This window comes from Pseudomonas sp. M30-35, assembly GCF_002163625.1.
Classification (GTDB): domain Bacteria; phylum Pseudomonadota; class Gammaproteobacteria; order Pseudomonadales; family Pseudomonadaceae; genus Aquipseudomonas.
The window spans coordinates 4,770,020-4,827,690 of record NZ_CP020892.1; the positions used below are offsets into that span (position 1 = coordinate 4,770,020).

49 protein-coding genes (2 of these 49 running past the window's edge) are annotated in these 57,671 nt (G+C 53.2%); 38 read left to right on the top strand and 11 right to left on the bottom strand.

Features of this window, described 5'->3' with window-relative positions; genetic code table 11:
- Together glcE and glcD are read right to left on the bottom strand one after the other, a co-directional pair.
- A protein-coding gene (gene glcE / locus B9K09_RS21820; RefSeq protein WP_087518779.1) for a glycolate oxidase subunit GlcE crosses the window boundary here: on the bottom strand, positions 1–762 show its 5' portion. The gene continues 303 nt to the left of window position 1, outside the view; only the first 762 of its 1,065 coding nucleotides appear in the window; it begins with the start codon at positions 760–762; its stop codon lies off the left edge, out of view.
- Complete coding sequence (glcD, locus tag B9K09_RS21825) at positions 762–2,261, bottom strand: glycolate oxidase subunit GlcD (protein ID WP_087518780.1); 1,500 nt, start codon at positions 2,259–2,261, stop codon at positions 762–764. The genes glcE and glcD overlap by 1 nt, the downstream gene beginning before the upstream one ends.
- A 251-nt stretch (positions 2,262–2,512) precedes the next feature.
- On the opposite strand from glcD, the gene glcC reads away from it, so the two are divergent.
- The 6 genes from glcC to B9K09_RS21855 all read left to right on the top strand — a co-directional run bounded on the left by glcC (position 2,513) and on the right by B9K09_RS21855 (position 8,752).
- The gene (gene glcC / locus B9K09_RS21830) at positions 2,513–3,286 is read left to right on the top strand and encodes a transcriptional regulator GlcC (protein WP_087518781.1); all 774 of its coding nucleotides are present in this window, start codon (positions 2,513–2,515) and stop codon (positions 3,284–3,286) included.
- Between the two features lie 52 nt (positions 3,287–3,338).
- Positions 3,339–3,893, top strand: a complete 555-nt coding sequence (locus B9K09_RS21835) for a chorismate lyase (RefSeq protein ID WP_087518782.1) — start codon at positions 3,339–3,341, stop codon at positions 3,891–3,893.
- A 56-nt stretch (positions 3,894–3,949) separates the two neighbouring features.
- Positions 3,950–4,858: a 4-hydroxybenzoate octaprenyltransferase gene (ubiA, locus tag B9K09_RS21840; protein WP_087518783.1), complete on the top strand. Its 909-nt coding sequence runs from the start codon at positions 3,950–3,952 to the stop codon at positions 4,856–4,858.
- 117 nt (positions 4,859–4,975) lie between these two features.
- Positions 4,976–5,665, top strand: coding sequence for a phosphate regulon transcriptional regulator PhoB (phoB, locus tag B9K09_RS21845; protein WP_087519238.1), 690 nt, complete (start codon positions 4,976–4,978; stop codon positions 5,663–5,665).
- A 300-nt stretch (positions 5,666–5,965) separates the two neighbouring features.
- A complete protein-coding gene (phoR, locus tag B9K09_RS21850) occupies positions 5,966–7,273 on the top strand; it encodes a phosphate regulon sensor histidine kinase PhoR (protein ID WP_087518784.1) in 1,308 nt (435 codons plus the stop codon).
- Positions 7,274–7,399: 126 nt separating this feature from the next.
- Positions 7,400–8,752: a hemolysin family protein gene (locus B9K09_RS21855; RefSeq protein ID WP_087518785.1), complete on the top strand. Its 1,353-nt coding sequence runs from the start codon at positions 7,400–7,402 to the stop codon at positions 8,750–8,752.
- 51 nt (positions 8,753–8,803) lie between these two features.
- On the opposite strand, the gene B9K09_RS21860 is transcribed toward B9K09_RS21855, so the two are convergent.
- The 7 genes from B9K09_RS21860 to B9K09_RS21890 all read right to left on the bottom strand — a co-directional run bounded on the left by B9K09_RS21860 (position 8,804) and on the right by B9K09_RS21890 (position 17,790).
- Positions 8,804–9,700, bottom strand: a complete 897-nt coding sequence (locus tag B9K09_RS21860; RefSeq protein ID WP_087518786.1) for a peptidoglycan DD-metalloendopeptidase family protein — start codon at positions 9,698–9,700, stop codon at positions 8,804–8,806.
- Between the two features lie 157 nt (positions 9,701–9,857).
- A complete protein-coding gene (locus tag B9K09_RS21865) occupies positions 9,858–10,748 on the bottom strand; it encodes a response regulator (protein WP_087518787.1) in 891 nt (296 codons plus the stop codon).
- 96 nt (positions 10,749–10,844) lie between these two features.
- The gene (gene phoU / locus B9K09_RS21870) at positions 10,845–11,576 is read right to left on the bottom strand and encodes a phosphate signaling complex protein PhoU (RefSeq protein WP_087518788.1); all 732 of its coding nucleotides are present in this window, start codon (positions 11,574–11,576) and stop codon (positions 10,845–10,847) included.
- A 196-nt stretch (positions 11,577–11,772) separates the two neighbouring features.
- Positions 11,773–12,603, bottom strand: a complete 831-nt coding sequence (gene pstB, locus B9K09_RS21875; protein WP_087518789.1) for a phosphate ABC transporter ATP-binding protein PstB — start codon at positions 12,601–12,603, stop codon at positions 11,773–11,775.
- 67 nt (positions 12,604–12,670) lie between these two features.
- Positions 12,671–14,287 (bottom strand): phosphate ABC transporter permease PstA, encoded by a 1,617-nt coding sequence (gene pstA / locus B9K09_RS21880; protein ID WP_371917475.1) that lies wholly within the window; start codon positions 14,285–14,287, stop codon positions 12,671–12,673.
- 81 nt (positions 14,288–14,368) lie between these two features.
- The gene (locus B9K09_RS21885) at positions 14,369–16,654 is read right to left on the bottom strand and encodes an ABC transporter permease subunit (RefSeq protein WP_087518790.1); all 2,286 of its coding nucleotides are present in this window, start codon (positions 16,652–16,654) and stop codon (positions 14,369–14,371) included.
- 167 nt (positions 16,655–16,821) lie between these two features.
- On the bottom strand, positions 16,822–17,790 hold the full coding sequence (locus tag B9K09_RS21890) for a PstS family phosphate ABC transporter substrate-binding protein (RefSeq protein WP_087518791.1): 969 nt from the start codon (positions 17,788–17,790) through the stop codon (positions 16,822–16,824).
- A 259-nt stretch (positions 17,791–18,049) separates the two neighbouring features.
- Here B9K09_RS21890 and B9K09_RS21895 point away from each other — a divergent pair, with 259 nt between their 5' ends.
- The gene (locus B9K09_RS21895) at positions 18,050–18,451 is read left to right on the top strand and encodes an acyl-CoA thioesterase (RefSeq protein ID WP_087518792.1); all 402 of its coding nucleotides are present in this window, start codon (positions 18,050–18,052) and stop codon (positions 18,449–18,451) included.
- A 96-nt stretch (positions 18,452–18,547) separates the two neighbouring features.
- Here B9K09_RS21895 and B9K09_RS21900 read toward each other — a convergent pair whose 3' ends face one another.
- Positions 18,548–19,672: a TRAP transporter substrate-binding protein gene (locus B9K09_RS21900; RefSeq protein WP_087518793.1), complete on the bottom strand. Its 1,125-nt coding sequence runs from the start codon at positions 19,670–19,672 to the stop codon at positions 18,548–18,550.
- Positions 19,673–19,865: 193 nt separating this feature from the next.
- On the opposite strand from B9K09_RS21900, the gene B9K09_RS21905 reads away from it, so the two are divergent.
- The 31 genes from B9K09_RS21905 (at position 19,866) to B9K09_RS22060 (ending at position 57,285) form a co-directional block, all read left to right on the top strand.
- Positions 19,866–20,411: a TRAP transporter small permease subunit gene (locus B9K09_RS21905; RefSeq protein WP_087518794.1), complete on the top strand. Its 546-nt coding sequence runs from the start codon at positions 19,866–19,868 to the stop codon at positions 20,409–20,411.
- Positions 20,404–21,780, top strand: a complete 1,377-nt coding sequence (locus B9K09_RS21910) for a TRAP transporter large permease subunit (RefSeq protein ID WP_087518795.1) — start codon at positions 20,404–20,406, stop codon at positions 21,778–21,780. Before B9K09_RS21905 ends, B9K09_RS21910 begins: the two co-directional genes overlap by 8 nt.
- Positions 21,781–21,881: 101 nt before the next feature.
- On the top strand, positions 21,882–22,802 hold the full coding sequence (locus B9K09_RS21915) for a D-hexose-6-phosphate mutarotase (protein WP_087518796.1): 921 nt from the start codon (positions 21,882–21,884) through the stop codon (positions 22,800–22,802).
- 438 nt (positions 22,803–23,240) lie between these two features.
- A complete protein-coding gene (tssA, locus tag B9K09_RS21920) occupies positions 23,241–24,806 on the top strand; it encodes a type VI secretion system protein TssA (protein WP_087518797.1) in 1,566 nt (521 codons plus the stop codon).
- A 33-nt stretch (positions 24,807–24,839) separates the two neighbouring features.
- Positions 24,840–25,346, top strand: coding sequence for a type VI secretion system contractile sheath small subunit (tssB, locus tag B9K09_RS21925; RefSeq protein ID WP_087518798.1), 507 nt, complete (start codon positions 24,840–24,842; stop codon positions 25,344–25,346).
- 25 nt (positions 25,347–25,371) lie between these two features.
- Complete coding sequence (gene tssC / locus B9K09_RS21930; RefSeq protein ID WP_087518799.1) at positions 25,372–26,847, top strand: type VI secretion system contractile sheath large subunit; 1,476 nt, start codon at positions 25,372–25,374, stop codon at positions 26,845–26,847.
- 6 nt (positions 26,848–26,853) lie between these two features.
- Positions 26,854–27,279, top strand: coding sequence for a type VI secretion system baseplate subunit TssE (gene tssE / locus B9K09_RS21935; RefSeq protein ID WP_087518800.1), 426 nt, complete (start codon positions 26,854–26,856; stop codon positions 27,277–27,279).
- On the top strand, positions 27,269–27,778 hold the full coding sequence (locus B9K09_RS21940; protein WP_087518801.1) for a PAAR domain-containing protein: 510 nt from the start codon (positions 27,269–27,271) through the stop codon (positions 27,776–27,778). The genes tssE and B9K09_RS21940 overlap by 11 nt, the downstream gene beginning before the upstream one ends.
- Positions 27,775–28,671, top strand: coding sequence for a hypothetical protein (locus B9K09_RS21945; protein WP_087518802.1), 897 nt, complete (start codon positions 27,775–27,777; stop codon positions 28,669–28,671). Before B9K09_RS21940 ends, B9K09_RS21945 begins: the two co-directional genes overlap by 4 nt.
- Before the next feature lie 41 nt (positions 28,672–28,712).
- Entirely contained in the window at positions 28,713–29,300 is a 588-nt protein-coding gene (locus tag B9K09_RS21950; RefSeq protein WP_087518803.1) for a hypothetical protein, read from the top strand.
- 154 nt (positions 29,301–29,454) lie between these two features.
- Entirely contained in the window at positions 29,455–29,805 is a 351-nt protein-coding gene (locus tag B9K09_RS21955) for a hypothetical protein (protein ID WP_087518804.1), read from the top strand.
- Between the two features lie 192 nt (positions 29,806–29,997).
- Positions 29,998–31,791 (top strand): type VI secretion system baseplate subunit TssF, encoded by a 1,794-nt coding sequence (gene tssF / locus B9K09_RS21960; RefSeq protein WP_087518805.1) that lies wholly within the window; start codon positions 29,998–30,000, stop codon positions 31,789–31,791.
- Positions 31,755–32,762: a type VI secretion system baseplate subunit TssG gene (gene tssG / locus B9K09_RS21965; protein WP_087518806.1), complete on the top strand. Its 1,008-nt coding sequence runs from the start codon at positions 31,755–31,757 to the stop codon at positions 32,760–32,762. The genes tssF and tssG overlap by 37 nt, the downstream gene beginning before the upstream one ends.
- Before the next feature lie 11 nt (positions 32,763–32,773).
- Complete coding sequence (tssH, locus tag B9K09_RS21970) at positions 32,774–35,398, top strand: type VI secretion system ATPase TssH (RefSeq protein WP_087518807.1); 2,625 nt, start codon at positions 32,774–32,776, stop codon at positions 35,396–35,398.
- Positions 35,399–35,408: 10 nt separating this feature from the next.
- Complete coding sequence (locus B9K09_RS21975) at positions 35,409–36,923, top strand: sigma 54-interacting transcriptional regulator (protein ID WP_087519240.1); 1,515 nt, start codon at positions 35,409–35,411, stop codon at positions 36,921–36,923.
- A gap of 114 nt (positions 36,924–37,037) precedes the next feature.
- Positions 37,038–37,133: a type VI secretion protein gene (locus B9K09_RS21980; RefSeq protein WP_371917476.1), complete on the top strand. Its 96-nt coding sequence runs from the start codon at positions 37,038–37,040 to the stop codon at positions 37,131–37,133.
- 19 nt (positions 37,134–37,152) lie between these two features.
- Positions 37,153–38,358, top strand: coding sequence for a type VI secretion system-associated FHA domain protein TagH (gene tagH, locus B9K09_RS21985; protein ID WP_087518809.1), 1,206 nt, complete (start codon positions 37,153–37,155; stop codon positions 38,356–38,358).
- A gap of 5 nt (positions 38,359–38,363) precedes the next feature.
- Positions 38,364–38,846 carry a type VI secretion system lipoprotein TssJ gene (gene tssJ, locus B9K09_RS21990; RefSeq protein WP_087518810.1) on the top strand — a complete coding sequence of 161 codons (483 nt, stop codon included), beginning with the start codon at positions 38,364–38,366 and terminating at the stop codon, positions 38,844–38,846.
- A gap of 3 nt (positions 38,847–38,849) precedes the next feature.
- Positions 38,850–40,181: a type VI secretion system baseplate subunit TssK gene (gene tssK, locus B9K09_RS21995; protein WP_087518811.1), complete on the top strand. Its 1,332-nt coding sequence runs from the start codon at positions 38,850–38,852 to the stop codon at positions 40,179–40,181.
- Positions 40,182–40,183: 2 nt separating this feature from the next.
- Entirely contained in the window at positions 40,184–41,065 is an 882-nt protein-coding gene (gene icmH / locus B9K09_RS22000; RefSeq protein WP_087518812.1) for a type IVB secretion system protein IcmH/DotU, read from the top strand.
- Positions 41,062–44,604 carry a type VI secretion system membrane subunit TssM gene (tssM, locus tag B9K09_RS22005; protein ID WP_087518813.1) on the top strand — a complete coding sequence of 1,181 codons (3,543 nt, stop codon included), beginning with the start codon at positions 41,062–41,064 and terminating at the stop codon, positions 44,602–44,604. Before icmH ends, tssM begins: the two co-directional genes overlap by 4 nt.
- On the top strand, positions 44,604–45,335 hold the full coding sequence (locus B9K09_RS22010) for a PP2C family serine/threonine-protein phosphatase (RefSeq protein ID WP_087518814.1): 732 nt from the start codon (positions 44,604–44,606) through the stop codon (positions 45,333–45,335). Before tssM ends, B9K09_RS22010 begins: the two co-directional genes overlap by 1 nt.
- Before the next feature lie 9 nt (positions 45,336–45,344).
- Complete coding sequence (locus tag B9K09_RS22015; RefSeq protein ID WP_087518815.1) at positions 45,345–46,364, top strand: serine/threonine-protein kinase; 1,020 nt, start codon at positions 45,345–45,347, stop codon at positions 46,362–46,364.
- 21 nt (positions 46,365–46,385) lie between these two features.
- Complete coding sequence (locus B9K09_RS22020; protein WP_087518816.1) at positions 46,386–48,431, top strand: type VI secretion system tip protein VgrG; 2,046 nt, start codon at positions 46,386–46,388, stop codon at positions 48,429–48,431.
- A 41-nt stretch (positions 48,432–48,472) separates the two neighbouring features.
- Positions 48,473–51,115, top strand: coding sequence for a hypothetical protein (locus B9K09_RS22025; protein ID WP_087518817.1), 2,643 nt, complete (start codon positions 48,473–48,475; stop codon positions 51,113–51,115).
- Between the two features lie 3 nt (positions 51,116–51,118).
- Positions 51,119–51,535, top strand: a complete 417-nt coding sequence (locus tag B9K09_RS22030; RefSeq protein WP_087518818.1) for a hypothetical protein — start codon at positions 51,119–51,121, stop codon at positions 51,533–51,535.
- A gap of 353 nt (positions 51,536–51,888) precedes the next feature.
- Positions 51,889–52,308, top strand: a complete 420-nt coding sequence (locus B9K09_RS22035; protein ID WP_087518819.1) for a lysozyme inhibitor LprI family protein — start codon at positions 51,889–51,891, stop codon at positions 52,306–52,308.
- A gap of 157 nt (positions 52,309–52,465) precedes the next feature.
- Positions 52,466–52,888 (top strand): hypothetical protein, encoded by a 423-nt coding sequence (locus tag B9K09_RS22625; RefSeq protein ID WP_157699381.1) that lies wholly within the window; start codon positions 52,466–52,468, stop codon positions 52,886–52,888.
- Positions 52,889–53,124: 236 nt separating this feature from the next.
- Positions 53,125–54,216: a tetratricopeptide repeat protein gene (locus B9K09_RS22040; RefSeq protein ID WP_087518820.1), complete on the top strand. Its 1,092-nt coding sequence runs from the start codon at positions 53,125–53,127 to the stop codon at positions 54,214–54,216.
- Between the two features lie 582 nt (positions 54,217–54,798).
- Positions 54,799–55,548, top strand: a complete 750-nt coding sequence (locus tag B9K09_RS22050; protein ID WP_087518822.1) for a hypothetical protein — start codon at positions 54,799–54,801, stop codon at positions 55,546–55,548.
- A gap of 450 nt (positions 55,549–55,998) precedes the next feature.
- Positions 55,999–57,285 (top strand): glycosyltransferase, encoded by a 1,287-nt coding sequence (locus tag B9K09_RS22060; protein WP_087518823.1) that lies wholly within the window; start codon positions 55,999–56,001, stop codon positions 57,283–57,285.
- Between the two features lie 45 nt (positions 57,286–57,330).
- Here the strand turns inward: B9K09_RS22060 and B9K09_RS22065 are convergent, their stop codons facing one another.
- A protein-coding gene (locus B9K09_RS22065; protein WP_087518824.1) for a DUF3299 domain-containing protein crosses the window boundary here: on the bottom strand, positions 57,331–57,671 show its 3' portion. It continues 196 nt past the right edge of the window; only the last 341 of its 537 coding nucleotides appear in the window; its start codon lies off the right edge, out of view — the gene reads right to left on this strand; its stop codon occupies positions 57,331–57,333.

Here is a 57,671-nt window from a genome sequence, read left to right on the forward strand (position 1 = left end):
GAAAAACGGCAGCTGATGTTCATTGAGTTGCTGCCAGTAATCGTCATCCAGCAACTCGCAGCTCAAACGCTCGCGAGCCGAGGCAACCGAACCCTCGCCGCCCTCAAGGCGCAGATGCAGAGCGTTATCGTGATAACTCGCGGCGCTGATCGGAATCGGTTGTTGGCCCCATTCAGCCAGGTTTTTCAGGGCTGTGTTGACATCAACCTCAAAGCGCAGACTGACGCACTCACGCGGCTTGGGCAGTACCTTCAGCGACACTTCGGTGAGCAGCCCAAGGCAACCAAAGCTGCCAGCCATCAACCGTGAAACGTCGTAACCGGCGACGTTTTTCATCACTTCGCCACCAAAGCGCAGATGCTTACCAAAACCGGTGATAACGCGAGTGCCCAGCACTAAATCACGTACCGCACCCGACCACGGCCTGCGTGGACCTGACAAGCCCGCCGCGACCATGCCGCCGACAGTTGCGCCTTCCGCAAAGTGTGGAGGCTCGCAGGTGAGCATCTGACCGGCTTCATCCAGCGCGGCTTGCAAATCAACCAGCGGCGTACCGGCGCGAGCCGTGATCACCAGCTCAGTTGGGTCGTAACTGACAATGCCGCAATGAGCGCGGGTATCGAGCACTTCACCTTCGACCTTGCGGCCCAGAAAAGCTTTGCTGTTAGCCCCTTGAATACGCAGTTTGGTGCCGCTATTGAGGGCCTGATTCACTTGTTCAAGCAGCGCAGTACTGGCGTCTGCATCATGGCGCACAACCATCAAAAACGCTCCAGTTCGGGAAATGGCAATTGACCGTGATGCACGTGCATCGAGCCGAACTCGGCGCAGCGGTGCAAGGTTGGAATGTTCTTGCCCGGATTGAGCAAACCACTGGGGTCAAACGCCGCTTTCACTGCATGGAACAAGGTCAGCTCATCGCTGTTGAACTGCGAACACATCTGATTGATTTTTTCGCGGCCGACGCCGTGTTCGCCAGTGATGCTGCCACCGACCTTGACACACAACTCGAGAATTTTGCCGCCCAGCGCCTCAGCGCGTTCAAGCTCGCCCGGCTGATTGGCATCAAACAGAATGAGCGGATGCATATTGCCGTCACCGGCATGGAATACGTTGGCCACGCGCAGGCCGTACTCTTCGGAAAAATCGGCAATGCCTTTAAGCACTCCAGGCAATTCGCGGCGCGGGATGGTGCCATCCATGCAGTAATAATCCGGCGAGATACGCCCCACTGCCGGGAAAGCATTCTTGCGTCCGGCCCAGAACTTAACCCGCTCGACCTCGTCACGGGCCAGACGCACCTCAGTTGCACCAGCAGCCTCAAGCACCTGCTTGACCCGTTCGCAGTCGGCGTGAACATCGGCTTCAACGCCATCGAGTTCACAGAGCAGGATTGCTTCGGCATCCACCGGGTAACCGGCATGAATAAAGTCTTCGGCGGCGCGAATCGCCAGGTTGTCCATCATCTCCAAGCCGCCGGGAATAATCCCTGCAGCAATGATGTCGCCAACGGCGCGCCCGGCTTTCTCAACCGAGTCGAAGCTGGCCAGCAAGACCTTGGCAACCTGCGGCTTGGGCAACAGCTTGACCGTCACTTCGGTGACAATCCCGAGCATGCCTTCAGAACCGGTAAACAGCGCCAGCAAATCAAAGCCTGGTGAATCCAGAGCATCGCTACCCAAGGTCATACGCTCACCTTCAACGGTGAGGATTTCGACTTTAAGCAGGTTGTGAACGGTTAAGCCATATTTCAAGCAATGCACGCCACCGGCATTTTCGGCGACGTTGCCGCCAATCGAGCAAGCAATTTGCGAAGATGGATCGGGGGCGTAATACAAATCGAAAGGCGCGGCAGCTTGCGAGATTGCCAGGTTTCGCACACCCGGCTGCACGCGAGCGAAGCGCCCCGCCGGATCGATTTCGAGAATTTTGTTGAAGCGCGCCATGACCAGCAGAATGCCCTGCTCTAAAGGCAAAGCGCCGCCAGACAATCCTGTGCCAGCACCGCGTGCGACAACCGGAACCTGGCGCTGATGGCAAATCTTTAGCAGGGTTTCGACTTGTTCAATGTGCTCGGGCAGGACCACCATCATAGGTGTGGTGCGGTACATCGACAGGCCATCGCATTCGTATGGCTTGAGGTCTTCTTCAGTGTGCAGCACGTCGAGATCAGGCAAACGTGCTTGCAGTTCATTCAATAGCGCTGCCTTATCGACCTTAGGCAGTACACCATCGACTCGCTCGTCGTAAACAATGCTCATGGCAGGCTCATTTCAACAGCAGCATTTTTTGTTATTGCCGGTGCACAAAATGCACAGACTCGTTATGCAGCCATGTTTAAGCCTCTACAAACTTAGCGTCTAGCACTAAGACAACTGGTACGACCAGTTTGTTAGCGGTAGGTCTTATTGATCTCACCCTATAAACCCCACAATCATTGAGCATTGGGTATATATTGATCAGACCTTGAACAACAATTAAAAACTGGTCCTACCAGTGACCAAGGACGCAAATGCCTATAGAAACCACGACTGCCCGGCGCCAGGTTTGCGATGTGGTTGCCGAACGAATTGAACGTCTTATCGTTGATGGCGTGCTTAAGGTTGGCCAGCCGCTGCCTTCGGAACGACGCCTGTGCGAGAAGCTCGGTATCTCCCGCTCAGCCCTGCGTGAAGGGCTGAAGGTATTGCGCGGGCGCGGCATCATCGACACCGCTCAAGGCCGCGACTCACGTGTGGCGCAACTTACCGGCACCCGTGATGCCAGCCCGCTGATGCACTTGTTCAGCTCACAACCGCGCACCCTGTTTGATCTGCTGGAAGTGCGTGGCCTGCTTGAGGCTGAATCGGCGCGCTTGGCCGCCCTGCGCGGCACCGATGCAGATTTTGTGTTGCTGACCCGGCGTTATGAAGAAATGCTCGCCGCGCACAGCGACACCCGCGAAATTGATGCCCGCGAACATGCACGGCTCGACCATGCGTTCCACATCGCCATTTGCGAGGCATCGCACAACCCGGTGCTGCTGCACACCCTGCAATCGCTGACTGACCTGATGCTTAACTCGGTGTTTGCTTCGGTCAATAACCTCTACCACCGCCCGCTGCAAAAACGCCAGATCGACCGCCAACATTCACGGCTGTATCACGCGGTAATCGAGCGCCTGCCAGAGCAAGCGCAACGCGCCGCACGCGAACATATCCACAGCATCCGTGACAACCTGCAAGACATTGAGCTTGAAGAGCAACGTCTCGTGCGCGCGACCATGCGCCTTGAGGGCTGGGCATGAATAAACAGCGTGATAAACTCGCGCACCTCAAAAACACTGGTGAATCAACCTCGTGCCTTCAGCTGCGCTAGCCCACCCACCACGCTGGTTTACCGCCAGCCAACTTCAGCCTTCGCCAAGTGACCAGGTGCACGACTGGTTGTTTGTTAATCAGGACTCGCTGACTCAGCGCCTGACAACCTTGTCTGCGGACAATTTCAGTGTGACGCCACTCAGCGAAGGCTGGCAGCGCATGCGCAACGATGAGTGCGCAGCATTGGGTGTTGCCGATGGCAGCCAAGGCTGGGTGCGCGAGGTGTATTTGCGCGGCCACGGTGAGCCTTGGGTATTCGCCCGCAGTGTCAGCGCGCGCAGTGCACTTGAAGGCTCTGGGCTGGCATTGGCCCAACTCGGCACCCGCTCACTCGGTGAATTATTGTTCAGTGATCACGCCTTTGATCGCGGTGAACTGCACGCCTGTCATTACCCGGGCGCATGCTTGCCGAAAGAGGTGCGTGCAGAGCGGCTGTGGGCCCGACGCTCATGTTTTAGCCGGGGCAAGCTGGCGATTTTAGTCGCTGAAGTTTTTTTGCCAGCGTTCTGGGCGGCAACGCAAATCGAACGGTAAGTCAGTCGGGCATACTGCCCGTATAATCCGCGCAACTGCCACGGAGAAAGCGCTCGATGTATACCCGCCTGTTGCAATCCCTCAACCGCCTGCACCCGCGCTGCTGGGACTTTATTCAGCTAACGCGTATGGACAAGCCAATCGGCATCTACTTGCTGCTCTGGCCAACCCTGTGGGCGCTGTGGGTCGCGGCTGAAGGCGTGCCGAGCCTGAAGAACCTGTTTATTTTCGTCCTTGGCGTCATATTGATGCGCGCCGCTGGCTGCGTGATTAATGACTACGCTGACCGCAACTTCGACGGCCACGTCAAGCGCACCAAACAACGGCCACTGGCGAGCGGCAAAATCAAACCGCGTGAGGCGCTGATCTTCTTTGCAGTGCTGGTCGCGCTGAGTTTTATTCTGGTGCTGTTTACCAACGCAGCCACCATCTGGCTGTCATTTGGCGGCGTCGCACTCGCGGCGTGCTACCCGTTTATGAAGCGCTATACCTTCTACCCGCAGGTGGTGCTGGGTGCAGCGTTTTCATGGGGTATGCCGATGGCATTCACCGCAGAAACCGGCAGCGTGCCCGCCGAAGCCTGGCTGCTGTATATCGCCAACCTGCTGTGGACGGTCGCTTATGACACCTACTACGCAATGGCTGATCGCGACGACGATTTAAAGATCGGAGTTAAATCGACCGCTATTCTGTTTGGTGAGGCCGATCGCATCATCATCGTCACGCTGCAAGGCTTGGCTTTGCTGTGCTTGTTAATGGCAGCGGCACGCTTCGACCTTGGCATTTATTTCCACCTGGGATTGCTGGGCGCGGCAGGCTGTTTTGCCTGGGAGTTCTGGAGTACCCGCGAGCGTGAACCCATGGCGTGCTTCAAGGCATTTCTGCACAACCATTGGGCCGGGCTGGCAATTTTTATCGGGCTGGTTGCCGATTATGCGTTGCGCGCTGCGCCCGTGCCTGCTTGAGTTAGGAGTGCTGTAAACGGCTGATTTATCGGCGCGCTGCATTTATCTGTCATATGACTGCAATAATTCCGTTATCTAATGCAGCGCATAACAGTTGAACCTACCGAGGCCGTAATCATGGTTGGCAAGAATATCCTGATCGTCGATGACGAAGCTCCGATCCGCGAAATGATTGCGGTCGCTCTGGAGATGGCGGGCTATGAATGCCTGGAAGCTGAAAATACCCAGCAGGCCCATAGCATCATCGTTGACCGTAAACCTGATTTGATTTTGCTCGACTGGATGCTGCCTGGTACATCAGGTATCGAATTGGCGCGACGCCTGAAGCGGGACGAGATGACCGGGGATATTCCGATCATCATGCTCACCGCCAAAGGTGAAGAAGACAACAAGATCCAGGGCCTCGAAGTCGGCGCTGATGACTACATCACCAAGCCGTTTTCGCCACGTGAACTGGTCGCACGCCTCAAAGCCGTGCTGCGCCGCGCAGGGCCAAGTGACAATGAAGGCCCGATCGAAATCGGCGGACTGTTACTTGATCCCGTTAGCCACCGTGTAACAATCGACGGTAAACCCGCAGAAATGGGGCCGACCGAATACCGTTTGCTACAGTTTTTCATGACCCACCAAGAGCGCGCCTACACCCGTGGTCAGTTACTTGATCAAGTCTGGGGCGGCAACGTCTATGTTGAAGAACGCACGGTCGATGTACATATCCGCCGTTTGCGCAAAGCGCTGGGCGAGGTCTACGAAAATCTAGTACAAACCGTACGCGGCACCGGGTACCGTTTTTCCACCAAAAGCTAAACTTGGCTGGATGGATCAACCCACGTCGCCAATTAATGCCTGTTGGCGATAAGCGAAAGGATTGCTTGGCGGATGAGCACTAGGAACTCTCTGAAAAAGGTAGCGAGCGACGGTAGTACAAGGCGCAACGACCAGCGGGAGTAACAGCCAAAGGCTGGCCCGAAGGGCGAGCGCAAGCGAGTCAAAAAATGTGAGAAAGCGGCCGGGGTCGCGCTCGACTTTAGTTGGCCTAAATGAGCATTTTGAGCAGTTTTTTAACACGGTAATATCTAGCGCAGTAGTTTTTCAGAGGTTCCCTAGGTGAATAGAAACTGGCAAGGCGCTGTAGTGCGCCGCCTGCTGTTGCTGGTCAGTGCCTGCTTACTGGTCGGTTTGGTGACGGGCGAATACGCATGGGCATTGGTCATCGGCCTTGCTGGTCACCTTGGCTGGACATTGAGCCAGCTGTTGCGCCTGCACAAGTGGCTGCAAGAGCACAAACCTGACGAGCCGCCCCCCGATGGCTATGGCATGTGGGGTGAAGTTTTCGACAGTATTTATCACCTGCAACGTCGCGACCAAAAGGTTCGTGGGCGCCTGCAGGCGGTGATCGACCGCGTACAGGAATCTACCGCTGCGCTACAAGACGCAGTGATCATGCTCGATAGCAACGGCAATCTGGATTGGTGGAACATCGCCGCCGAAACCTTGTTGGGCCTGAAAACGCCACAGGACAGCGGTCAGCAAATTACCAATCTGGTGCGTGACCCACGCTTTAAAGAATACTTCGAGGGCAATAATTTTCATGAGCCCCTCGACTTGCCGTCACCGCTGACGGATCGACGTCGACTGCAATATCAGATCACCCGTTACGGCAATCATGAACACTTGATGCTAGTGCGCGATGTCACCCGTTTGCATCAACTTGAGCAGATGCGCAAAGACTTCGTCGCCAACGTTTCCCATGAGCTGCGCACACCGCTGACAGTAATCGCCGGTTATTTAGAAACCTTGCTCGACAACGTTGAAGCCGTTAACCCGCGCTGGGTCCGTGCGCTGCAACAGATGCAGCAGCAAGGTGGGCGCATGCAGAACTTGCTCAATGACCTGCTGTTGCTGGCTAAGCTGGAAGCCACGGACTACCCGTCAGACAATCATCCAGTGGCCGTTGATGCGATGCTGCAATCGATCCAGAGCGATGCTCTGGCGCTGTCTGGGGAACGTAAACATGAAATCACCCTGGAAGTGGACCCGCAGCTAAAACTAAAAGGCAGCGAAGCGGAACTGCGCAGCGCGTTTTCCAACCTGGTGTTCAATGCGGTGAAGTACACGCCTGACCAAGGCAAGATTCATATTAGCTGGTGGGTTGATCCCAGCGGCGCCCATCTCTCGGTGCATGACACTGGCCACGGCATCGAAGCCAAACACCTGCCGCGCCTGACCGAACGTTTTTATCGAGTGGACTCCAGCCGCGCCAGCAACACCGGCGGTACAGGGTTGGGCCTGGCCATCGTCAAGCACGTACTGTTGCGCCACCGTGCGTTGCTCGAGATCAGCAGCACTCCGGGCAAGGGCAGTACCTTTACCTGCAATTTCCCGCCCATGCAGGTCGTGCGTCCAAACCTCTAGTGCGCTAGTTTTAGACGCGATCTAAATACCACTCATGGGCTGTAATGTAATTTAGTCTGATAGCAGGCTTGCAAAGCTCAACCTGTGCCCCCAACCTTTAGCGGTCATTAGTTATTTGAACCCTATATGGACCCCTCGACTGGTTACCTTGATACAAGCTACTTTGCCGACTTTGGCCTCATTCTGTTCGCTCTGTTTCTGGTTCTGCTCAACGGCTTCTTCGTTGCCGCAGAATTCGCCATGGTCAAACTGCGCTCGACAAAAGTTGAAACAATCGCTGCCCAACATGGCTGGCGCGGGCATATCCTGCGCACGGTACATAACCAGTTAGATGCCTATCTATCTGCCTGCCAGCTGGGTATCACCCTCGCCTCCCTTGGCCTTGGTTGGGTAGGTGAACCGGCGTTTGCGCACGTACTCGAACCGTTACTGGCAAACGTGGGCATCGAATCACCCAAGCTGGTGAGCGGCATCGCTTTTTTCAGCGCGTTCTTCATCATCTCTTACTTGCACATTGTCGTCGGTGAGCTGGCCCCAAAATCATGGGCGATTCGTAAACCCGAGCTGTTGTCGCTGTGGACAGCTGGGCCGCTCTACCTGTTTTACTGGGCAATGTATCCCGCCATTTTCCTGCTAAACGCCAGCGCCAACGCTATCTTGCGCATCGCGGGCCAAGGTGAGCCGGGCTCACACCACGAGCACCATTACAGCCGTGACGAGCTCAAGCTGATCCTGCACTCGAGCCGCGCCAGCGACCCGAGCGATCAAGACATGCGCGTGCTGGCCTCAGCCGTTGAGCTGGGTGAGTTGGAGGTTGTCGATTGGGCAAACTCGCGTGAAGACCTGGTCTACATCGACCTGAACGCGCCGCTGGATCAAGTATTCAGCGTATTTCGCCGTCATAAGTACAGCCGCTACCCCGTATTCGACGAGGACCAAGGCGAATTTGTTGGCGTGCTGCACATCAAAGACCTGCTGCTGCATTTATCGTTACTGGAAATGCTGCCCTCTGCGCTAAAGGTTGGCGAATTGATGCATCCGCTGGAGCGGGTCGGCCGCCATATGCCGCTGTCCGCCCTGCTGGAGCAGTTTCGCAAGGGTGGCTCACACTTCGCATTGGTCGAAGAAGCAGACGGCAAAGTCATTGGCTACCTAACCATGGAAGACGTACTCGAGGCCCTGGTTGGCGATATTCAAGACGAACACCGCAAAACCGAACGCGGCATCCTCGCCTACCAGCCTGGCAAGCTATTGGTGCGCGGCGACACACCGCTGTTCAAGGTCGAGCGCTTGCTTGGCATTGACCTTGACCATATCGAGGCTGAGACCCTTGCTGGGTTGATCTACGAGACGCTCAAGCGCATGCCGGAAGAGGAAGAAGTACTTGAAGTGGAAGGTCTGCGCATCATCGTCAAAAAGATGAAAGGACCGAAGATCGTTCTGGCGAAAGTGCTGCAGCTGAACGACTCGCAGGAATAGGCTCGATTTGCAGCGCCGACTCAGGCGCTGCATACCCTTGAAGGCAAAGGTTTAATCGCCGCCCACGGCGAAGTTCGGCAAGGTATTCACCGGCTGTGAGAAGTCGAAGGGAATCGACTCCAGCGCCAAGCCTACGTTTCGCTGAATCACAAAGTGCAAGTGCGGGCCGGTGCTGTTGCCGGTATTACCCGATAGCGCCAGCGGTGTGCCGACATTGACGTGAGTGCCCTCAGCAACTTTGACCGAGCCCTTCATCAAGTGCAGGTACACCCCCATGGTGCCGTCTTTGTGCAGAACTCGCACAAAGTTACCCGATGGATTGTTACCACGCCCGGTCTGATGATTCTCTATTTTGACCACCACACCAGAGCGCGCGGCCACGATAGGCGTGCCTTCAGGCATGGCGATATCTAAGGCGTAGCGACCTTTTGGGCCGAAGTGGCTGTACTTGCCGTTAGCGCCCTGACTCAAATTGAACGGACCACCGCGCCAAGGCAACGGATAGTTCTTTTGCGTAGGAATCAGCCGCGGGTCACCCATGGCGTAGCGCAGTTTGGTTTTGTAGTGCAGCGGCTTGCCGGCATCCATCGGCGCCAGCGTGGCCAAACGGATCTTGCTACGCGGCGCGAGAATCCAACTGATTGGCTTCTCAGGAACACCTACGGCGTTCTCGGCATTATTGATGCTCAACTCAATCTGCACCGGTGCATAGAGGTCGTTGCGCACCAACAGGGTTTCACCTGCGGCATGCTTGAGGGTTTCCAGCTTTACCTCGCGGGCGAGGCTCTCAACCATGCGGTCACGAAACACAAACACCTGCGCACCGGCTGCCTTTTGGTCGGTGTAGGTCACCACACCATTGGCATCGGTGTACTTGTAGATTGTGATGGCCGCAGCATCAACGGCCACAGTCATAAAACTGAAGAGAAGTAGTAAGCGCCCTAGCATATCGATTCGGATCTTATGTTTTTCTGATTGTCCGGATTAGGCAGACTAGCAGTAGCGTAAGCGTGGAACGAGATGCTTTGTACGAAGATGTGCACTGTATCTCGACCATAGCCGACGATCGGTCGTCCACAGCCCAGACCTCAGTTCATGCAGGCAGCTAGCCGCCGGGGGTGAAGTGTTTTTGCGCAGTACCGCGGGCAATAAGTCGCGACAAGTAGTCGAGCTTTTGCGGGTCACTGTCAACAAAGCGCAGGGTCAGTTGCAACCATTCGCTGTCAGGTTTCGGCTCAAACGCCGCAACCGCATGCAAATAACCATTGAGCCGGGCAACCTCTGAGCTATCACCCTGCTCCAGGTCAAGCACAGCGCTTTCCAGCACTTGCGGCAATAGTTGCCCGCGCTTGACCAGCAACTGCGCTTCTTTGAGGCTTAGCGCCTTGATCGCACAGGGCATGCTGCCACCCGGTAAACGCAAGCTGCCCTGCCCTCGACCAGAAGGTGCTGCTGCGGGTTTGGCGGTCGGTGTCGGTGCTGCAAATCCAGGGGCAGGAGCCACTGGCTGGCTAGGTTTGATCACCTCAGCCTTACCACCGGTCAAGGCCGATAAAGAGTCATTGGCGAATGCATTGCTGGCAGGTTTTTGGCTCGGAGCGAAGGCCTCAAGCTTGCCGGCGCGATGCAGGGCTTTTTTGACCTTGGTGACCAATTGTTCGTTGGAGAATGGTTTGCCGATGAAATCTGACACCCCAGCCTGAATGGCCTGAACCACGTTTTCTTTATCACCACGGCTGGTGACCATGATAAACGGTGTGGTCTTCAAGCTATCTTGCTCACGACACCAAGTGAGCAATTCAAGCCCGGACATTTCTGGCATTTCCCAGTCGCACAGAATCAAATCAATCGTCTGTTTGCTCAGCAATTGCAGCGCTTTACGACCGTTCACAGCCTCTTCAATCTGCACACCGGGAAAGTGATCGCGCAGACCTTTTTTGACTAAATCACGAATAAAACTTGCATCATCCACAATCAAAACACGGACTTTACTCATCAACCACCCCTCATCTACCGTACCTAGCATAGTCCGGGTGGATGGCTAAAGGCCAACAGACAATTACTCTGCGGCCATCAGCGCGAGTAAAGCGGACTACTTATCTTTACCTGTGCCTTCTACTTCTTCCTGCATGCGCTTGAGGCCGATGTGCTTAACGTCAGTGCCGCGTACGAGGTAGATAACCAGCTCAGCGATGTTACGGGCGTGGTCGCCAATCCGCTCCAGCGAACGCAAGGCCCAGATGATGTTCAGAACGCGGGCGATTGAGCGCGGGTCTTCCATCATGTAAGTCACCAGCTCACGCAATGCGGTTTTGTATTCGCGATCGACCGTTTTGTCGTACTGCGCCACAGACAGAGCCAGATCCGCGTCGAAGCGAGCAAAGGCATCAAGCGCCTCCTGCACCATCTTGCGTACCTGACCGCCGATGTGACGTACTTCGACGTAACCGCGCGGCGCTTCGCCTTCCTCACATAGAAGAATGGCGCGCTTGGCGATTTTGGTCGCCTCATCACCGATACGCTCCAGGTCGATGACCGACTTGGAGATGCTGATGATCAAACGCAGGTCAGAAGCAGCCGGCTGACGACGAGCCAGAATGCGCACGCACTCTTCGTCGATGTTGCGCTCCATCTGATTGATCTGGTCATCGATTTCGCGCACTTGTTGAGCCAGACCAGAGTCGGCTTCAATCAGCGAGTTGACCGCATCATTGACTTGCTTCTCAACCAAACCGCCCATCGCCAAAAGGTGGCTGCGCACCTCTTCCAACTCGGCATTGAACTGCTGAGAAATGTGATGAGTAAGACTGTCTTTATTAATCATGCTCAAGCCCTTGCGACGCGAAATTAGTTAAATACAAAAAACGGGTTACTGACTGCCTGGCGCTCTTAACCCAGACATTCTGTAGGTACCGGCCCTTGCAAGGTGGCGCTGAGCAAGAAGGCGGTCCGCAGACAGTACGAGTAGTACGGCAAGGCCCGCCGGCGCAGTTCAGCGTCACCAGGCATGGCCGGAGCGATCAACCGTAGCGACCGGTGATGTAATCCTCAGTCTGCTTCTTGTCTGGGTTAGTGAACAGCGTATCGGTGTCGCCGTACTCGATCAGTTTGCCCATGTACATAAACGCGGTGTAGTCGGAAACCCGCGCTGCTTGCTGCATGTTGTGGGTCACGATAACGATGGTGTATTTGGATTTCAGCTCGTAGATCAGCTCTTCGACTTTCAGCGTCGAGATCGGATCGAGTGCCGAACATGGCTCATCCAACAACAAGACTTCTGGTTGCACCGCTACGGTACGCGCAATCACCAGACGTTGCTGCTGACCGCCGGACATTCCCAGCGCGGACTCGTGCAGACGGTCTTTGACCTCATCCCACAGGGCTGCACTTTTCAGAGCCCACTCAACGGTCTCATCAAGCACGCGCTTCTGGTTCACCCCTTGAATACGCAGGCCGTAAACCACGTTTTCATAAATGCTTTTAGGGAATGGGTTTGGCTTCTGAAACACCATGCCAACGCGACGACGCAAGTCAGCGACATCTTCGCCTTTGCGGTAGATGTTGGTGCCATCAAGGTTCACTTCACCCTCAACACGGCAGCCATCAACCAAATCATTCATCCGGTTGAAGGTACGCAGCAGTGTCGATTTACCGCAACCAGACGGCCCAATAAATGCGGTAACGCGCTGCTTGGGGATGTTCATTTTGACATCGAACAGTGCTTGTTTTTCACCGTAGTACAGGTTCAAACCCGGTACATGGATGGCGGTGGTTTCTTTGTTCAAATCTAAGCTTTGCTTTTCACGGCCAAGAGCTGAGATGTCGATACCGTGTGTCGTTCCGTGCTGCATGGGATGCTCCCTACGCTAACAATTTGTTGATCGGGGCTGCACACAGCGGCGCAGCCCACCAAAATTCTTAATGATCCAGCGCTTTGTACTTCTCGCGCAGATTGTTACGAATAAACACTGCACTGAGGTTAAGCAAGGCAATTACCAGCACCAGCAACAACGCTGTGGCATAGACTAGCGGTCGCGCTGCCTCAACGTTAGGGCTTTGGAAGCCGACGTCGTAGATGTGGAAGCCCAGGTGCATGATCTTCTGATCCAAGTGCAAGTACGGGTAGTTGCCATCAAGCGGCAGTGCTGGCGCCAACTTAACCACACCGACCAACATCAGCGGCGCAACTTCGCCCGCTGCACGCGCCACCGCCAGAATCAAACCGGTCATCATTGCCGGGCTGGCCATTGGCAGCACCACTTTCCACAAGGTTTCGGCTTTGGTGGCGCCGAGCGCCAGAGAGCCTTCACGCAATGCAAGCGGGATACGCGCCAAGCCTTCCTCAGTCGCGACGATCACCACCGGCACCGCAAGGATAGCCAGGGTCAGCGAAGCCCAGAGCAAACCAGGCGTACCAAAGGTTGGCGCTGGAGCCGCTTCCGGGAAGAACATCGAGTCAATCGATCCGCCCAGTACGTAGACGAAAAACCCCAAGCCAAACACCCCGTATACAATCGCGGGAACCCCGGCCAGATTGTTCACCGCAATCCGAATGATGCGAGTCATCGGTCCTTGTTTAGCGTACTCCCGCAGGTAGATAGCGGCCAGTACACCAAACGGCGTAACAATCACCGCCATGATCAGGGTCATCATCACGGTGCCGAAGATAGCCGGGAAAATACCGCCCTCGGTGTTGGCTTCACGTGGGTCTTCGCTGAGAAATTCCCATATTTTGGCGAAGTAGAAACCAAGCTTTTCAGTCGTTCCCATGGCATTCGGCATGTATGCGCGAACCACAGTACCCAAGCTCATTTCTTTCTCTGTGCCGTCTACCGTCTTCAGAGTCACGCTGTCACGATTGAACTGATCGTGCAGGTCAGTCAACTGTGCTTCCAGTACTTTGTATTCGGCATCCCACTGCGCACGCTCAGCATCGAGGTCGGCTTGGGCGGCGGGAGTCAACTCATTGTTCAGTTCCAGCTTGCGTTTTTCAAGGCGCAAGCCTTCAAGACCGTAGTTGATCCGGCCAATGTCTTTTTTCTGCAGCTTCGAGATTTTGCTGTGTAACTCGTCGATCCGGTCAATTCGCTTTTGCAGCTCATCCCAGGCTGCATCGCCCTCAGCGACCTGTTTACCGCTTTCTTTAACGTTAACCAAGTAACCGTAGAAATTGCCCCACTCGCGACGCTCCACCGCCACGATGTCTTCCGGCGTGCTGGCATCTTTCATCCACTCATCGACGACCCAGCTGAAGTCCGCACCGTTAATGTCACGGTTACCGACTTTGAACAGCTCGCGGGTCATGAACTCGCCGCCCTGCACATCAACAGGCAAGCCTGCAGAGGCCAAACGTGCACGCGTTACTTGTTCGGCCTGAACCAGTTCACCCGCCATCACGCGCGGTGCTTCGCCCGGCACTTGATAGGAGGCTTGAATCACATCAGCTGGCCAAAAGTGCGCCAGGCCGCGGGTAGCGATTACGGCGAGCAGACCGATGGTCATGATCACGGCAATCGATACACCGCTGGCGGTCATCCAGACCCAGGGTGAACCACTCTGGAACCAGGATTTGAGGTTTTGCTTTTTCACGTTCACGGACGTCTACCTTCCTGAGTCTTAGAGCGAGGCGTATTTCTTACGCAGGCGGGTTCGAATGACTTCTGCCAACGTGTTCATCACGAAGGTAAAGCTCAACAACACCAGCGCAGAGAGAAACAAAATTCGGTAATGGCTACTGCCAACTTCCGATTCAGGCATCTCAACCGCAACGTTGGCGGCAAGGGTGCGCAGACCCTCAAAAATGTTCATGTCCATGATTGGCGTATTACCGGTGGCCATCAGTACGATCATGGTTTCACCTACTGCACGCCCCATGCCGATCATCAATGCCGAGAAAATGCCCGGGCTAGCGGTCAAAATCACCACCCGAGTCAGGGTCTGCCAAGGTGTTGCACCCAGCGCCAACGAGCCAAATGTCAGGCTCTTAGGCACGCTGAACACAGCGTCTTCAGCAATCGAGTAGATGTTGGGGATAACTGCAAAGCCCATCGCCAAACCCACGACCAAGGCGTTGCGCTGATCGAAGGCGATGCCTAGATCGTTGCTCAACCAGGAGCGCATGTCGCCGCCGAAGAACCAGTTCTCCATGTACCCGCTCATCGACAATGAAACCGTGCCGATTAGCAGAATCACCGGAATCAGCAGCGCAGCTTCCCAACCATCCGGCACCACAAGACGAATGCGCTCAGGTAAACGGCTCCACAGATAGGCGGCGACGAGCACCCCTATCGGTGTCAGCAGTAGCAAGCTGAATATTCCGGGTAGATGCCCCTCGACATAAGGTGCGAGAAACAGCCCGGCAAAGAAGCCAAGGATTACCGTAGGCAACGCTTCCATCAACTCGATAACCGGTTTGATCTTGCCGCGCATGGCCGGGGCCATGAAGTAGGCGGTGTAGATTGCCGCACATATAGCCAACGGCGCCGCCAACAGCATGGCGTAGAACGCTGCTTTAAGCGTACCGAAGGTCAGGGGCGCCAAGCTCAGCTTTGGTTCAAAGTCGCTGTTGGCTGAGGTCGACTGCCAAATGTACTTGGGCTCGTCGTAGCTCTCGTACCAGACCTTACCCCACAGCGAGCTCCAGGAAACTTCTGGGTGCGAGTTATCGACCGTGTAGGTTTGCAGTTGGCCACTGGACTCAATCAGTACGCGGCTGGCCCGTGGTGACAATGCAGCAACGCTGGCGCCCTTTGCCACGGGGTCAATCAGCAGTGTGCGATGCGCCGTGCTGTGGAACAGGCCGAGGTTGCCTTGGCTGTCCATGGCCATAAAGCCCTTGCGGCGCTCCTCAGGCATAAACTGGGTAATCGGGCTGTCCTTCATCTGGAAGCCACGAATATGGGTCAAGGCTGACTTGCCGTCGTTGTCACGCACCATAAACCACTGGGCGATACCGCCTTTGCTATCACCAATCAATAGCGAGATGCCGCCCAGCAATGGGCTAACGGCCGTCACTTCGGCATCGCCTTTAAGCAGCGTATACCGACCGTTCAAGGACTTGCTACGCAGGTCGAAAACATCGGCGGTGGCTTTGCCGTTGAAGACATACAGCCATTGTTGACGCGGGTCGATAATCATCGCCTTGATCGGCTCGGCGATCTGCGGCAAATCCACTACCTTCTGTTCTTGGCTGGTTTCGCCGGTGAACTGATTTTCTTCATTGACGATCGACAGCACGTGCAACTCAGTGCCTGTCGAGCCGGTGAGCAGCACATTATCGCCATTTACGCTCATTGCCACATGCTCAAGCGCACGAGCTTGAGGATCTAGCTTGATCGGCTCTTCACCAAACGGGTACTGAATGACCGGGGTGATGGTTTTGACGTTGTTCGGGTAGGTAACCGCATAGTTTTGCTTGAATACCAACACGCTACCGTCAGACAGGCCGACTACAGTGCGGCGGCTGCCTGGTTGGTCTTCACTGAATGAAGAGATGGTTGCGCCGGCCGGAATTGGCAGATCGATGCTGGTCAGCAGGGAGCCGTCTTTGAGCTTAAAGAACTGCACATGGCCCTTGCTGTTTAAACGCATCGCGACCCTGTTCTGCTCCTCAACCGCGAGCATCAATGCATCGCCTTGATCTGCAAGCCATGCTGGCTGCTGGGCTTTATGTGCGGTGAGATCAGCCCCGGAGAAAATCGGCATCACCACGTAGGCAAGGTAGAAGAAAATCAGGGTGATTGTCGCCAGCACCGCCAGCCCGCCAATCGACACGTACCACCGCGCCATACGGTCTTTGAGCGCACGATTACGGCGCTTACGCAGCAAGACGGGCGTATTGAAGTCGATTCGTTGGCTGCTATCGGTAGATGTGTTCATGAATTCATTGGCCAAGTCGTTCATTCGAGGATCTCTGGGCGGTTGTGTACGCGCGCCATGAGTCAGCGGAGGCACAAATCTAACGGTCTTTTATGACAGATAGGTTACAGCCCGATGACGCGACAACGCCCGCGCTCAATTCTGAGCGCGGGCGTCGGTACATCAGATCATTTCACGCAACCAGGAACTGCTTAGAGCTGCAGTTCCTTCATGGTTTTCTCAACCACTTTGGCTGGCAGTGGGATGTAACCATCCTTGACTACAACTTCTTGACCCTGCTTAGACAGAACCATTTTCAGGAACTGAGCGTCGAGCGGGCTCAACGGCTTGTTCGGCGCCTTGTTTACGTAAACGTAGAGGAAGCGCGACAGTGGGTACTTACCTGACAGAGCGTTGCTTTCAGTTGCTTCTTCAGCCTTACCTTCCTTGTCGACCAGGGCGACAGCGCGAACGCTGGAAGTTTTATAGCCAATGCCCGAGTAACCGATGGCATTAACAGTGCTGGAGATCGACTGAACCACCGAGGCAGAACCTGGTTGTTCGTTAACGTTTGAACGGAAGTCACCTTTGCACAGTGCTTCTTCTTTGAAGTAACCGTAAGTACCGGATACTGAGTTACGACCAAACAATTGGATCGGCTTAGCAGCCCAATCACCGGTCATACCTGCGTCACCCCAGGTTGTGATGTCTTTGGCTTCGCCACACAGGCGAGTCGCCGAGAAGATCGCATCAACTTGAGCCATGGTCAGGCTTTTGATCGGGTTATCTTTGTGTACGAACACTGCCAGGGCATCGATAGCAACTGGGACTGCGGTCGGCTTGTAGCCGTATTTTTCTTCGAATGCTTGCAGCTCGGCATCTTTCATCTTACGGCTCATCGGGCCGAGGTTAGAAGTGCCTTCAGTCAATGCAGGTGGCGCAGTAGAAGAGCCAGCAGCCTGAATCTGAATGTTTACGTTCGGGTAGAACTTTTTGTAGTTCTCAGCCCAAAGGGTCATCAGGTTAGCAAGGGTGTCAGAGCCTACGCTCGACAGGTTACCGGATACACCGGAGGTTTTTTCATAGGTCGGCAGAGCCGGGTCGATAGCGGCTACCGCGGTGGCGGCTGTAACGCCAGCGGCGACAAAAGTCATGGCCGCCATCAAACGCTTGAGTTTCATGCTTTGCTCCTAGCTGAATTGTAGTGTTGGATGGAACGGGCCCAAGTATCCGCAGGCCGTATGACCAATCTATGAAAACAATGTGACAGTTAGATGACGTCTGCCACTAATTTGCCTGTACGGCGAAAAATAGTTATATCTGCGTAGTCTGTAGGTTATTGATGGCTGCGGTCGCCCAGCGACCGCTCAGTCGGTATACTCGCCCTGCGCTCATCTGCAGCGCTCCATAACAACAACTGCGCCGCGAGCTGTTACGTCTATGAATGACTTCGAACAGGATGACCCAATCCCGCAAGGTGATTTAGCGCTGCAAATCACTGCATTGCCCCGTGAAACCAATGGTTTTGGTGATATTTACGGTGGCTGGCTAGTATCACAAATGGATCTGGCGGGCACTGCCATGGCGAGCAAAGTCGCTGGCGGACGCGTGGCCACCGTTGCCGTTGACCGCATGGCCTTTATGGTCCCGGTTGCAGTTGGCGCGCAGTTATCGTTCTACACTCAGGAACTTGAGATCGGCCGCAGCTCGATTCAGATGTTGGTCGAAGTCTGGAGCGATGACCCACTCTCCAGTGAATGGCGCAAGGTCACCGAAGCTGTCTTCGTCTTTGTCGCAATTGATGGCAGCGGGCGAACCCGTCCAGTGCCGCCAAGACGCTAAGGTTGAGGGAACTCAGCCTTAGCGCAGCAAATCGCAGATAAAAAAACACCGGCTCAGTTGCCGGCGTTTTTATTTGCGCTACAAACAGCCTCGCGATTAACCGCGGATGTTGTAGATATCCTTCTCGTTCGACTCGGCATACTCATAAAGACGCTCGAGGTATGCCTTCTGCTGCGCCCATACCTTGGTCGCGGCAGGATCGGCTGCAGCACTGGCATCAACCACTTCAGCCGCGATGCCTTTAAGCTTGGCCAACACATCATCAGGCAGACGACGAACATCAACGCCTTCTTTCTTCAGCTGTTCCATGGCCTCCATGTTGCGAGCGTTGTAGTCGTCAAGCATGTCAGCGTTGATATCACGCGCGGCGGCACGAACGATGGCTTGCAGGTCCGCTGGCAAGGTTTCCCATGCTTTGATGTTGATATCGAGCTCAAACGTTACGTTCGGCTCCTGCCAACCTGGGGTGTAATAGTATTTAGCGGCTTTTTGTAAGCCCAGTGCTTGGTCGTTGTATGGACCAATCCACTCGGTAGCATCAATTGCACCGGTTTGCAGTGCGGTGAAAATTTCCCCGGCAGGCATGTTGACCACGGTGCCGCCCATTTTGGTCAGTACTTCACCGCCCAGGCCCGGCGTACGCATTTTCAGGCCCTTGAAGTCATCAACCGAGTTGATTTCCTTGTTGAACCAGCCAGCAGTCTGCACGCCAGTTGCGCCGCAAGCCATTGGTAACACGCCAAACGGCTTGTATACCTCTTCCCACAATTCAAGACCGCCACCTCTGTGCAACCAGGCGTTCATTTCTTGCGCGTTAGGACCAAATGGCAGGGCACAGAAGAACTGCGCAGCCGGCACTTTGCCTTTCCAGTAGTAAGGGGCGCCGTGGCCCATTTCGGCAGTCCCGCGCGAAACCGCGTCGAATACCTCTAGCGCAGGAACCAGTTCACCGGCGGCATATACTTTTACGGTCAGACGGCCTTTACTCATTTCATTAACGAGTTTGGCGAAATTTTCTGCACCAACGCCAACGCCAGGAAAGTTTTTCGGCCATGAAGTGACCATTTTCCAGTGGAACGTTTCACCGCCACCGCCCTCTTCAGGCTTGGCAGCGCTACCCGCAGCGACTTCTTTACTGCAATCAGCTTCTTTGTTACAGCCCGCCAACGCAGTGGCGGCAAGGCCTACACCAGCTGCAGCGAGAATTTGACGACGTTTCATGCAATGCTCCTTATTGTTGTATTGGTCTTACCACAGGATCACTGTCAGCAGACCGCGCTTGAGTAACATAGGGCGAAGTGACTCTCAAGCCTAGTAGATACGACTAAAGTTGTAGTGCCATTGCTGCATGACCACGAGCTGCCTAGAATCACCGGCCTGCCCGCATACTCACCCATAACGATAAGGACTCACCATGTCCGACAAGCCTCCCCTTTTGCTCCACCTTGCGCGCATTATCGATGCGCTGAACAAACGCTTTGGTCAGGCCTGTGCCTGGCTAACCGCCTTTCTGGTCCTCGGAACCGCCATTGTAGTCATCCTACGCTACGGCTTCGGGATCGGCGCCACAGGCTTGCAAGAAGCTGTCTTATATGCCCATGCCCTGGTCTTTATGGGCGCAGCTGCCTGGGCGCTGCAACGCAATGCACATGTACGCGTAGATATCTTTTACCAGAAATTCAGCGGCAAACGCCAAGCTCTGGTGGATATTCTCGGGACGCTGCTATTCCTGTTGCCACTTTGCCTGTTTCTGGGCTGGAGCAGCTGGGACTACGTGGCCAACTCCTGGGCCACGAAAGAGGCCTCAAGTGAGTCTGGCGGCCTGCACTTCGTCTACTTACAAAAAAGCATCATTCTAGTTTTGGTTGCGGGTCTGGTTCTGCAAGGAATCTCCGACATCATTAAAGCTTTCTACATGCTCGCCGGTCGTTTGCCCGAGCCGGAGGTGAAGCATGGTTGAATTAATGCCGATTTTGCTGTTTATCTGCATCTGTATCGCCTTGATGGCCGGTTATCCGGTCGCGTTTACCCTAGGCGGCGTGTCACTGCTGTTCGCCGGGATTGGTATCGTCACCGGCACCTTCGATGCCACCTACCTCAGCGCATTACCCAACCGTTTATTCGGCATCATGAACAACCAGACGATGCTGGCGGTGCCGCTATTCGTGTTTATGGGGGTAATGCTGGAGAAATCCCGCGTTGCCGAAGACTTGCTCGAATCCATGTCGCGGTTGTTCGGCACTCTTCGCGGCGGCCTGGCGATTTCAGTCTGCGTGGTGGGGGCATTACTCGCCGCCAGTACCGGGATTGTCGGCGCGACTGTCGTCACCATGGGCTTGCTTGCACTGCCAACCATGTTGCGTCGTGGCTATGACCCTGCAATTGCGACCGGCACATTGGCCGCAACCGGCACTCTGGGGCAGATCATCCCACCTTCAATCGTCTTGGTTCTGCTCGGGGACGTAATGTCCAGCGCCTACCAACAGGCGCAATTGAAGATGGGCATCTTCTCGCCAAAGACGGTATCGGTCGGTGACTTGTTCGTCGGTGCATTCCTGCCCGGCATGTTGCTGGTGGGCCTGTACATCCTCTACATCATCGGCGTAGCGATATTCCAACCGAAGAAGTTGCCAGCCCTGCCACAAGAAGAGCTTGGCCCAATTGAGTGGGGCAAGCTGGCAAACGCCCTGATTCCGCCGCTGATCCTGATTGCCGCGGTACTCGGTTCGATTCTCGCCGGTTACGCAACACCGACTGAAGCGGCGGCACTGGGCGCATTGGGTGCGATGATTCTGGCGATGCTAAAACGCAAGCTCAACTTCAGGCAGTTGAAAGAAGTCGCTTACGGCACCACTGAAATCAGTGCCATGGTGTTCATGATTCTGATTGGTGCCTCACTGTTCTCGCTGGTATTCCGTGGCTTTGGTGGTGAAGTACTGATCGAGGAGGTCTTCGCTCAACTACCGGGCGGTGTGCTCGGCGCATTCTTCCTGGTAATGGTGGTGATCTTCTTCCTCGGCTTCATTCTCGACTTCATCGAGATCACCTTTGTGGTGGTGCCGATTGTTGGCCCGGTATTGCTGGCAATGGGTCTGGACCCAATATGGCTGGGGGTAATGATCGCACTCAACCTGCAGACCTCGTTCCTCACACCACCGTTCGGTTTTGCGCTGTTTTACTTGCGCGGGGTTACACCGGCATCCGTTGCAACCAGCACCATCTACAAAGGTGTGCTGCCGTTCATTCTGATTCAGATTATCTTGCTGGTCATTGCGTATATCTACCCGGGGCTGATCACTTGGCTACCGGAGCAGGTCTACGGCAACTAACGCGGCACCGCTTGGTCAAAACGCCCGTACTTGTTACGGGCGTTTTGCATTAAGGGTTGCCTGGCCGCGCTCCACTCTCAACATTTACCGCAGGAAAGCTGATGAGCATAGCAAGCGTTGAACCTACAAAATCAGGGTCCCTGGACTGTTGGAGCTTGAGCTTCAACAACAGCAAACTGCTGATAGCTGAGCAAGGTGCACAAATCCTCAGCTATACCCATGACGATGAACCGCCGATCATCTGGCTCAGCCAACAAGCCGAGCTTGAGCCCGGCACTAGCGTGCGCGGTGGCGTGCCCGTGTGCTGGCCGTGGTTCGGTGACTTGCTACGCAACCCACAAACCGTTCAAGCCATGTACCAGCAGCCGCACCAGGCACCTGCACACGGCCTTGTGCGCAGCATTGATTGGTCATTGGTAGGTGTTGAGCAGCAAGAGCAAGCAGTCGCCATCACCTTTAGCTACAACACCCTTGAACAGCCGCTAGAGCACTGGCCACATGCTGCCGAATTAACCTTGCGCGTGCGCCTTGGTGAACGCCTGAGCATTAGCCTGATGTGCCGCAACCTTAGCCAGCAACCCTTGGTCTTCAGCCAGGCGCTGCACAGCTATTTCGCCGTCAGTGATATCAAGCAGGTGAGCGTTGAAGGTCTACAGGATTGCGACTACATCGAGACCTTGGAGGATTGGCAAACGCGCACACAATCCGGGGCATTGCACTTCAGCGGTGAGACTGACCGAATCTATCTGAAGCCAGCGGCCAAACTACAGATTATTGACCCACTTTGGCAGCGCACAATCAACCTGCTCAGCAGTGGCTCACAATCCGCTGTGGTCTGGAACCCTTGGGTAGCCAAAGCTCAGCGCTTATCGCAATTCGACAGCGCGGCCTGGCAACAAATGCTTTGCATCGAGCACGCCAACGTTCTTGATGACGTGGTAACGCTAGCGCCTGCGGCCGAACATGAGTTGTACATCGATATTTGGGTTGAGAAACCAACCACCAATCAAACGCTAGTATGAAGTAACTATTCTATTAATATATCTGCAATAGCAAAAATCTAGTTTTGCGTGTCTGTGGATTCCAACAGACACGCTATTTGATCCGCCAATACAAAATCCTATTTGTGACACACCCCTACTTTAGTATTAGGACTGTTTCACAGAATTAAACATCCATAAAATGGATAAAGCCCTGATATTAAATGGCTATAAGTGCCTGATAGCGCGGTGATACCACAAAGACAGTACAAAGTTCAGAACTGTAGTACCAATTAAACATCACAGTGATATATTGCCTATCGAAAGCAAGGCCGATAGGATGCGGGCCTCAGAGACGTTTGCGCAACTTATTGCACATAGAAAGTGCGCAAAAAGTTGCGCACTTTCTATGTAGGCTTACATTCACAAACGTGAACTAAGCTACATATTTTTGTCCGCCATATTATACCGAGTCAGGGAATGACCTATTCAAGTCCGTTGTCTGCACGCTACTTCTCGCTTGCAAACAATCCCATATCAGCCGACAACTTTGCTGGCAGCGATATTCGCTATTCGACAGAGTACGAGCATCTCGAAAGCGAACTTCGCAAAGCAAATGCTTTACACGAAGTGGGCACGATTGACTGGCAAAAAGTACTCGAATCCAGTGAAGTAATTCTCACCAGCCACTCCAAAGATATCCGCGTGACGGCCTGGTTGATCTGGGCGCTTTACCAGCGTGAATCCTTCGCCGGGCTGCACGCTGGAATTGTGCTTTTGCACGCGCTTTGCACCCAGCATTGGGGCAAGCTTTACCCGCAAAAAGCACGCACTCGCGCCGCCGCAATAAGCTGGTTAACCCCGCGCCTGGAACAAGTTCTTGCAGAGCACGTCCCGGTTGGCGAGCGACTCGACCTGTTTGGTGATCTCGCGGCAAAACTGCGCGAGCTTGAAGGCTGCCTGTCCGAACAGCTTGGGGCTGACGCTCCCTTACTGCTGCCGCTGTGCAGACGTCTTGAAGAGCAGATCAAGCGCGCAAGCCAAAGCAAGCAGGATTCGAACAAGGGGGTTGCAGGCGCGATTGCCCAGGTTAAGCAAACTGCAAGCAACTTGCTGACCTCCGCCGCATCGGTTGATAGCGAAAAAGACGCACACAAGCAGTTGCGTAGCCTGCAAGACCAGTCGCGGCCTCTTTGTGCTTACTGGCTCAAGCAAAAAGTCAGTGATGTGCGCGCTTTGCGGCTGTCCAGAACCCTGCTGTGGCTACCTATCGACAGTTTGCCGGAACGCAACGCCGAGAAGGTTACGGGTTTACGCGGCCTGCCTGTGGATAAGTTAAAAAACTATCAGGAGCGTTATCAGCAAGGTCAATACGCCGACCTCTTGGTTGATCTTGAGACCAGTATTGCCAGAGCACCCTTCTGGCTCGATGGCCAGCACCTCGCTTGGCAATGCCTGCAAGGCCTGAATGCCGAAGCAGCAGCTCTCGAAATCGAAATCCAGTTGGCGTTATTCATGCAACGCATGAGTGGCCTTGAAGAGCTGCAGTTTCACGACGCTACACCGTTTGCGGACGAACAAACCCGAGCGTGGCTGAGCTCTCACGTACTGCCCCACGTAACGCCACAACAACCAGCCAGCGCGCCCGTGAGCAGCAGTGATGATAGCCAGCGGGCGTGGGATGAAGCCCTGCAAGAAGCGCTACCCGTATTGCGCAAAGAAGGCTTGAAGCCTGCCGTTCAGCTGATCAAAAAAGCCATGCAATCAGCTCGCGGCGGACGTGAGTCTTTTTTCTGGCAGTTGACCCTCGCTCGACTGTGTTTCACCGCCAAAAAGTATGAGCTGGCCAAGACCCAACTCGACACCCTTGACCAGATGATTCAAACCTCAGGCATCGCTGCCTGGGAACCCGATCTCGCCCTCGAAGTCCTGCACATGCTGCATAACTGCTGTGAGCTGTTACCGCAGAACCACTCTGTGCGCGAATACAAGGATGAGATCTACCGCAGGTTGTGCCACATCGATCTCGAAGTGGTGCTGGACTAGGCCCCCGGGCCATAACCGAACAGGAGAACTCCCATGGCCAAAGAAGGCTCAGTTGCACCTAAGGAACGGATTAACGTCACTTTCAAGCCCGCCACTGGCGACGCTCAAGAAGAAATTGAACTGCCGCTGAAGTTGATGGTGTTGGGTGATTTCACTCAGCGTCATGACGAACGCAAGATCGAAGATCGCAAGCCGGTCAGCATCGACAAAAATACCTTCGACGAAGTGCTCGAGAAGCAAGAGTTGAGTCTGACCTTCACCGTGCCAAACCGTCTGCAGGAAGACAGTGCCGACGAAGAGCTTGGCGTAAAGCTGAACATCAACTCAATGAAGGACTTCAACCCAGCCAACGTGGTTGAGCAAGTTCCAGAATTGAAGAAGCTGATGGAGCTGCGTGACGCCTTGGTCGCCCTCAAGGGCCCACTGGGCAACGCTCCAGCGTTCCGCAAAGCCATCGAAAGCGTGTTGGCTGACGATGACTCTCGTGACCGCGTACTCGGTGAACTCGGACTCGCTGCCCAAGGCAAGCTTGAATCCTGATCGCAATTAACAAGGAAGCTATTAGATGAGCACTAGCGCAGCAAAAGACACCGGCGGCCAAGCTACCGAAGTCGGTCTTCTGGACCAAATCATCGCTGAAACCCGGCTGACTCCAGACGACGAAGCCTATGACATCGCCAAACGTGGCGTGTCGGCGTTCATTGAAGAGTTACTCAAGCCGCAAAACCAAAATGAGCCCGTTAAAAAGGCCATGGTCGATCGCATGATCGCGGAAATCGACGCCAAGCTCAGCAGCCAGATGGATGAGATTCTGCATAACCAGAGCTTCCAGGCGCTGGAGTCTTCATGGCGCGGCCTGAAGCTATTGGTTGATCGCACCGACTTCCGCGAGAACACCAAGCTGGAGCTGATCAACGCTTCCAAGCAAGACTTGCTGGAAGACTTTGAAGACAGCCCAGAAATCGTTCAGTCGGGCTTGTACAAGCACGTCTACACCGCAGAATACGGTCAGTTCGGTGGCCAGCCAGTCGCGGCGATTATTGCTAACTACTTCTTCAACCCAAGCTCGCCAGACATCAAGACCATGCAGTACGTGGCAAGCGTGGCCTCGATGTCGCACGCGCCGTTCATTGCGGCTGCCGGTCCTAAATTCTTCGGCCTGGAAGCCTTCACTGGCTTGCCTGATCTGAAAGACCTCAAGGACCACTTCGAAGGCCCGCAATTTGCCAAATGGCAGAGCTTCCGCGAGCAAGAAGATGCGCGTTATGTCGGCCTGACTTTGCCGCGCTTCCTGCTGCGTAACCCGTACGACCCAGAAGAAAACCCGGTCAAAAGCTTCGTTTACAAAGAAAACGTCGCCAACAGCCACGAGCATTATCTGTGGGGCAACACCGCTTACACCTTTGCCAGCAAGCTGACCGACAGCTTCGCCAAATTCCGCTGGTGCCCGAACATCATCGGCCCACAAAGCGGCGGCGCGGTTGAAGACCTGCCATTGCACCACTTTGAAAGCATGGGCGAAATCGAAACCAAGATTCCAACTGAAGTGCTGGTTTCCGACCGCCGCGAGTACGAGCTGGCTGAAGAAGGCTTTATCGCCCTTACCATGCGTAAAGGCAGCGACAACGCCGCGTTTTTCTCGGCCAACTCAGCGCAGAAGCCGAAGTTCTTCGGCAACAGTGCAGAAGGTAAAAACGCAGAACTCAACTACAAGTTGGGCACTCAGCTGCCATACCTGTTCATCGTCAACCGCTTGGCGCACTACTTGAAAGTGCTGCAGCGCGAGCAGATCGGCTCGTGGAAAGAGCGCACCGACCTTGAGCTGGAACTGAACAAATGGATTCGTCAGTTCGTTGCCGACCAAGAAAACCCGAACGCTGAAATCCGTGGCCGTCGTCCGCTGCGCGCCGCTCAGGTTGTGGTTAGCGATGTTGAAGGCGAGCCTGGCTGGTACCGCGTCAGCCTGAATGTGCGTCCGCACTTCAAGTACATGGGTGCAGATTTCACCCTGTCGCTGGTTGGCAAGCTGGATAAGGAATAAGCACCCATGTCATACGGCAGTCTATTCGAACGCATAGGTGGTGAACTTGACCGACGCTCCAGCTGGACGCGTGAGGCAAGTGCCATGGCGTCGGTGGCTGCCCATTTGGCAAAAATGCTCAGCACCCGGGCCGGCAGCGTGCAAACGCTCGCCGACTACGGGTTGCCCGATCTCAACGATATGCGCTTGTCACTGCACGACTCGTTGCAGCAAGCGCGTATCGCTATCGAACGCTTTATCGAAGCGTACGAACCCCGTTTACGTGAGGTCAGGGTTGTGTCGATGCCACGCGACCAAAACCCACTAAACCTGGCCTTCACGATTGAAGGCCTGCTTGAAGTAGCCGGCATTAAACGCCGGGTAAGTTTCGCTGCCAGCTTGGACGGCAGTGGCCAAGTCACCGTTAACGCAGGAGAGCCCCGTGTCTGGTAAACCCGCCGCGCGAATCAGCGACATGACCGCCTGTTCAGGTCATAACAAAAACCCAATCGTAGAGGGTTCTTCAGACGTGCTTTTTGATGGGCTGGGAGCTGCCCGTCTCGGTGACAAAACCGCGTGCGACAGCGTGATCAGCAGCGCAGTGGTTGGCAACGTGCTAATCAACGGCAAGCCCGCAGCGGTACTCGGCTCCACAGCCAGCCATAACAACAACGCGATTGTTACTGGCTCCGGGACGGTGGTGATTGGTAATTCGCATACACCGGCTGAGTTTATCCCCTCACTAGGCGTATTTGATGAACAGTTCAAGATTATCGACAGTTCTGGCAAGCCACTAGCAAACGTTCCTTACCACATTAAAGAGCAATCAGGACGCACACATACCGGCATCTCTGATGCTACCGGTCATACGCCACGTATCACAACGAGCGCACAAGAGAATCTTGAAGTAACTACAGGCGTTGCAGCACTCGAGAAGTGGAGCCTTACGTGAACGATTATGTGAAAAACGCGCCAACCAACCAAGAACCCGGGTCTGTCAGTCAGATTCCGGGATACCTAATGCCTGCGCGAGCATTCTTCTATGTGGTAGTAGACGAAGTGGGGGCCGACGGCTTTTTGGTACGTAAAATTTACACACCTTCTACCAGTCCGTACTTGAAAGAGATGAATTTAGCACCGCTGCAGGAATTGTCTGAGCTCACACCAGAACGCTATGGAATGATGCCAAAAAATGCTGCGGCACCCTATTCAATAGCCGAACACGTTATGGGTGGGGGGCGTAATGTTTCATCTTATATATCAACCAGCTCAATTTTCCCGCAAGGTTCGCCGAGATTTGACGGTAGAAGTGTATTTATTGACATTAAAAAATCCAAAGCATCGGGCTTAAAACTTGTTTCAACTAGAGAAATCATTGATGAGCTTAATGCATATAAGACTCAGCATCCCCATCTAGAAAAGCGTGTTACACAAATCGCAAACTACGTAGAAAATATTGACAAAGAAGTTCTACTGCATGGAGAAAAAGTTCCTGCAAGCGCTATCTTCAATGAAGACTCTTTACGCAACACTCAATTATTAACAAGAACGGCCCGCGCGACCCAAGTATTGGGCATTGTTCTAACAGCTTACGATTTGAATAATGCAACACAGGAGTCAATTGCATTAGGCAGTGCAAAACCTATTGAAGCTGAACTAGTTCGCCAAGCTGGCGGCTGGGGTGCTGCATATGCGGGCGCTAAACTCGGCGGGGTGGTGGGCGCGGCAGTCGGTATCGAGACCGGGCCGGGGGCTATAATTACAGGACTTGTGGGTGGAATTGTAGGTGGAGTAGCAGGATACTTTGGAGCGGACTGGGTGGCGGATCATATTTATGAAAACTAAACATAATATCCCTGTTACCTATATGTGTGCTTGGAGCATATATGAAGTTAATTGATATGATCATAAACAAATTCCGCAAAACAAGTACGCTCAGAGACTTCGGTTGCTCGCATATGAATCCACTGATCGTTGACGGCTCTGAAAAACTCAATCCTTACCCCCGAAAAATATACTTAAGCGAAAGACAAGTATGCGCCTATTATATAGCTGCCGTATTACCAACTGAAGAACTTGAACGTCTTGAAACACTCATACTTGAAACAATAAACGTCAAACTTCCTCAAGACAACTCTATAGTCTCTAACATAGATAATGAGGCAGTCAGTGCTCATTGGCGCAATGAATTCAATGGTGTTCTAGTAGAACTTACAACTAACTCAAGACGCTTGATAAACGCCATCGATAAATTTGTCGGACCACCAATGCCTCCATGGATTACGTTTCCCCAACTGCAACCTATTGAAGCAGTTATGGCTAAGCAAGGCAGCCTTGAGTACTGGTGGGAGTGGGTGTGGATGCCATTTTGGAGTGGTTGCACACCAGCTGCGCGCCATGAGTTTTTACAGCAAACGGGAGCTAATAAAGAATGGCAGGAGCTCCTACTTGATTGTGACCAACCCAACTTTTAGTGCTATTTATCCAAACAATATCACCAACGAAACGGGCCTTTATCCCTGGCTCATGACTATTGCTCGAGAAACCTCACACCTGAATCTATCAAAACTTAGTAAGCACCCTACATTTTAACGACGCAAAGTACTGGACCATAAAGGGAGGTGGATCATGATGACCGGATTACATAGCAAACAAGAAATTATGTTCCGCGGCTTCTTTTTTGCCACAGCTTTAGTCTATGCAACGGTATTTGCTACGCAATCACTCACAGATAACACGGGGAGACCAAGCTGGGCACAGTATTTCATAGCATCCGATCTGTACCAGTCGCTGTTAACTTTTTGCATTCTCATGTTTATCCCCATGCTGTATGCGGCAGTTTATTACACGCTCAAAAGCATCAACCTAACACTGGAACAGCGTAGTTTTAATAAAAGCATTCACTCATTTGTTCTTCCGGCTTCAATAATCTCGGCGCTCTGTAGTTTTAACAAGCTGCTTTTTGGAAATATTCTCTAAATGCAAGAATTTCTAAACAGCTCCGTAAGTACATGCATGATCTGCATACTTTTATATTTACTACCACAGCACCCGTTGCGTGCTGTTTTTTACCTGCATTAGCTTCGGGTTAACGCTGTAGCAAATCGATTAATGCACGCCACTGAACAACGGTAATTTTTCATTAACCATGAAGTACTAAAGGATTGATCCGTGTCTTTTAACCACTACTACCAGAGCGAACTCACCGCCCTGCGCCAACTGGGCAAGCGATTTGCCGAGCGCAATCCGGCGCTGGCGCCGTTTCTTGGGCAGAGCGGTCGTGACCCGGATGTCGAGCGTTTGCTGGAAGGCTTTGCCTTTCTCACGGGGCGCTTGCGGCAAAAACTTGATGATGAGTTGCCAGAGCTCACTCACTCATTGATGTACTTGCTGTGGCCGAACTATATGCGCCCGTTGCCGGGTTTCAGCATGCTTCAGTTTGAACCGTTAAAGCGCTCGGGTGCCGCTCAGTTTGTGCCGCGTGATACGCCAGTTGAAGCAAAACCGATTGAGGGTGTGACCTGTCAGTTCCGCACCGCCTACGACACCGATGTATTGCCGCTGGCGATGAACGCTCTGCAGTACTCGGTCAAAGGGATGGGCGCGGTGCTCAGCCTGAAATTGCAGATGAGTGCCGACGGCAATATCGCTGATCTTAATCTGACCAAGCTGCGCCTACACCTCGCTGGCGAGCGTTACATCAGCCAGATGTTGTACCTCGGTCTGTTGCATCACTTGGGCAGCATCCAAGTGGTGTTGCTCGACGATAATGGCAAACCCATTCTGCGCGATGCCAGAGAAGTCGCCGTACCGAGCCTGAAGCTGAGCGCCAATCAGATTAAGCCGGTTGGTTTTGCCGAAGATCAGGCACTGATTCCCTATCCGCTGAATACCTTTCGCGGCTACCGCTACCTGCAAGAGTATTTCGCCTTCCAAGAGAAGTTCATGTTTGTCGATGTGCTCGGTTTGGATGGCTTGAAACAGGTTCCGCCGGAGGTCATGGAACAAGCTCGTGGCATCGAGTTGCGCTTTGATATCAACAAGGCGGGCGAGCAGCGAATCCGTCCAACGCTGGATAACGTACGGTTGTATTGCACCCCCGTGGTCAACTTGTTTGAGCACGACGCCACGCCGATTCGGCTCGATGGCAAACAAGATCGTTATTTACTGCTGCCAGCTGAACTAAGCGCCAAGCATTGCGGGGTGTTTTCAGTTGACCGTGTAACCGGCTGGAAACCCGGCGGCCAAGGCTATGAAGAGTACGTCCCCTTTGAGTCATTCGAGCACGACGCTAGTTTTGATGTCGGCACCGCACGCCCGCACTACAGCGTGCGCCAGGAAACATCCTTACTCAGAGAAGGCACCGACACCTGGCTCAGCTTCGGCCTGCGCGATCAAGCCGAGCACGAGACCTTATCGATTGATCTGACCTGCACCAACCAGAACCTGCCGAGCAAATTGGGCCTCGGTGATATCTGTGTGCCCAGCGAAAAAACCCCAGGTTTCCTGCTCTTTCGCAACATCAGCGCCGTCACCCCGAGTTACGCGCCGCCATTGAATCGCGACTTCCTGTGGAAGCTGATCTCCAACATGTCGCTCAATTACCTGTCGCTGGCCAACGTTGAAGCGCTGAAAGTCATTCTCGAAACCTACGATTTACCCCGCTACTACGACCAACACGCTGAAAAAGTCAGCAAACGCCTGCTCGATGGCTTGAAAAGCATTCGCCACACCCATGTCGACCGTTTGGAACGCGGGCTGCCGATACGCGGTGTACGCACCGAACTGACTATCGATCCAGACGGCTACATCGGTGAGGGCGATCTGTTTTTGTTCGCATCGGTACTTAATGAATTTTTCGCCCTTTATGCCAGCTTGAATTCTTACCACGAGCTGCGCGTGAACAGTACTCAGGGAGAGGTCTACACATGGACGCCACGCATGGGGCAACAACCCCTGCTATAAGCCGGCTTAGCCGGGGCATCCGCGAGTACAGCCTGTTTCAGGGTGTGCAGTTGGTGCTGAAACGATTGCAAGAAGCGCATCCCGAACTGGATGAGGAGTCTTTGCACCTGCATCTTGAGCTACAGGCAAACCCGAGTCTTGGTTTCCCTGGAAGCGACATCGAGCGCGTCGAATTCATCGAGGAAAACGGTGAGTTGCGAGCCCGTATGCGCATCAACCTGGTCAGCTTGATCGGCTCGGGTTCGCCGCTGCCTGCCTTTTATGGCGAACAGGCACTTGGTGACAGCGAAGATGGCAATCCAACCCGAGACTTTCTCGACCTGTTCAACAACCGTTTACAACGTTTGTTGCTGCCGGTTTGGCAAAAATACCGTTATCACTCGCGCTTCAAAACCGGTGCGCTGGACCCGTTATCACAACAACTGTTTTCGTTGATTGGTCTGCGCGGTGAAGAAATTCGAGCGACCTCAGAACTCAACTGGAAGCGCTTGCTCCCGTACCTCGGCCTGCTCAGCTTGCGCGCGCATTCGGCGGCGTTGATTGAGTCAGTTCTGCGTTACTACTTCAAGCACTCCGATGTGTACATAGAGCAGTTCATCGAACGCCGCGTCGAGATTCTCGCCGAGCAACGCAATCAGTTGGGTACCGCCAACAGCATGCTGGGTGAAAGCTTGGTGCTGGGCGGTTGGGTGCGCGACCGCGGTGGCAAATTCCGCGTGCACATTCGCGAACTGCAATGGGACATGTTCCAACAATTCCTACCCGTTGGCAGCGGCTACAACCCGCTTTGCGCACTGGTGCGCTTCACCCTGCGTGACCCAATGGATTACGACATTCGCCTGCAACTGCGCAAAGACCAGATCAAAGAACTACGCATTGGCAATGACAATTTCTGCCGACTCGGCTGGACCAGCTGGCTCGGCTGCGACAACGCCGATGGCATCGTCACGCTTGGCAAAAGAGCTCATTAAGGACAGATGAAATGATAAACGTCGATTTACAACAACTGGTGCAAGCACTTGATGCCGAGACTAAGCGCGATCTCGAAATGGCGGCTGAGCGTTGCGTAGTACGTAGCGGCAACAAAGTGCTGGTTGAAGACATGCTGCTGGGCCTTTTAGAGCGCCCGGAAGGGTTGCTGAAACGGGCATTGAATGATGCCGAAATTGATGCGGGCGAGCTTGCCAAAGCCTTGCATCCGAGTAGCGAGCACAGTGCGACGCGTAACCCTGTGTTCTCGACCGAGCTGGTGCAGTGGCTACAGGATGCATTGCTGGTCGCCAACCTGGAGCTGGGCAGCAGCCAAATTGATCAGGCGGCGTTGATTCTCGCTTTGCTGCGCAACCCAATGCGCTATGCCGGCAGCCATTACCAAAGCCTGCTCGGCAAACTGAATGCGGAACGTTTGCGCGACTTTGCAATGTCTCAGCAACCGCAAGCTACCGACGCAAAAAGCTCAAGCAGTGCTGAGTCGAACTTGCAGCGCTTTACCCACAACTTCACCCAGCAAGCGCGGGACGGCAAACTCGATCCGGTTTTGTGCCGCGACGAAGCGATCCGCCAGATGGTCGACATCCTCGCCCGGCGGCGCAAGAACAATCCGATCGTGGTCGGTGAAGCGGGTGTTGGCAAGACTGCAATTGTCGAAGGCCTTGCCCTGCGTATCGCCACTGATGAAGTGCCTGAAGTACTCAAAGGTGTTGAGCTGCTGTGCCTGGACCTCGGCTTGCTACAAGCCGGGGCCAGTGTCAAAGGCGAGTTCGAGCGTCGCTTGCAAGGGGTGATTGACGAAGTCAAAGCCTCGCCGAAACCGATCATCCTGTTTATCGATGAGGCGCATACCTTGATTGGTGCTGGCGGTCAGGCTGGTAGTGGTGATGCGGCTAACCTGCTCAAACCGGCTTTGGCCCGTGGCGAGTTGCGTACCATCGCGGCAACGACGTGGAGCGAGTACAAGAAGTACTTCGAGAAAGACCCTGCACTGGCGCGACGCTTCCAGCCGGTTCAACTGCACGAACCCACTGTGTCTGAAGCCGTGACGATTCTGCGCGGCCTTGCTCCGGTGTATGAAAAGAGCCACGGCATTTACCTGCGTGACGATGCAGTGGTGGCGGCGGCTGAGCTGTCCGCACGCTATCTCGCGGGACGACAATTGCCGGATAAAGCCGTCGATGTACTGGATACGGCGTGCGCCCGCGTGCGCATCAGCTTGGCAGCACCGCCTGAAGCACTTGAGCAACTGCGTAACGAAATCGCTGAAGGCGAGCGTCAAGCTCAAGCTCAACGGCGCGACCGCGATTCGGGGCTGAATATCGATGACGCAGTTGCTGAAAAACTCGAACAGCGCTTGCGAGATGCCCGGGCGGAGCTTGAACAACTGGAAACGCGCTGGGCGATCCAGCGTGATTTGGCGCAGCAAATGATAAGCCTGCGTATTCGCTGCTCCGAGGCTCGCCAACAGTTAAAAGCGCTGGAAGCCGTGGCCACCGAGGACAATAGCGAACACCCCGAGCACCCTGATCTCGAGCAGCTCGAAGCCGAATTGCATGCGGTGCAGGCCAAGCAGAGCATCGCGCAAAGCCAGCAACGCTTGGTCAGCTATGAAGTGTGTCCGCGCCTGGTTGCCGAGGTTATCAGCCACTGGACGGGTGTGCCGCTGAGCCAATTGGCACGCGAACACAACAGCAAAGTCATCAGTTTCTCTGAAGACTTGCGTCTGCGCCTACGCGGACAAGAACAAGCCATTAGCGCACTCGACCGCGCCATGCGCGCAACCGCTGCCGGCCTCAATCGTCCAGATGCACCGGTTGGCGTATTTCTGCTAGTCGGGCCTAGCGGTGTTGGTAAAACTGAAACCGCACTGGCGTTGGCTGACTTGTTGTACGGCGGTGAGCGCTTCCTGACCACCATCAACATGTCTGAATTCCAGGAGAAGCACAGCATCTCGCGACTGATCGGTGCGCCGCCGGGCTACGTCGGTTATGGCGAAGGCGGCATGCTCACCGAAGCAGTCAGACAAAAACCGTACTCTGTGGTGTTGCTTGATGAGGTCGAAAAAGCCGACCCGGACATCCTCAATCTGTTCTACCAGATCTTCGACAAAGGCGTGGCGAACGACGGTGAAGGGCGCGAGATTAACTTCCGCAATACCTTGATTCTGATGACGTCGAACCTGGCCAGCGAGCGCATCGACTCACTGTGCCAGAACGGTCAACGTCCAGCCGCCGAAGACCTTGAGCAGGCCATCCGCCCGGCACTCAGCCAGCACTTCAAACCAGCATTGCTCGCCCGTATGCGTGTAGTGCCCTATTACCCGGTGAGCGGTGAAGTGCTGCACGAGCTGACCACACTGAAACTCGAACGCTTTGCCGAACGCCTGCAACGTCGTCAGTTGCAGTTCAGTCATTGCCAGGCACTGGTCGAAAACCTCGCCGCGCGTTGCACCCATAGCGAAAGTGGCGCACGCCTGATTGATCACTTGATCGACCAGCACCTACAGCCGTTGGTGGTCGATCGCCTGCTCGCTGCAATGGCCAGCGGCGAAACCTTGACTCAGGTTCACGCAACCCTCGATGAGCATGGAGCAGTGGTCTGTGAGTTCACTTAACGTGCCGTCCATTCTCGCTCAGGTACCACAGCCTCTGAATTATGCAGAGGGGCTGCTGCTGCGCTTGGCAGGTTTGGCTCAGGTCAATAACCCGAACAACCTGCTCGGTGGGTTGGTTGAGGCGGCCGCTGAATTGACTGGCTCGGCGCTAAGCCAGCTTTACCTGCTGGACAGCACCCATACACGCCTGACATTAACCGCAGAATGGCTCAATGGTTTGCAACAGCCACAGGCTGCCGACAGTTTGCCGAGCGATTATGACGGCGAGCAACTGCTGCAATATTGCCTGTGCCAAAACCGTGTATTGAGCCTTAACGAACTCGACAACAGCCTGCATCAAACTGAGTTCTTACCGGCCACCCAGCAGCCGTGGCGTAGCTTGCTGTGCTTACCCATTGTTGATAAGCAGCAACATGTCAGCGGTCTGTTGTTATGCGCCAGCCACCATACGCAAGACCTGCAAGGTTTTTCTGACTCGTTGAGCCTGCTCGGAAACTTTGGGGTCAACCAGTTGCAATTAATGCATCGCCTGCTCCCGCCGCCGCCGAGCGAAGTGCAACAGCAAGTCCAGGTTGAGCCCGTCCGCACCAGCGGTTACGGGCTGATCGGCAATAGCCAGTCCATGCGCGACGTTTATCAGTTGATTGGCAAAGTCCTGCATAACCCGGTGAGCGTATTACTCACCGGTGAAACCGGCACTGGCAAAGAATTGGTCGCCCACGCGATTCATAACTGTGGCTCGCGCCGGAGTATGAATTTCGTCGTACAGAACTGCGCTTCACTGCCTGAACATCTACTCGAAAGCGAGCTGTTCGGTTATCGCAAAGGTGCTTTTACCGGCGCTGATCGAGACCACAAGGGCCTATTTGATGCGGCTGACAATGGCACCCTGTTTCTTGATGAAATAGGCGACATGCCACTTAGCCTTCAAGCCAAACTGTTGCGCGTTCTGCAAGAAGGTGAAGTTCGTCCGCTGGGTTGCAACGACACGCATAAAGTTGATGTGCGAATCATTGCCGCGACGCATTACGACCTGCAAAACCAAGTTGAAAAAGGTCTGTTCCGCGAAGACTTGTTCTATCGCCTATCGCACTTCCCAATTGAGTTACCGCCGTTGCGTGAACGCAACGAAGACATTCTGCTGCTGGCTCGACACTTTGGTGAAAACACCTGCGAGTTCCTTCAACGCGGCCCTTGTCGCTGGTCCGAAGAGGCCCTGACCGCGCTTGTGCAATATAGCTTTCCGGGCAACGTGCGCCAGCTGAAAGGTTTGGTTGAACGTGCCGTATTGCTTTGTGAAGACGATGAACTGTTGCCCGAGCACTTCAACCTTAATCGCGAAACTGCTAGCGACACTGCGACCAATTTGCGCGAGCGCATGGCGAAAGTCGAACGTAATTTTTTGCTCGACAGCCTGCGCAGGAACCGCGGCAATCAAAGCAAGGCGGCCCGTGAACTGGGGCTTCCACGCAGAACCCTGCTGTATCGAATGGAACGCTTGGGCATCAGCCCAGACGATATCTGAACGACTTAAAAATACTAAATCACAACACTTAACACCCGCTGAGCTCTGCCAGCTTTAACGTATGAGGAACTCAAGATGAAGCCACACTTCTGGGCCATAACATTGCTAGCTGTAATGCTGACACTTGCTGGTTGCACCAGTAACTACAAGTTTAACGACGATGAATTTCGTCCACTAGGCGACCCGCAAGCTGACAAACGCGGCAATTGATCTCAGGAGTGTAGGCACCATGGAACTGGTATTCGACGTAGTCAGCGCCCAGCAATTTTTGCCCGGCCTTGCGACCAGCAAAACCTTCAAGCAAGCCGGTGGCATTATCGGCCGTGCGGACACCTGCGACTGGGTTCTACCCGACCGCAAACGCGTTCTTTCGAGCCGCCATGCCGAAATCAGTTTTCGCGATGGTGGCTTTTACCTGACAGATGTCAGCAGCAATGGTATTCAGCTCAAAGACAGTGGCGCCAACCTGCGCAAGCAAGAGCCGCATCGCATTGAGCACGGCAGCATCTATTGCCTCGGCGAGTTCGAGGTGCGCGCCCGCCTGATCCAGGACCCAAGTAAGTTTGAGGCTGATATTGGGCTCACGCACACAACCGGCAGCAGCATCATTCCCGATGACGCCTTTCTCGATCTGGATCCGCTTAACGCATTGGATCAGCAAGAGCAAAGCCAAGGCTATGAGCCCAGCGATGAACTGGCCGCGCTTGACGTTCCAGAACTGAGCGATGCGCAGCAACATGACTACGCACGGGTCGAAACCGAAAACCTGTTGGTTCCCGAACTGGTAGCGCCCAGTGCCGCGCAAGCCAGCAAGCCCGCGCCGGCACCAGAGTCAATGTCCGAGGCTTTTTGGCAGCGCTTTTCAGAAGCGCTTGGCGTACCGCTCAATGATCTCGACGAGCCTGCCCGCCAGGCCTTGGCGCTACACGCTGGCAAATTGCTCAGACAAAGCGTTAGCAGCTTGCAACACAGTTTGCGCACGCGCAGCGAATTGAAAAACGAAATGCGCCTGGCCCTGACCACGGTGCAGAGCTCCGGCAATAACCCGCTGAAAACCAGCACCGACACCAGCGATGTGATGAACACGCTATTGCGTGGGCAAAAGCCGGGGCAATTACCCGCTGAGCAAGCCATCAGCCGAGGCTTTCGTGACCTGCAAGCACACCAGGTTGCCTTGTTGGCTGCCAGCCGCGCGGCGGTTAAAGGTGTGTTTGAGCAATTGTCGCCCGAGCAATTAATCCTGCGTTTTGAACGCGACGGACGCAAACCGCTATGGGCCACCTCGGGCAGCCGCTGGCGCGCTTACCGGCGCCTGCACAACAGCCTCGAACAAAACAATGAGTGGAATGAGCGCCTGTTTGCCCGCGACTTTGCCACTACTTACGAAGAACAGGTTCGCCTGATCGCCACACTCAACAATGACGTTCAAGGATGATTTCCATGCAACGCTTGATTTCCTTATTGGTCTTCACCGCACTTTTGGCACTCACAGGCTGCTCAGCACTGTCGCCATACTCAAGTTACACCAAGTTAGAACTGAACCTGTCAGGTAGCAGCGAGCTCAATCCTGATATCAGCAACCGCCCTTCTCCAATCGTCATTCGGTTGATGGAGCTGAAGCATCCGGTTGCCTTCGAAAATGCAGATTTTTTCTCGCTTTATGAGCGTCCAAAAGAAGCCCTTTCTCCTGACCTGGTCGCTCTTGAAGAACTGGAATTACGTCCAGGCGAAAACCGCCAGCTGAAGCTGACGGTAAAAGAAGGCAGCCGTTATGTGGGTGTTCTTGCTGCCTATCGCGACCTGCCAGAGACCCAATGGCAATTCGTGATTCCGCTGCATGACAAAGCGCTCAACCGGATCAATTTGCGCCTTGATAAAGAAGGCATACATGCGGTGTCCGATGCTGAAGCGGGCAAGGACTAAACCATGAGCCAACACAAAGTAGTCTGGCAAGAAGGGATGCTGCTGCGCCCGCAGCATTTTCAACAAAATGACCGATACTACGACTACCAGTTAAAGACCCGCACGCAAAAGCTTGAGAGCTATGCCTGGGGTTTCTTCGAACTGGAGATCGACCGCCAATTCCTCAACATGGGCAAATTGGTCGTGAGCAAGGCCAGCGGTGTACTGCCCGACGGTAGCCTGTTTGACCTTGGCAGCGAGCGTGAGCCGCTGGTAATTGATGTACCGCCAAGCACTGGCAACATGCCGGTTTACTTGGCGTTACCTTTGGTGACCGGTAATCACATCGAAAGCCGCCGACCTGAGCAGCAAGATGTGCTGTCGCGCTATACCGCCGTGGTCGAGAATGTCGCCGACTCGAATGCCGATGACGCCGCCAGCAGCCAGGTAAGTTGCGCCCGCCCGGACTTTCGCTTGCTGATGGGCGATCAGCAGAGCGACCAGGCGTTCGTCAAACTGCAGTTGTGTGTGATCTTCGATAGCACCCCGGCTGGGGTTGTCAGCCTCGACACCGAGTTCATGCCGAGCTATGTCAATCTCAAGGCGTCTGGCTATCTGCTGTCATGCTTGAAAGAAGTTATCAGTATGCTCAGCCATCGTGGCGATATTCTCGCCGAACGGATTCGCGCATCTGGCAAAGTCGCAGGCGCCGAAGTTGGCGACTTTTTGATGCTGCAGCTAATCAACCGTTCAGAACCGGTGTTACGTCATTACCTGAATATCGAGCATGTTCACCCCGAGCATATTTACCGTGAGCTATTGGCTTTGCTCGGCGAACTGGCGACCTATTCCGGCGAGAGTAAACGCCCACGTCTGGACAGTTATTACCTGCACAGCGATCAGGCACAGAGCTTCGGCAAACTGATGGACGCGCTGCGCGAATTGCTTTCGATGGTGCTCGAACAACACGCGATCGAACTTCTGCTGCAACAGCGTCAGTACGGCATTCAGGTCTCGCCGCTACACGACCACAAGCTGCTTAACACTTCATCGTTCGTGCTTGCCGCCAGTGCCCAGTGTGATTCCGAGGAACTACGCCGCCGCCTGCCTGCGCACCTTAAAGTAGCGCCGGTTGAACGCATTCGCCAACTGGTCAACCTGCATCTACCAGGTATCAAGGTGAAGCCATTGTCGGTGGCTCCACGGCAGATCCCATTCCACTCCGGCAAGACTTATTTCGCACTGGAATTGACCACCGAAGAGCGTGCACAACTGGAGCGCTCCGGCGGCTTCGCATTCCATGTCTCCGGCGAGCTGACTGAGCTTGAGCTGAAATTCTGGGCGATCAGGAACTGACTATGAGTAACAAGGATGACAACTACAGCCAGGGTGACAAAACCGTCATTCTGAGCCGAGACGGTGGCGCTCCAGCACAAAGCCCGCTGACCGATTTTGCCACCGCGCCAAAATTCGAACAGCTCGAAGAGCGGATGATTTACGCCGCACGACTGCGGCCATCAGAAAGCTTCAACATCAGCCTCAACCCGCTGGTTGCTGCTGCTTCGCCATTGCTCTCTGAAGTGGTCAGGCTCAAGCACAGCCATGAGCACGAAGACCTTTCAAGCTTGCATCAGCGCCTGAGCAGCGCAATTCGCTTGTTCGAACACACCTCGCTCAATGAAGGTGCGGACAACAGCCAGGTCATGGCGGCGCGTTATGTACTGTGCACAGTGCTTGACGAAGCAGTCGTCACAACAGCCTGGGGCAATGAAAGCCAGTGGTCGAAAATGAGCCTGCTGAGCAGCTTTCACAACGAGACATTCGGTGGTGAAAAGTTCTTCCTATTGCTTGAGCGCCTCGCCCGCAACCCGGTCAAACATCTGCCCATGTTGGAGCTGATGTATCTGTGTCTGTCACTCGGTTTTGAAGGCAAATACCGCGTCCTGCCACGCGGCATGCTCGAACTGGAAGCGGTACGCGACAGCCTTTACCGGCAAATCCGCCAGTTGCGTGGCGATATTCCACGGGATATCTCACCGCACTGGGAAGGCTTGAAAGATGCTCGCAATCGCCTTGTGCGGATTGTGCCGTGGTGGATGGTTGCACTGTTCACCGTCATCTCTCTGGGTGTTATGTACAGCGGTTTCGCCTGGGTATTGAGCGAGCAACGCGACACCACGCTTGAGCCATTTCAGCAAAATCTACCGACCTCTGCAGCGGTCATGGATGATCCAAAATGAAGAGCTTTTTCGGCAAAGTAGCCGTATTCCTGCGTAAAACATGGGTCTGGAGCCTGTTGCTGGTTCTATTCATTGCCCTGATTGTTTGGTTCGTTGGCCCATTGTTTGCGGTCAACGACTACAAATTCTGGGCATCAGCCACCAGCCGTCTGTTAACCATCAGCTTTCTGTTCCTCATTTGGGGACTGACAATGGTGTTCGTCAGCTGGCGAGCGACTGCGCAAAAGAAAGCAGATGAAAACGATGAGCAAGCTCAAGAACGCCTGCGCCGCGAAGGTCAGATTAGCGACGAGCAGCACGAGTTGCGCCGCCGTTTTAAAGACGCACTGCGCACCCTTAAACGCTCGAGCATGTACAAAGGCCGCAGCGAACGCTGGCGCAATGACTTGCCTTGGTACTTGGTTATAGGTCCACAAGGCAGCGGTAAAACCAGCTTGCTGGATTTTTCCGGGCTCGAGTTCCCGCTCAACCGGGGTGACGCCTCGCGCATGACCAAGAATGTATCCGGCACGCGCTACGCTGACTGGTACTTTGCAGAACATGCGGTGCTGATTGATACCGCCGGGCGCTATTTGACTCAGCCAGACCCACAAGTCGACGGCAGCGCCTGGACCACCTTGCTCGACTTGCTGCGCAAACGTCGCGCTCGTCCGCTCAATGGCGTGCTGATCAATATTGCGCTGGATGACCTGCAAGGTAAATCTGAACAGGCACTGGAAACACTCGCACGTCAGACCCGTCAACGCTTACAAGATATTCACCAGCGGCTTGGCGCGGATGTTCCAGTTTATCTGGCCGTCAGCAAAGCCGACAAAGCGCTTGGTTTCGATGAGTTCTTTGATCAACTGTCCCGCGAAGAAAGCGATCAGGTGCTCGGCGCCAGCTTTCGCAAGGACCAAAACAGCAGCGACACCCCAGTGGTACGCCGCGAGTTCGAAGCCTTGCTCACGCGCCTCAACAGCCAAGTTATCTTGCGCATGCACCAAGAGCGCGACACCTTGCGCCGCGGCCGTATTCTCGACTTCCCGCACCAGCTTGGTCAGGTCGGCGAGCGCCTGTGCTTGTTCATTGAACTGGCTTTTAGCGGCAACCGTTATCAGCGCGCCAGCCGCCTGCGTGGGTTCTATTTCACCAGTGCGCCAGAGCTAGACAGCCAACTTGACGGCATGACCGCAAGCATTGGCGACAACCTTGGCTTGATCAAAAGCGCCCTGCCGACGTTCCGCAAAGGTCGCACTCGCTTTATCAACCAACTGCTGAGCCGGGTGATCTTTCCTGAGTCAGATTTGGCTGGGCTGGATAAGCGCGAAGTTCGCCGCATCGACTGGGGTCACCGGCTCATGTACGGCTGCGCAATCGCGTGCCTGGCAATCTTCGGTTTCCTTTGGGCCAATGGCTTCTCGTCTAACTACGGACGCCTGGAGCAAGTACGCAGCGTTGCTCAGGACCTGACCCAAGAACAGGCCAAAATAACGCCACAAGATGATGCCCTGCGCATCCTTGGCGCGCTGGATAAAAGCTACGCGGCAACCCAGGTTTTCCCGCCGATTGATGATGTCTCCTACTTCCAGCGTACAGGTTTGTACCAGGGCGAAGACGTTGACCCGGTGGTGCAAAGCGCTTATCGCGTAGAGTTGGAGGAGTTGCTGCTACCGCGCGTGGCCCGTCAGCTTGAGGCGCAGATTCGCGCCAACATGGATGACCGCGAGCGACTGCTCAACAGCTTGCGCGCCTACCTGATGCTCAACCTGGAATCACGCCGTGACCCTGCGTATCTGCAAGACTGGATGGCTGCTGACTGGTCAGTGAGTTATTCCGGCAATAGCACTGCGCAAAAAAGCTTGAATGATCATTTCTCACGCTTGCTCAGTGGTCCGTTCAAACCGTACTCGCTAAACAGCCAACTGGTTGCACAAGCGCGACAAATACTGCGCAGTGAATCGCTGGCAAATGTGGTCTATCGCATGCTTCGTGATCAAGCGCGTAGCCTGCCAGAGTATCGCCTGAGCCAAAATCTGGGCCCACAAGCGCGGCTGTTTATCGGCAGTGATTACACGATTCCCGGTTTCTACACGCAGACGGGTTATCAGAAGATGTTTGTCGCTCAAGGCGGCGATCTGGTGCGCAACATCCTGCAGGACAACTGGGTACTCGGCGACGACACGTCAGAAACGCTGAGCGGCAAGGATTTGAGCCGCCTGCTGGTCGAGATGGAGCAGTTGTACTTCCGCGATTACGCCAACTACTGGAGTGAGGCGCTAGCGAAAATATCCATCCAACCGATATCCAGCACTACGCAAGGCTCACAAGAGTTGGCCGCACTTACAGCCGCTAACTCGCCACTGGTGCAGTTGCTGGTTGAGGTGCGTGAGAACACCCGTTTTGCGGGCCTTGCCGAAGTTGCAGACGGTGTTGCAGCGGCAGGTAAAATCAAAGGGGTAAATGGCAAGCTGGGTAAAGCCGCGAAGCTTGCAGCCGCTGCGGCGGAAAAAGCCAAGACCTCGTTGGCCGACAGCCTGCCAGACACTGCACGCAAAACCCTTCAGCGCCAATTTGAGCCACTGCATCGCTTGCTCGATAAAGAAGGCGGTCCTGGTCCGGAACTGGCAGCGACTCAACAAGCGCTGAGCGAGCTGCAGATACAACTCAATAGCCTGGCCAATGCCAGCGCACCTGAGCAATCTGCGTTTGAGCAAGCGAAGGGTCGCATGGGCGGTCGCTCTAATGCGATCGACCAAGTAACTGCTGCCGCCGCGCGACTGCCAATGCCGGTACAGGGTTGGATCCAACCTCTGGCAATGGGCAGTTGGACGCTGACGCTGAATGAAGCGTACGGCTACCTCAACAAGCGCTACAAGAACGAATTGTACGGGTCGTACCGCACCTCGCTGCGCAACCGTTACCCGTTCAGTGCTGACAGTGATAGCGACGTTGCAATTGCCGACTTCCGTGAGTTTTTCAAAGCGGATGGTATTGCTCAGGACTTCTTCGACAGCTACCTGAAACCCTTTGTACGCGGCAGTTCAGGCAAATATCAATTGCGCCGTGTGGATGGCCAAGGCATGCCGATCTCGGGTTCATTCCTGAGACAAATGAGCAACGCTCAAACCATTCGCCGCAGTTTCTTTGCGGAGAATCCAAACGAGCCTCAGGTGCTGTTTACGCTGGAGCCTTACTCACTGGATTCAAGCCTGGCGCGTGCTGACTTCCGCTTCGGCGACGAAGACCTTGAGTACCGTCACGGGCCAATCGTGCAAACGTCATTCAGCTGGCCAGCCCAGGCGAATGAAGGCCGCACCAGCTTGGTCCTTGAGGAGCTTGATGGTCGCCGCGTTGGCATTGAGAAGAATAGCGGACCGTGGTCGCTGTTCCGTCTGCTCGATTTAATGAGTGTCGACTACCACAGCGGCCGCGATGTGTTGTTGCTTAAAGCTGATTTGGGTGGCTTGCGTGCGAACTACTTGCTGCACAGCCAGCGCACACCGAACCCATTCGACATCAACATGTTGCGCAGTTTCAAACTGCCGGCTGCGCTTTGATGCAGAGCGCAGTTAGCCAATGGCGAAGTGTCGCGAGAACCGAGACTGGTAAAGTGCGTGCACGTAATGAAGACGCGTTTCTGGCAATGCCAGAACGCGGCTTGTGGGTGGTCGCCGACGGTATGGGTGGCCATCAAAACGGCGCGCTCGCCAGTCGTTTGATTGTTGAGCAACTCGCTGAGTTACCGCATGAATGCGAGCTTGAGGAGCGCCTCAAGCATGTGCGCAAATGCCTTCATGAGTTAAATCGGCGCCTCGGCCAAGAACTGACCGTCACCGCTGCGCGCCCTGATGCCGTCATCGGCAGCACAGTGGTCGCGCTGCTGATTGATGGCGAGCGGGCGGCCTGTGTATGGGCTGGCGACAGCCGTTGCTATTTGTGGCGCGGCAGTCGGCTTTACCAACTCACTCGCGATCACTCACTCGCACAGCAGTTGATCGACGAGAAAAAGCTCACCGTTGAGCAGGCCAAGTTCCATCCGGGCTCGCACGCGCTGACCCGAGCGATTGGCGCGTATGAGGACCTTCAACTCGAGACAATTGAGTTGGATGTGTTCCCCAACGATGCTTTTTTGCTCTGCAGCGACGGTTTGTATCAAGGCCTGAGCGCCGATGCGATCAGCGCTCAGCTCAATCTGTCATCGCCGCATCTGGCAATTTCTCGCATGTTTGACCACGTGCTTGATGGCCCCGCGCGCGACAACCTCAGCGCCGTACTGGTGCGCCAATGAGGATGGTGAATGACTAGCCAGAATGCCGCCGACAGGCCAGCAGCGCTCGATGACGAGCCTGACGATCTGACATACTTTGCCTTTGCCGAGAATGCCGCCAAATCGGCACCGGAAAAGGCGCCTGAAGGGTTGAGCGAGGTGTCGGAAATATTCGGCAATCGCTACACGCTCGAGCGCTTGCTGGGTGTCGGTGGCATGGGCGTTGTCTATCGGGCCAGGGATTTATTGCGCGAGCAATTTGGCGATCCGAATCCCTACATTGCGCTAAAAACATTGAGCGATGATTTCGCTGAATACCCTGATGCCAACGCACTGCTGTTCAGTGAGTTTGCACTCACCTCCCGGCTACAACACGCGCATGTAGTGCGTGTGTTCAGCTTTGATGTGGATATGGCGAGCAAGCGGGCGTTCATCACCCTCGAGTTGTTAAACGGCCCAACTCTGGATCAGTTGCTTTGCGACAACCCACACGGGTTGCCATGGGATGAGCTGCGCTCAATTGCAATTCCACTGATCGAAGCGCTGCACTACTCGCACCAACAAGGTGTGCTTCACGGCGATATAAAACCGAGCAACGTATTACTCGCCGATGATGGTTTGCGCTTATTTGATTACGGCCTGGGCCAGCCAATAGACGGCTTGCTTGCAGGTTTACCGCGCTTGTCGCGCCGACGCTTCAATGCGTGGACACCGCGCTATGCCGCGCTGGAGTTGATCAACGGCGAACCGCTTACCCCCGCCGCCGATATTTATGCTCTCGCCTGCGTGTTGCTTGAGCTCAGCAGCGGTAAGCATCCGTTCCAGCGCCTGAGCGCACGCCAGGCGATGAACATAAAGCTTGATCAACAACTGCAGCGCCCCGACCAAATTCCCCAGCGCTGCTGGGATGCGTTGCTCAAGGCGATTGCTTTCGAGGCGCAACACCGCAGCCAGTGCTGCACCGAATTACTGCACGCTTTTCAAACGCCCGAGCCTGTGAGACGAACCGGATGGCTTAGTCATTTCTCGTCAAAAGGTGCCAAAGGATGATTACTGCACAAGGAAACCGACATGTTCAATCCGGCCAATGAGACCCATTTCAGCCTGAACATCAAAGACCTGCCTCACGACTTGCAGGTACTTAACTTCACCGGCGTTGAAAGCATTAGTCAGCCCTATCTTTTGCAGATCGAGGTGGTTAGCGAGCAACCGGATATCGACCTTGAAAGCCTACTCGGCAAGGCCGCATTTCTAGCCTTTACCCCGCAAGGCGCGGGTATTCACGGCATCATCCAAAGCTTTGCCCAGCGTGAGTCAGGTAAACGCCTGACCCGTTATCAATTGAGTATCGTGCCGCAACTGAGTTACTTGGCGCTGCGCACCAACCAGCGTATTTATCAAGCGCTAAGCGTGCCCCAAATCATCAGTGTGGTGCTTGAAGAGCACGGCATTCTCAGCAACAGCTATCAATTTCAGTTCGGTCCGACGGTTTATCCGCCCCGCGAATACTGCGTGCAGTACGATGAAACCGACCTGCACTTTATTCAGCGCCTGTGCGAAGAAGAAGGTATTCATTACCACTTTCAACACAGCCCGGACGCTCACTTGCTGGTGTTTGGTGATGACCAAACCGTGTTCCCCAAGCTTGGCCGGCCCACGGTGTATTTACCCGGCAGCGGCATGGTCGCCAAGGAACCGGCAATCCGCCGTTTTGCCATGCGCCAACAAACGCGCAGTAGCCGCGTCACCCAGCGCGACTACAACTTTGAAACACCGCGCCTGTTGCTTGAGTCTGCCTACAAACAGCCACAGGATGAAGACGCCAAAGCACTTCCAGACCTGGAAGACTACAGCTATCCCGGCCACTTCAGCGAGCGCGAGCGCGGCAAACACCTGAGCCAACGCGCGGTTGAGCGCCACCGCAGCGACTATCGCTTGGCTGAAGGTAGCAGCGACCAACCCGCCTTGATCAGCGGTCACTTTTTAGAGATATCCGATCATCCGCGCAACGAATGGAATGATCTGTGGCTGATCCATCAGGTACGCCATGAAGGCAAACAGCCGCAAGTGCTCGAAGAGTCGATGACTCATGACATTGGCGACGCGGACGACTTCCAACAAGGCTATCGCAATAGCTTTGTCGCAACGCCATGGGATATTCCTTTCCGCCCCCCGCTGGCGCACCCCAAGGCGCAAGTTCTCGGCAGCCAAACCGCCGTGGTAACAGGCCCGGCGGGCGAAGAGATTCACTGCGACGAGTACGGCCGCATCAAGGTGCAGTTCCACTGGGACCGTGAAGGCAGCGGTGACGACAAATCCAGTTGCTGGCTACGTGTCGCCTCAAACTGGGCTGGCGACTTATACGGTGGCATTGCCATCCCCCGCATCGGTATGGAAGTGTTGGTGACCTTTCTTGAGGCAGACCCAGATCAACCCGTGGTCACCGGCTGCCTGTACCACGCAGAAAACAATGTGCCTTACGCCCTGCCTGCGAACAAAACCCGCAGCACCTTTAAAACCCAAAGCACGCCGGGCGGTGCGGGTTACAACGAACTGCGTATTGAAGACAAAAAGGGCGAAGAACAAATATTCATCCATGCCCAGCGCGACCTCGATGAAAACATCGAACACGACCAGAAAATTCACATCGGCAACGAGCGCCACGACACCGTCGAAGCCAACAGCTTCAGTGAGTTCAAAGCCGAAGAACACGTGACCGTTACCGGCGACCGCAAAGTCGAAGTCAAACCCAACGATCACCTGAGTATCGGCGTCAGCCAACACACCCAACTCGGCACCGCCCAACTGACCAAAGCAGGCCGCGAAATCCACCTCAAGGCCGGCCAGAAAATGGTCATCGAAGCAGGCGTAGAACTCACCCTGCAAGCGGGCGGCAGCTTTATCAAACTCGACCCAAGCGGCATCAGCATGGTTGGCCCAATGATCCGCTTCAACGCCGGCGGCGCTCCGGGTAAGGGTTCGGGGATTGGAATACTTGCACCCGGCTTACCCGGGGCAGCAGACCAAGACTCGGCTGGTGAGGCGTTAGGCCAAGCACTAAGCCAAACGGTTACACCGCTAAAAAAATCCAACCGTTCAATCAATTTTTCAAGTTGAGCTGCCTGCTCAACTCAATGGATTAAAGCTAGGGATTAGACATGGATGACAAAGTGTTAGTCACCAACTGGAGCTTGCCGTGCCCAGCCAAAGAAGCGAGTGACGGATCATTTTCAATGTTGACTGCATTGAGTAATGCCGCTGGTGGTACGTACCCAATTGGTGCAAACGGTTTATGGCATGGCGGTATACATTTCGACAAAGGCACTGCAAATAGTTTTGATCAGTCCAGCGTCAAATGTATTGCTGATGGAGAAGTCATCGCCTATCGCATAGATGCGTCCTACCCAACAACTGTGTACCCGGGTAAGCCACCAATGCAGACCACGGCTGCATTTTCGACTGGCTTTGTGTTGGTAAAGCACACACTGCAAGCGCCTGAGAAGCCGACAAAACCTGAAAGCGGGACAGCCCAAACATCGGCGGATACTGCAACCGCCACTCCTCCACCGAGCATTACTCTGTTTAGCCTGTATATGCACTTGAAGGACTGGAAGAGTTATCAAGCCGACACCAAATTAGCCAAACCAAGCTTCTGGGGCGAAGGTGCTGAATATGCTGTCAAAAGCGATGCTAAGGACCCAGTTCTCGGCCTCAATGCTCGCTCAGGTTATACCGGCCAAACAGGGTACAGCACGATCTATGGCGTGATTCCAAGAGGCGTAATCGTTGAAGCGAGCGAGGCGAGCCCGGATGGACGTTGGCTGAAAGTCAGCAGCACAACCCCCAACGTGGCTGAGCTAACCGGAGACGCTTGGGTTTATAAAGAGGAAATGCACAGCTTGGGTGCTGACCGCTACCTCATTAGCGAGAAGGACTCCAAAGACAAGCCTGCAACCGAAATACTCGGGCTGAATGTTCGAGCGACCGAGCAGGGTGGCGACATCATTGCCGTACTGCCACGCGCAAGCGTAATAACCGTCAGTGGAACAGGCAAATACCGCAAACTCGAATCTATTGTCAGTGGCATTTCAACACCCGCCTTGATACCTGCAGCCGACGGTAAGCTTCCCGGTTACGTCTGGTTTGAATCTCTAGTTGCCGATGCAAAACCGAAAAACACTGACAGCATCGTTATCCTCGACACCCCCACCGCTATCAAGGCTGGAGAGTTAATCGGCCACATCGGTACTTATCAAAATAATGACGCTGTGGACCAGCAGCAACTTCACGTTGAGTTATTCAGCTGTGATGATGTGCCTGGCTTTATCAGTAGAAGCCGAGCTTGGGCTGCATCCTTGGCAGATGGGCAGAAAACACTGCTCAAAATTCACAAAGGTGCAAGCAAACTAATCGCCCACCATGAAGGCATCAGCGAAACCAATCCCCCGAAGTTGACCGATGCGGGAACTGAAGTCGGCGTGACTTTGACCATCCCGCAAAACCTGCTGGATGGGTTGCCTGCGACCCATAAGATAAAGGTTAGCGTGCCCGGTACGAGCGGCCAGCCTGCGGAAGTTACCAACTGGTGGCGACTGGAAAATCTTTTGGCGGATAAAGACGGCAAATCCATAAGCGGCTGGCTGTGCGAGCAAGAACTCATCACTACCCGGCACAGCCCATGGGAATGGGAAGGTTATGACTACATTGAGGAGACGGGTAAACCCGTCGAACACGTAGCCTATGCCCTAGACTCTATGGGTATGCTCGACAAACAGGAACAAACCAATTACCAAACGATGATCAATAAAGTCGATGGCGGCCCGCTAACCAGCGCCGCTCGGCTATACGAGATAATCGATAGCAACAAAGACGACAAATTGAGCAGCCGTGAAATCAAATCGGCACTGGCTAAGCCTTGGTCAGCCCAAGCCCTCGCTCAAATCATCACCAAATACGAGAGCGAGTGGTTTAAAAACCCGGCTAAATGGGATGAACTCGACGACATCCTCACCCCAGAACCCAGTGAACCAAACCTGATTTGGACAGCCGAGAAGCAACGTATTGAGAAATTAAGCTGGTGGGATCAACTGGCAGGGCAACAAGGCTTAAGCGCGGATGGGAAAGCGTGGCATTTTCAGGTAGTTGGGATGATTCATCGCTGTACGAACGATGACAATGATATTAAGTGGCTAAAAGTGCCTTTCGGCCAATTAACATTTGATGTTGAAGGGAATGATGTTGAAGACGTTACAAATCCGCTGCACCGTTATTTCAGCAGGGTTGTGCACTGGCCCGGCGGAGCATCAGGTATAACGATCGGTCGTGGGTATGATTTAGGACAAAGACCGAATCCCGCCGAAGATCTAGCTAATGCTGGCATTAAAGAGCCTCTCTACTCATGGTTACTAGCCAGTAAGGGATTATCAGGAAACAACGCAAAAAATTATCTAAGTAGTGCGCCCGATGAGGTAAAAAAACAAACAATAAGCCGAAAGCAGCAGTATTTATTATTCATACCTGTTTATGAATTTATGAAAAGCGAAGTAGTTCGCATATCAAGCTCACCTGCAAATATATCAAAATACGGCACTTTAACTTGGAGTAATCTCGAATCAAAAATACAGGATATAGCTGTTGACTTAATTTACAGAGGTGACTATACACCGAGCTCCAGACAAAACATTCAAAAGGAAATTGTAGAGAATAATCTAGATGGTTTGAGATTGAAGCTATCTACCAAATCATTGTGGGTAGGCGTACCAGAAGATCGTTACTTCCGTCGAATTAAGTATTTGGAGTAAGCTATGAAGTTTAATTATGTATTATTATTTATCCCAAGCTTATGCATGGCAAACAACCAAGCTGACATTATAAACTACTCAAATGTTTATGAGGCCAAAACCGGAGTTGTTAATGAACTACTTGTCCGCTACGTGAGAACATTTGACAGTCCCTGTGCTCACATCCAAGTACTTAAGCCAGGCGGCGAAGGAAAAATTTTAAATGATAAGAAAATTTGCTCCCTCAAAGGAAAAAACTTTTTAAATGACTATGCGGAAGTCGACATTAAGGGTATAGAAATGGATGCCAGTGGTGTAATTCTTAAAATTAGCTTCACTCCACTAACACCTACCGGGGAACAAATCAAAAAATGTTTTGTCACTTTCATTGATAATGAGCCTCAAGATTTGGAGTGTTTAAATTCTCCTAACGACCAGTAATCCAAAGTCTATAGACCTTGGTAATTCGGACTTTATTTTAGACTATTTTTTAAACCAGAGCCGAAGCTCAAAAATAAGAAATCAGCATTAACAAATGCACTTCTCGTTTGAGTTATTTACGCTCTGAATATTTTGGTCCGATAACGGCCGCCCTCAATAATCCGTAGCATGCATTTTGCACTAAATATTGCCATGACCAGTCCTAAAACAACTACACATGGCGAGAACGATGGTGAAAAATGCATACAATAACTATGCCGTGCAGCATCGTTGGTTAATTATATCAAGCGTACACCCACCATCAGTCAATATAAACTTGGTAGAAAGCGAGCAGAATACATAAAGGATTACAAATGACTGCTTTTTTTAAAACACCTCTAGCTTACATAGCACTATTTGGAATATTAATCTCCAACTACTGTATTGCAGACACTTCTACAATAGATCTTTGTAACAACATTGCCTCAAGCCAGCAAATATATGACTGCTCAAAACTTGAGCGCCTCACCGCTGACAAGCAACTGAACACCACTTATCAAAATCTAATATCAAATATAAACTATCAGTACAAAAACGACTTAAAACTTAAAAATGAACTAATACAAAACATAAAAACCTCACAGCGAATATGGATTAAGCTCAGAGATTCGGACTGCGGTTTAGAGAGTTTTGAAATCGAGCCTGGAACTCAAGCATACGAAACGACTATTAACAAATGTGTTTCTCGCTTAAGCGAGTTACGTTCTGAATACTTAAGAAGTTTAGCTCAATGACAGCCTGCCAAGACATGAAGATGGCAAACTGTCATAATACAAATATAGCTACCAATATAAATTATTAAGCCGGAATAATTACTGCACTTTCATTACACATAGATGACTTGCAAAAAATATACAACCAGAAATTATTATTTAAAACCAAGAGGTGTACGTGAGGTATATTTATATCGCTCTGTCATTCATTATGTATTTTCCTGTATTAGCACAGGGTGCAGAAAAACCCATACCTGTGTTCCAGTGCGAAACGGCGAATAATAAAAGCATTAGCGTATACAAAACAAAAAACATATTGACGTATGCGTTTGGTCGAATAAGTCACCCGCCAGAGCTTAAGCTAACAAAAAATAGAGAGCACGTAGAAATTTCTATAAGTCATATTTCTGGCAATGAACTATCAAACTCTGTGACATTTCCAAATGGCGCTTATACATATACAGTCATAACAAAAATCAATAGATCTGCAAATATTCAAGAGCCAAGCAGTGGAGTCTTAGTTTTAAAAAACGCCCACTACATCACATATATAGCTTGTATTCCAGACACTGTGAAAGACAACTTGCTTGACCTCGATTGAAACAAAAAACATATCGGAAAAATTTCACGAGAAACATTGAAAAACCTATCAATGCAACCTTTCTCTCAATCAACCTCCCTAAACTAAACCTGAGATTTTAGAGTAGATAAAACTATATAACCTATTACAGAACTGGACAAAGAGCACAAGCCTTATAACTACGGCGCTCAATCTGAACATGGGATAATTATTAGGGGCAAGTAAAATTTTACAGCTATTTATCAGGTATTCCAACAATGATCCATATTAGACCTCGACTTGGCATCGCTATTTTCTTGCATCTTATTTTGTTGAGCAACGTATCTCAGGCCAAAGAACACGACGCATCACTGTCTGACTTAAATATCCTAAAAACATTGCACGCAGACCTGACCGGCGATGGACAAGACGAGACGATTTTGGTCGCGCGTGGAAAATCCGGCAAGGAACAACCCCCGATACTACTAATCATTGACAATGGTAAAGTTCTGGTTGAGTCGATACAGGCTTTACTGCCTGTGGAGAATGACTACTCACCAGCCAGCTATGATGGATTTGAGGTTGAGGTATCGACATCGTCCCCTAACCTAACTAGCATCATCGATATACAAGGTGAAACAACGAAAGTTAACTACCCATCCACAGCTGGTAAGTACTTAGTGTTGAGGACTATAGAGGAAGGTAATTCCAGCTACAACTTCAATCTTCAGTTTTCTTATGACTCGAAAGTGAAAGGTCTAAAGCTTCACAGTATTTTCCTAAACACAAACAATACCTCCTGCGACCGTTCACTGAAGAGCGTATATGTTGTTAAAGAAGAAAATCTTTTAACAACGTCACTGCAAGTTTTCAATGGACGCGAGGCCTTTAAGAGTCTGAAAAAAACTCGCCAAAATATACAAACTGGTAACAGTCAGGTCTTAAAACTCATGCAGCAAGAGAGTTCAGTTGGTTTTGATCAAGTTTTAGCTGCTTATAAGACAAAAGATAAACAACACCTCAAGCAAGTTATGGCCACCTTTATAGAAGGGAACGGTAACGCTGGGATATGCCCAGCCGAACGCTACATTGCCAATAAGTACTACTTCCCGAACAATCCCCGTTGGTCTAATGACCTAGGATTTCTATTCGAGCAGGCAGGATATTTCAGAGAGGCTATAGAACTGCTGAACAAAGTCATCACGGAGCATCCCAATAGGATTGTCGCTTACTTAAATCTAGCAGATAGCTATTGGGCCGTTGGCAAAAAAAATGAAGCTAAGACTCTATACTCCGACTACATATCCGGAATGAACCATAGAAAAATGCAGGCTAAAATACCAAGCCGCGCTTATCTCAGAGCAAAATGATAACTCTAAAACTACTTACCATAGTACTCTTCACATTATTAGGCTCATACCGTTTAGTGAATGCAAACAATCTAAACAGCACAAATATAACTGCAGACGGAGGAATCGTAACTTTTGAAAATGCAATAAAGGATACATGGCAAACTGTCTACTATTCAAATCAGAGTGCCAATAAACACCAAATACTGAAAGAGCACACGTCGTTCGCCACACCTGACAGCGACAGTTTATCTGCAAATAAAAAACACCTTGTTATAAACGCAATTAACTCAGGCACACTTGAATACGGTAAGCAAAAAGAGTTATACGATCGCGCATACTGCATATTTGTGAAAATGGACACGGGTTGCATTGTCAAAAAAGAAACTGGAGAATTTTGTGGCGGTTATTGGGACACAACTGATAGCAGTTGGAATTTATATGGAACACTTGTCAACATAGCAAACGAGACGTGTATTTCACCGTAATAGTCATGAATATGATTCATGACCTAGAGCAGAGCAACAGCTCACCTTTAAACTGCTAACTTTTTTGAACACGCAATATTTTAAGGTCCAATTATAATTTCAAGGTCTAATTAAAGTGAACAAGAGAACGACCATTCTCCTGCCTCTAATATACAGGGTTATTTTTTCAGCAGCCTATGCGAGTGAAGTCTATACAACCAAAGGGGGAAATAGTGTTTTTTTGAATGTAGATGGTTCGACAATCAAATTTGACGATATCGTAGGCATGAACGGAAATTCGTACCGCGAGCTTACGACAATAAATAATAAGCCTTCAATTTATGCTGGAAATGATTTTAATACTTACTACACCCTAAAGCCCAGGAAAAACAGCATAATAATTGACTGCCTATACGCAGAATTACGAAACCATGACAACGGTCTTCTCATTACAAATGCAGTGTGTGGACTTAATACTATTTTAAATAGTAACTACGAGGACATAAGCTACACCTACACAGATAAGTGGCAAGCTGAACGTTCAAAAGTCAAAACTGAAAGCCTGGCACATAAAAACGAAACTCTAGACTTTGTAGTCGCAAATATTGAAGATATAGAAGTTCACAACTTTTATAAAAACATTGAAACCTGGAAAAACTCAATTCCCAGAACATATATAAAACACCAATCAAAGTGCCATGTAATTGATTCCAAAACGACTTTTGTTGTCTATGAGCATGAAGAAATTGATATTCCTAGGTATCTGGACATCATTAAAACTGCAGATCCAATGACAATAGAGCGACTCGATAGTAAAGCGTTAAAGCAACTAGCTGACGATGTATGTCCTAGCCCTACGACTCTAAGGCAATCACCTCGTAGATAAAAGCCACCTCCGATACCTACAGCACTGATTACCGGCTCGGCTGAAAAAGAGCGTGCCTGGTTCGGACTAGCTCACATCGGCGGCCTGGCCAAGCCTCTGATCGCTATACAAGCCAGAACTTTCAAGCAGGGTACCGACGATCTAAAAGGCCTAACCCCGCCACCCGAGGTACTGATGCCAAGCCTTAAGGCACTGACCAAAAGCATGAAGCAGACCCTTGGCGAGTAACCAACCTGTCTAACGCACTGCTGTTTAGTGCGTTTGCCCTCACCTTCCGGCTACAACACGCGCATGTGGTGCGTGTTTAACTTTGATGTTGATAGGGCATCCGGGATTAGCCAAACACTTTGAATGTACGGTTCATGGGCGCTTACTCTTCTAGCGCTCATCACTGCTTAGCTCGCCAAGTCCGTTACAATTCGTTTTTTCGACAGCTGACTCTCCTCTCCTATGCACAAGATCCTTGTTATCGGCTACGTATGGCCAGAACCACGCTCATCGGCTGCGGGCAGTAGGATGATGGAGCTGTTGGAGTTGTTTCGGGCTCAAGGTTGGCAGGTGGCCTTCGCCAGTGCTGCTGCGCTGTCAGAACACCGGGCTGACTTAACTACGCTGGGCATTCCAGAGATTCAGGTTGCGCTCAACTGCGACAGCTTTGATCAACTGGTAGCTGAAATGCAGCCAGATATGGTGCTGTTCGACCGGTTCTTCACTGAGGAGCAGTTCGCCTGGCGCGTTGAGCGCGTCTGCCCTAAAGCCCTGCGCGTGCTCGACACCTGCGACTTACACAGTTTGCGTGAGGCTCGCCAGTTGCTGCTGAAAAGTGCGCAGCAAGCCTGTGCAAGCGAGGCAGAAAAGCAGCATGTAGGCGCAATAACCGCAGACGCCGAGCAGCTCTTTAGCACAATGGCAGAGTTAGATACCGCCAAGCGCGAGGTCGCAGCGATCTTTCGTAGCGACTTAACGCTGATGATCTCAACGTTTGAGACGCAGTTGCTGCAACAGGCCTTTGCGGTGCCTGTCGCGCTCATCCACGACTGCGCATTGATGTTGATACCCAGCGCCAGCGAGCCCGCCCCGTTCGCCGAGCGGGCACACTTCATCAGCATCGGTAATTTCCGCCACGCGCCTAACTGGGACTCAGTGTTGTGGCTAAAACACGCGCTGTGGCCGTTGGTTCGCCAACGTCTGCCGCACGCACAGTTGCATGTATATGGCGCTTATCCTCCGCCAAAAGCCACTACGCTGCATAACCCCAAGCAAGGTTTTCATGTGCTGGGTTGGGCCGATGATGCACATCAAGTCATGAGCCAAGCACGTGTGTGCTTGGCGCCACTGCGCTTTGGTGCGGGAATTAAAGGCAAGCTGGCTGATGCAATGGCGTGCGGTACACCGAGCATCACCACCGCAATTGGCAGCGAAGGGATGCATGGCGATATGCCTTGGGGCGGAGCGGTGGTCGATTGCGCAAGCGCCTTTGCCGATGCGGCTGCGGCGCTGTATGAAGATGAAAACCGCTGGCTGCAGGCTCAAGCGCAAGGCACTGCAATTTTGCAGCAGCGCTTTGATCGTCAGCGCTTGGGCAGCGAATTGATTAGTCGGCTTACTCAGTTAAGCCAGAATCTCGACGCGCACCGGCGGGATAACTTCATCGGTAGCATGCTTCGTCATCACACACTGAAAAGCACGCAATACATGTCACAGTGGATTGCCGCGAAGAACAGAACCGAAAATTGACTTATCCACAGGCGCAAACCTGCTAAAGGCGCGCCGTGCACTGCGTTACAGGTCTTCTTCCTCGACGAGCCTCACCTCACTGGCATCCAGCGCATAGGCGGCATCTGCGAGATCGTTGCTGACGCTCTCAACCTTGATCTCACCGCTAACCCACAACGGCGCGTAGATATCTTCCAGTGCAATACCTTTTGGGTAGCGCACCAGCACCAGTTGGTTCGGAGGCGGAGGCGGTACGTGTATGCAGGCGCCGGGGTATGGCACGAGGAAAAACAGCGTGCTGCGCCCTTTGGCGTCAGTTTCGAGTGGCACCGGATAACCGCCAAGACGAATCTGCTTGCCGTTAAACGCCGCTACGGTTTTAGCCGAGTACATGACTGCGGGAAGCT

What these genes read in the sequence shown, in the direction of transcription:
- ubiA (WP_087518783.1), top strand. Translation starts at nt 3,950, where the DNA reads ATGTATACCCGCCTGTTGCAATCCCTCAACCGCCTGCACCCGCGCTGC.
- B9K09_RS22010 (WP_087518814.1), top strand. Translation starts at nt 44,604, where the DNA reads ATGCAGAGCGCAGTTAGCCAATGGCGAAGTGTCGCGAGAACCGAGACT.
- pstA (WP_371917475.1), bottom strand. Translation starts at nt 14,287, where the DNA reads ATGACCGCCAGCGGTGTATCGATTGCCGTGATCATGACCATCGGTCTG.
- B9K09_RS21855 (WP_087518785.1), top strand. Translation starts at nt 7,400, where the DNA reads ATGGACCCCTCGACTGGTTACCTTGATACAAGCTACTTTGCCGACTTT.
- tssG (WP_087518806.1), top strand. Translation starts at nt 31,755, where the DNA reads ATGGACGCCACGCATGGGGCAACAACCCCTGCTATAAGCCGGCTTAGC.
- glcC (WP_087518781.1), top strand. Translation starts at nt 2,513, where the DNA reads ATGCCTATAGAAACCACGACTGCCCGGCGCCAGGTTTGCGATGTGGTT.
- B9K09_RS21885 (WP_087518790.1), bottom strand. Translation starts at nt 16,654, where the DNA reads ATGAACGACTTGGCCAATGAATTCATGAACACATCTACCGATAGCAGC.
- B9K09_RS21895 (WP_087518792.1), top strand. Translation starts at nt 18,050, where the DNA reads ATGAATGACTTCGAACAGGATGACCCAATCCCGCAAGGTGATTTAGCG.
- tssJ (WP_087518810.1), top strand. Translation starts at nt 38,364, where the DNA reads ATGCAACGCTTGATTTCCTTATTGGTCTTCACCGCACTTTTGGCACTC.
- tssK (WP_087518811.1), top strand. Translation starts at nt 38,850, where the DNA reads ATGAGCCAACACAAAGTAGTCTGGCAAGAAGGGATGCTGCTGCGCCCG.
- tssM (WP_087518813.1), top strand. Translation starts at nt 41,062, where the DNA reads ATGAAGAGCTTTTTCGGCAAAGTAGCCGTATTCCTGCGTAAAACATGG.
- B9K09_RS21900 (WP_087518793.1), bottom strand. Translation starts at nt 19,672, where the DNA reads ATGAAACGTCGTCAAATTCTCGCTGCAGCTGGTGTAGGCCTTGCCGCC.
- pstB (WP_087518789.1), bottom strand. Translation starts at nt 12,603, where the DNA reads ATGCAGCACGGAACGACACACGGTATCGACATCTCAGCTCTTGGCCGT.
- B9K09_RS21950 (WP_087518803.1), top strand. Translation starts at nt 28,713, where the DNA reads ATGAAGTTAATTGATATGATCATAAACAAATTCCGCAAAACAAGTACG.
- B9K09_RS21910 (WP_087518795.1), top strand. Translation starts at nt 20,404, where the DNA reads ATGGTTGAATTAATGCCGATTTTGCTGTTTATCTGCATCTGTATCGCC.
- B9K09_RS22035 (WP_087518819.1), top strand. Translation starts at nt 51,889, where the DNA reads ATGACTGCTTTTTTTAAAACACCTCTAGCTTACATAGCACTATTTGGA.
- B9K09_RS21915 (WP_087518796.1), top strand. Translation starts at nt 21,882, where the DNA reads ATGAGCATAGCAAGCGTTGAACCTACAAAATCAGGGTCCCTGGACTGT.
- B9K09_RS21860 (WP_087518786.1), bottom strand. Translation starts at nt 9,700, where the DNA reads ATGCTAGGGCGCTTACTACTTCTCTTCAGTTTTATGACTGTGGCCGTT.
- B9K09_RS21890 (WP_087518791.1), bottom strand. Translation starts at nt 17,790, where the DNA reads ATGAAACTCAAGCGTTTGATGGCGGCCATGACTTTTGTCGCCGCTGGC.
- B9K09_RS21955 (WP_087518804.1), top strand. Translation starts at nt 29,455, where the DNA reads ATGATGACCGGATTACATAGCAAACAAGAAATTATGTTCCGCGGCTTC.
- B9K09_RS22015 (WP_087518815.1), top strand. Translation starts at nt 45,345, where the DNA reads ATGACTAGCCAGAATGCCGCCGACAGGCCAGCAGCGCTCGATGACGAG.
- phoB (WP_087519238.1), top strand. Translation starts at nt 4,976, where the DNA reads ATGGTTGGCAAGAATATCCTGATCGTCGATGACGAAGCTCCGATCCGC.
- tssC (WP_087518799.1), top strand. Translation starts at nt 25,372, where the DNA reads ATGAGCACTAGCGCAGCAAAAGACACCGGCGGCCAAGCTACCGAAGTC.
- tssA (WP_087518797.1), top strand. Translation starts at nt 23,241, where the DNA reads ATGACCTATTCAAGTCCGTTGTCTGCACGCTACTTCTCGCTTGCAAAC.
- icmH (WP_087518812.1), top strand. Translation starts at nt 40,184, where the DNA reads ATGAGTAACAAGGATGACAACTACAGCCAGGGTGACAAAACCGTCATT.
- B9K09_RS22020 (WP_087518816.1), top strand. Translation starts at nt 46,386, where the DNA reads ATGTTCAATCCGGCCAATGAGACCCATTTCAGCCTGAACATCAAAGAC.
- B9K09_RS21905 (WP_087518794.1), top strand. Translation starts at nt 19,866, where the DNA reads ATGTCCGACAAGCCTCCCCTTTTGCTCCACCTTGCGCGCATTATCGAT.
- tssH (WP_087518807.1), top strand. Translation starts at nt 32,774, where the DNA reads ATGATAAACGTCGATTTACAACAACTGGTGCAAGCACTTGATGCCGAG.
- B9K09_RS22060 (WP_087518823.1), top strand. Translation starts at nt 55,999, where the DNA reads ATGCACAAGATCCTTGTTATCGGCTACGTATGGCCAGAACCACGCTCA.
- B9K09_RS21980 (WP_371917476.1), top strand. Translation starts at nt 37,038, where the DNA reads ATGCTGACACTTGCTGGTTGCACCAGTAACTACAAGTTTAACGACGAT.
- B9K09_RS22025 (WP_087518817.1), top strand. Translation starts at nt 48,473, where the DNA reads ATGGATGACAAAGTGTTAGTCACCAACTGGAGCTTGCCGTGCCCAGCC.
- glcD (WP_087518780.1), bottom strand. Translation starts at nt 2,261, where the DNA reads ATGAGCATTGTTTACGACGAGCGAGTCGATGGTGTACTGCCTAAGGTC.
- B9K09_RS22040 (WP_087518820.1), top strand. Translation starts at nt 53,125, where the DNA reads ATGATCCATATTAGACCTCGACTTGGCATCGCTATTTTCTTGCATCTT.
- B9K09_RS22030 (WP_087518818.1), top strand. Translation starts at nt 51,119, where the DNA reads ATGAAGTTTAATTATGTATTATTATTTATCCCAAGCTTATGCATGGCA.
- tagH (WP_087518809.1), top strand. Translation starts at nt 37,153, where the DNA reads ATGGAACTGGTATTCGACGTAGTCAGCGCCCAGCAATTTTTGCCCGGC.
- B9K09_RS21865 (WP_087518787.1), bottom strand. Translation starts at nt 10,748, where the DNA reads ATGAGTAAAGTCCGTGTTTTGATTGTGGATGATGCAAGTTTTATTCGT.
- tssE (WP_087518800.1), top strand. Translation starts at nt 26,854, where the DNA reads ATGTCATACGGCAGTCTATTCGAACGCATAGGTGGTGAACTTGACCGA.
- phoU (WP_087518788.1), bottom strand. Translation starts at nt 11,576, where the DNA reads ATGATTAATAAAGACAGTCTTACTCATCACATTTCTCAGCAGTTCAAT.
- tssB (WP_087518798.1), top strand. Translation starts at nt 24,840, where the DNA reads ATGGCCAAAGAAGGCTCAGTTGCACCTAAGGAACGGATTAACGTCACT.